61 protein-coding genes and 2 pseudogenes (2 of these 63 only partly in view) are annotated in these 53,536 nt (G+C 73.5%); 36 read left to right on the top strand and 27 right to left on the bottom strand.

The features are described 5' to 3' along the window. From FB558_RS28635 to FB558_RS28625, 3 genes are all read left to right on the top strand, one after another. A protein-coding gene (locus FB558_RS28635) for a cation diffusion facilitator family transporter (RefSeq protein WP_246106802.1) crosses the window boundary here: on the top strand, nucleotides 1–276 show its 3' portion. Its footprint begins 696 nt before the window's first position; only the last 276 of its 972 coding nucleotides appear in the window; its start codon lies beyond the left edge, outside the window; the stop codon is at nucleotides 274–276. Between the two features lie 40 nt (nucleotides 277–316). Next, the gene (locus FB558_RS28630; protein ID WP_142058575.1) at nucleotides 317–1,243 is read left to right on the top strand and encodes an AEC family transporter; all 927 of its coding nucleotides are present in this window, start codon (nucleotides 317–319) and stop codon (nucleotides 1,241–1,243) included. Nucleotides 1,244–1,356: 113 nt separating this feature from the next. Further along, nucleotides 1,357–1,881: an STAS domain-containing protein gene (locus tag FB558_RS28625; RefSeq protein WP_142058573.1), complete on the top strand. Its 525-nt coding sequence runs from the start codon at nucleotides 1,357–1,359 to the stop codon at nucleotides 1,879–1,881. A gap of 6 nt (nucleotides 1,882–1,887) precedes the next feature. On the opposite strand, the gene FB558_RS28620 is transcribed toward FB558_RS28625, so the two are convergent. Continuing rightward, a complete protein-coding gene (locus FB558_RS28620) occupies nucleotides 1,888–2,691 on the bottom strand; it encodes an alpha/beta fold hydrolase (protein WP_211366892.1) in 804 nt (267 codons plus the stop codon). Nucleotides 2,692–2,852: 161 nt separating this feature from the next. Between FB558_RS28620 and FB558_RS45560 the strand changes: the two genes are divergently transcribed. From FB558_RS45560 to FB558_RS28605, 3 genes are read left to right on the top strand one after another with little or no spacing between them, the layout of a single operon-like run. Continuing rightward, entirely contained in the window at nucleotides 2,853–3,110 is a 258-nt protein-coding gene (locus tag FB558_RS45560; protein WP_142058571.1) for an SH3-like domain-containing protein, read from the top strand. After that, nucleotides 3,103–3,384, top strand: a complete 282-nt coding sequence (locus FB558_RS45555; protein ID WP_142058569.1) for an SH3-like domain-containing protein — start codon at nucleotides 3,103–3,105, stop codon at nucleotides 3,382–3,384. The genes FB558_RS45560 and FB558_RS45555 overlap by 8 nt, the downstream gene beginning before the upstream one ends. Further along, nucleotides 3,381–3,968, top strand: coding sequence for a nitrile hydratase subunit alpha (locus FB558_RS28605; protein ID WP_142058567.1), 588 nt, complete (start codon nucleotides 3,381–3,383; stop codon nucleotides 3,966–3,968). Before FB558_RS45555 ends, FB558_RS28605 begins: the two co-directional genes overlap by 4 nt. A gap of 11 nt (nucleotides 3,969–3,979) precedes the next feature. Here the strand turns inward: FB558_RS28605 and FB558_RS28600 are convergent, their stop codons facing one another. Continuing rightward, nucleotides 3,980–4,564, bottom strand: a complete 585-nt coding sequence (locus FB558_RS28600) for a TetR/AcrR family transcriptional regulator (RefSeq protein ID WP_246106801.1) — start codon at nucleotides 4,562–4,564, stop codon at nucleotides 3,980–3,982. Nucleotides 4,565–4,686: 122 nt separating this feature from the next. Between FB558_RS28600 and FB558_RS28595 the strand changes: the two genes are divergently transcribed. Beyond that, nucleotides 4,687–5,571 carry an alpha/beta fold hydrolase gene (locus tag FB558_RS28595; protein WP_142058565.1) on the top strand — a complete coding sequence of 295 codons (885 nt, stop codon included), beginning with the start codon at nucleotides 4,687–4,689 and terminating at the stop codon, nucleotides 5,569–5,571. Nucleotides 5,572–5,580: 9 nt separating this feature from the next. Here the strand turns inward: FB558_RS28595 and FB558_RS28590 are convergent, their stop codons facing one another. Continuing rightward, the gene (locus tag FB558_RS28590; RefSeq protein WP_142058563.1) at nucleotides 5,581–6,669 is read right to left on the bottom strand and encodes a helix-turn-helix domain-containing protein; all 1,089 of its coding nucleotides are present in this window, start codon (nucleotides 6,667–6,669) and stop codon (nucleotides 5,581–5,583) included. A 144-nt stretch (nucleotides 6,670–6,813) separates the two neighbouring features. Between FB558_RS28590 and FB558_RS28585 the strand changes: the two genes are divergently transcribed. After that, the gene (locus FB558_RS28585) at nucleotides 6,814–8,262 is read left to right on the top strand and encodes an FAD/NAD(P)-binding protein (RefSeq protein WP_142058561.1); all 1,449 of its coding nucleotides are present in this window, start codon (nucleotides 6,814–6,816) and stop codon (nucleotides 8,260–8,262) included. On the opposite strand, the gene FB558_RS28580 is transcribed toward FB558_RS28585, so the two are convergent. Continuing rightward, nucleotides 8,232–9,656 (bottom strand): aminotransferase-like domain-containing protein, encoded by a 1,425-nt coding sequence (locus FB558_RS28580; protein ID WP_142058559.1) that lies wholly within the window; start codon nucleotides 9,654–9,656, stop codon nucleotides 8,232–8,234. The two genes, FB558_RS28585 and FB558_RS28580, sit on opposite strands and share 31 nt — an antisense overlap. Here FB558_RS28580 and FB558_RS28575 point away from each other — a divergent pair. Then, a complete protein-coding gene (locus tag FB558_RS28575) occupies nucleotides 9,655–10,590 on the top strand; it encodes a DMT family transporter (RefSeq protein WP_142058557.1) in 936 nt (311 codons plus the stop codon). The genes FB558_RS28580 and FB558_RS28575 overlap by 2 nt on opposite strands. Nucleotides 10,591–10,603: 13 nt before the next feature. Here FB558_RS28575 and FB558_RS28570 read toward each other — a convergent pair whose 3' ends face one another. Next, nucleotides 10,604–10,813, bottom strand: a complete 210-nt coding sequence (locus FB558_RS28570; RefSeq protein ID WP_142058555.1) for a hypothetical protein — start codon at nucleotides 10,811–10,813, stop codon at nucleotides 10,604–10,606. A 787-nt stretch (nucleotides 10,814–11,600) separates the two neighbouring features. Here FB558_RS28570 and FB558_RS43480 point away from each other — a divergent pair. The 4 genes from FB558_RS43480 (at nucleotide 11,601) to FB558_RS28555 (ending at nucleotide 14,082) form a co-directional block, all read left to right on the top strand. Beyond that, nucleotides 11,601–11,741, top strand: coding sequence for a hypothetical protein (locus FB558_RS43480; protein WP_170231569.1), 141 nt, complete (start codon nucleotides 11,601–11,603; stop codon nucleotides 11,739–11,741). Then, nucleotides 11,738–12,217, top strand: a complete 480-nt coding sequence (locus tag FB558_RS28565; RefSeq protein WP_170231568.1) for a thioesterase family protein — start codon at nucleotides 11,738–11,740, stop codon at nucleotides 12,215–12,217. The genes FB558_RS43480 and FB558_RS28565 overlap by 4 nt, the downstream gene beginning before the upstream one ends. A gap of 250 nt (nucleotides 12,218–12,467) precedes the next feature. Next, a complete protein-coding gene (locus FB558_RS28560; RefSeq protein WP_142058551.1) occupies nucleotides 12,468–12,941 on the top strand; it encodes a carboxymuconolactone decarboxylase family protein in 474 nt (157 codons plus the stop codon). Between the two features lie 205 nt (nucleotides 12,942–13,146). Further along, nucleotides 13,147–14,082, top strand: coding sequence for a CPBP family intramembrane glutamic endopeptidase (locus FB558_RS28555; protein ID WP_142058549.1), 936 nt, complete (start codon nucleotides 13,147–13,149; stop codon nucleotides 14,080–14,082). Here the strand turns inward: FB558_RS28555 and FB558_RS28550 are convergent. Continuing rightward, nucleotides 14,040–14,717 (bottom strand): response regulator, encoded by a 678-nt coding sequence (locus tag FB558_RS28550; protein WP_142059223.1) that lies wholly within the window; start codon nucleotides 14,715–14,717, stop codon nucleotides 14,040–14,042. The two genes, FB558_RS28555 and FB558_RS28550, sit on opposite strands and share 43 nt — an antisense overlap. Further along, nucleotides 14,714–15,976, bottom strand: coding sequence for a sensor histidine kinase (locus tag FB558_RS28545; RefSeq protein ID WP_142058547.1), 1,263 nt, complete (start codon nucleotides 15,974–15,976; stop codon nucleotides 14,714–14,716). The genes FB558_RS28550 and FB558_RS28545 overlap by 4 nt, the downstream gene beginning before the upstream one ends. 242 nt (nucleotides 15,977–16,218) lie before the next feature. Between FB558_RS28545 and FB558_RS28540 the strand changes: the two genes are divergently transcribed. The 4 genes from FB558_RS28540 (at nucleotide 16,219) to FB558_RS28525 (ending at nucleotide 19,594) form a co-directional block, all read left to right on the top strand. Beyond that, entirely contained in the window at nucleotides 16,219–16,458 is a 240-nt protein-coding gene (locus tag FB558_RS28540; RefSeq protein ID WP_142058545.1) for a hypothetical protein, read from the top strand. A gap of 109 nt (nucleotides 16,459–16,567) precedes the next feature. Continuing rightward, nucleotides 16,568–17,782, top strand: a complete 1,215-nt coding sequence (locus tag FB558_RS28535; RefSeq protein ID WP_142058543.1) for a cytochrome P450 family protein — start codon at nucleotides 16,568–16,570, stop codon at nucleotides 17,780–17,782. Nucleotides 17,783–18,000: 218 nt separating this feature from the next. Beyond that, a complete protein-coding gene (locus FB558_RS43475; RefSeq protein WP_170231567.1) occupies nucleotides 18,001–18,450 on the top strand; it encodes a hypothetical protein in 450 nt (149 codons plus the stop codon). Nucleotides 18,451–18,637: 187 nt separating this feature from the next. Next, nucleotides 18,638–19,594 carry a ParA family protein gene (locus tag FB558_RS28525; protein WP_142058541.1) on the top strand — a complete coding sequence of 319 codons (957 nt, stop codon included), beginning with the start codon at nucleotides 18,638–18,640 and terminating at the stop codon, nucleotides 19,592–19,594. Nucleotides 19,595–19,619: 25 nt separating this feature from the next. Here the strand turns inward: FB558_RS28525 and FB558_RS28520 are convergent, their stop codons facing one another. Together FB558_RS28520 and FB558_RS28515 are read right to left on the bottom strand one after the other, a co-directional pair. After that, nucleotides 19,620–20,831: a PQQ-dependent sugar dehydrogenase gene (locus tag FB558_RS28520; RefSeq protein ID WP_142058539.1), complete on the bottom strand. Its 1,212-nt coding sequence runs from the start codon at nucleotides 20,829–20,831 to the stop codon at nucleotides 19,620–19,622. Between the two features lie 5 nt (nucleotides 20,832–20,836). Further along, nucleotides 20,837–21,838, bottom strand: a complete 1,002-nt coding sequence (locus FB558_RS28515) for an aldo/keto reductase (RefSeq protein ID WP_142058537.1) — start codon at nucleotides 21,836–21,838, stop codon at nucleotides 20,837–20,839. A 101-nt stretch (nucleotides 21,839–21,939) separates the two neighbouring features. Here FB558_RS28515 and FB558_RS28510 point away from each other — a divergent pair, with 101 nt between their 5' ends. Continuing rightward, nucleotides 21,940–22,656, top strand: coding sequence for a TetR/AcrR family transcriptional regulator (locus FB558_RS28510; RefSeq protein ID WP_142058535.1), 717 nt, complete (start codon nucleotides 21,940–21,942; stop codon nucleotides 22,654–22,656). Nucleotides 22,657–22,674: 18 nt separating this feature from the next. On the opposite strand, the gene FB558_RS28505 is transcribed toward FB558_RS28510, so the two are convergent. Then, a complete protein-coding gene (locus FB558_RS28505; RefSeq protein WP_211366891.1) occupies nucleotides 22,675–23,424 on the bottom strand; it encodes a YqjF family protein in 750 nt (249 codons plus the stop codon). Nucleotides 23,425–23,594: 170 nt separating this feature from the next. Between FB558_RS28505 and FB558_RS43470 the strand changes: the two genes are divergently transcribed. Further along, the gene (locus FB558_RS43470; RefSeq protein WP_170231566.1) at nucleotides 23,595–24,191 is read left to right on the top strand and encodes a hypothetical protein; all 597 of its coding nucleotides are present in this window, start codon (nucleotides 23,595–23,597) and stop codon (nucleotides 24,189–24,191) included. Here the strand turns inward: FB558_RS43470 and FB558_RS28495 are convergent. Both FB558_RS28495 and FB558_RS28490 read right to left on the bottom strand, forming a co-directional pair. Beyond that, entirely contained in the window at nucleotides 24,181–25,203 is a 1,023-nt protein-coding gene (locus FB558_RS28495) for a zinc-dependent alcohol dehydrogenase family protein (protein WP_142058531.1), read from the bottom strand. The two genes, FB558_RS43470 and FB558_RS28495, sit on opposite strands and share 11 nt — an antisense overlap. 74 nt (nucleotides 25,204–25,277) lie before the next feature. Continuing rightward, nucleotides 25,278–26,480, bottom strand: coding sequence for a multidrug effflux MFS transporter (locus FB558_RS28490; protein WP_142058530.1), 1,203 nt, complete (start codon nucleotides 26,478–26,480; stop codon nucleotides 25,278–25,280). Nucleotides 26,481–26,652: 172 nt separating this feature from the next. Between FB558_RS28490 and FB558_RS28485 the strand changes: the two are divergent. From FB558_RS28485 to FB558_RS28475, 3 genes and pseudogenes are all read left to right on the top strand, one after another. Then, a pseudogene (locus tag FB558_RS28485) lies at nucleotides 26,653–27,489 on the top strand (MmyB family transcriptional regulator). Nucleotides 27,490–27,535: 46 nt separating this feature from the next. Further along, nucleotides 27,536–28,051, top strand: a complete 516-nt coding sequence (locus tag FB558_RS28480; protein WP_170231565.1) for a MarR family winged helix-turn-helix transcriptional regulator — start codon at nucleotides 27,536–27,538, stop codon at nucleotides 28,049–28,051. Beyond that, nucleotides 28,048–29,280: an MFS transporter gene (locus tag FB558_RS28475; RefSeq protein ID WP_142058526.1), complete on the top strand. Its 1,233-nt coding sequence runs from the start codon at nucleotides 28,048–28,050 to the stop codon at nucleotides 29,278–29,280. The genes FB558_RS28480 and FB558_RS28475 overlap by 4 nt, the downstream gene beginning before the upstream one ends. Here FB558_RS28475 and FB558_RS28470 read toward each other — a convergent pair. Beyond that, the gene (locus FB558_RS28470) at nucleotides 29,238–30,554 is read right to left on the bottom strand and encodes an MFS transporter (protein WP_142058523.1); all 1,317 of its coding nucleotides are present in this window, start codon (nucleotides 30,552–30,554) and stop codon (nucleotides 29,238–29,240) included. The genes FB558_RS28475 and FB558_RS28470 overlap by 43 nt on opposite strands. Before the next feature lie 145 nt (nucleotides 30,555–30,699). On the opposite strand from FB558_RS28470, the gene FB558_RS28465 reads away from it, so the two are divergent. Further along, nucleotides 30,700–31,410 (top strand): HAD family hydrolase, encoded by a 711-nt coding sequence (locus FB558_RS28465; RefSeq protein ID WP_142058521.1) that lies wholly within the window; start codon nucleotides 30,700–30,702, stop codon nucleotides 31,408–31,410. Here FB558_RS28465 and FB558_RS28460 read toward each other — a convergent pair. Next, nucleotides 31,402–31,752, bottom strand: a complete 351-nt coding sequence (locus FB558_RS28460; RefSeq protein ID WP_142058520.1) for a winged helix-turn-helix transcriptional regulator — start codon at nucleotides 31,750–31,752, stop codon at nucleotides 31,402–31,404. The genes FB558_RS28465 and FB558_RS28460 overlap by 9 nt on opposite strands. A gap of 152 nt (nucleotides 31,753–31,904) precedes the next feature. Here FB558_RS28460 and FB558_RS28455 point away from each other — a divergent pair, with 152 nt between their 5' ends. Beyond that, nucleotides 31,905–32,801, top strand: coding sequence for an NAD(P)-dependent oxidoreductase (locus tag FB558_RS28455; RefSeq protein ID WP_142058518.1), 897 nt, complete (start codon nucleotides 31,905–31,907; stop codon nucleotides 32,799–32,801). A 7-nt stretch (nucleotides 32,802–32,808) separates the two neighbouring features. Here FB558_RS28455 and FB558_RS28450 read toward each other — a convergent pair whose 3' ends face one another. Further along, the gene (locus FB558_RS28450) at nucleotides 32,809–33,705 is read right to left on the bottom strand and encodes an NAD(P)-dependent oxidoreductase (protein WP_142058516.1); all 897 of its coding nucleotides are present in this window, start codon (nucleotides 33,703–33,705) and stop codon (nucleotides 32,809–32,811) included. 60 nt (nucleotides 33,706–33,765) lie between these two features. Between FB558_RS28450 and FB558_RS28445 the strand changes: the two genes are divergently transcribed. From FB558_RS28445 to FB558_RS28420, 5 genes are all read left to right on the top strand, one after another. Next, a complete protein-coding gene (locus tag FB558_RS28445; protein WP_142058514.1) occupies nucleotides 33,766–34,191 on the top strand; it encodes a MerR family transcriptional regulator in 426 nt (141 codons plus the stop codon). Between the two features lie 121 nt (nucleotides 34,192–34,312). Then, the gene (locus FB558_RS28440) at nucleotides 34,313–34,759 is read left to right on the top strand and encodes a nitroreductase family deazaflavin-dependent oxidoreductase (protein WP_142058512.1); all 447 of its coding nucleotides are present in this window, start codon (nucleotides 34,313–34,315) and stop codon (nucleotides 34,757–34,759) included. A gap of 76 nt (nucleotides 34,760–34,835) precedes the next feature. Continuing rightward, nucleotides 34,836–35,672, top strand: a complete 837-nt coding sequence (locus tag FB558_RS28435; RefSeq protein WP_211366890.1) for a class I SAM-dependent methyltransferase — start codon at nucleotides 34,836–34,838, stop codon at nucleotides 35,670–35,672. Nucleotides 35,673–36,149: 477 nt separating this feature from the next. Next, on the top strand, nucleotides 36,150–36,335 hold the full coding sequence (locus FB558_RS28425) for a hypothetical protein (protein ID WP_142058508.1): 186 nt from the start codon (nucleotides 36,150–36,152) through the stop codon (nucleotides 36,333–36,335). Between the two features lie 113 nt (nucleotides 36,336–36,448). Next, the gene (locus tag FB558_RS28420) at nucleotides 36,449–36,832 is read left to right on the top strand and encodes a VOC family protein (RefSeq protein ID WP_142058506.1); all 384 of its coding nucleotides are present in this window, start codon (nucleotides 36,449–36,451) and stop codon (nucleotides 36,830–36,832) included. 1,539 nt (nucleotides 36,833–38,371) lie between these two features. On the opposite strand, the gene FB558_RS28415 is transcribed toward FB558_RS28420, so the two are convergent. Beyond that, complete coding sequence (locus FB558_RS28415) at nucleotides 38,372–39,265, bottom strand: LysR family transcriptional regulator (protein ID WP_142058504.1); 894 nt, start codon at nucleotides 39,263–39,265, stop codon at nucleotides 38,372–38,374. A gap of 90 nt (nucleotides 39,266–39,355) precedes the next feature. Between FB558_RS28415 and FB558_RS28410 the strand changes: the two genes are divergently transcribed. Beyond that, on the top strand, nucleotides 39,356–39,709 hold the full coding sequence (locus FB558_RS28410; protein WP_246106799.1) for a DoxX family protein: 354 nt from the start codon (nucleotides 39,356–39,358) through the stop codon (nucleotides 39,707–39,709). A 173-nt stretch (nucleotides 39,710–39,882) separates the two neighbouring features. Continuing rightward, nucleotides 39,883–40,497, top strand: a pseudogene (locus FB558_RS28405) (alcohol dehydrogenase catalytic domain-containing protein); the annotation flags it as partial. Nucleotides 40,498–40,576: 79 nt separating this feature from the next. Here the strand turns inward: FB558_RS28405 and FB558_RS28400 are convergent. The 4 genes from FB558_RS28400 to FB558_RS28385 all read right to left on the bottom strand — a co-directional run bounded on the left by FB558_RS28400 (nucleotide 40,577) and on the right by FB558_RS28385 (nucleotide 43,937). Next, nucleotides 40,577–41,467 carry an SDR family NAD(P)-dependent oxidoreductase gene (locus tag FB558_RS28400; protein WP_211366889.1) on the bottom strand — a complete coding sequence of 297 codons (891 nt, stop codon included), beginning with the start codon at nucleotides 41,465–41,467 and terminating at the stop codon, nucleotides 40,577–40,579. A 159-nt stretch (nucleotides 41,468–41,626) separates the two neighbouring features. Beyond that, nucleotides 41,627–42,370 (bottom strand): ABC transporter permease, encoded by a 744-nt coding sequence (locus FB558_RS28395; protein WP_170231564.1) that lies wholly within the window; start codon nucleotides 42,368–42,370, stop codon nucleotides 41,627–41,629. Beyond that, on the bottom strand, nucleotides 42,370–43,080 hold the full coding sequence (locus FB558_RS28390) for a fluoroquinolone export ABC transporter permease subunit (RefSeq protein ID WP_142058498.1): 711 nt from the start codon (nucleotides 43,078–43,080) through the stop codon (nucleotides 42,370–42,372). The genes FB558_RS28395 and FB558_RS28390 overlap by 1 nt, the downstream gene beginning before the upstream one ends. After that, nucleotides 43,077–43,937 carry an ABC transporter ATP-binding protein gene (locus FB558_RS28385; protein WP_142058496.1) on the bottom strand — a complete coding sequence of 287 codons (861 nt, stop codon included), beginning with the start codon at nucleotides 43,935–43,937 and terminating at the stop codon, nucleotides 43,077–43,079. Before FB558_RS28385 ends, FB558_RS28390 begins: the two co-directional genes overlap by 4 nt. A gap of 137 nt (nucleotides 43,938–44,074) precedes the next feature. Here FB558_RS28385 and FB558_RS28380 point away from each other — a divergent pair, with 137 nt between their 5' ends. Further along, nucleotides 44,075–44,527, top strand: coding sequence for a GbsR/MarR family transcriptional regulator (locus FB558_RS28380; RefSeq protein WP_142058495.1), 453 nt, complete (start codon nucleotides 44,075–44,077; stop codon nucleotides 44,525–44,527). Between the two features lie 52 nt (nucleotides 44,528–44,579). Here FB558_RS28380 and FB558_RS28375 read toward each other — a convergent pair whose 3' ends face one another. Next, nucleotides 44,580–45,263: a superoxide dismutase family protein gene (locus FB558_RS28375; RefSeq protein ID WP_142058493.1), complete on the bottom strand. Its 684-nt coding sequence runs from the start codon at nucleotides 45,261–45,263 to the stop codon at nucleotides 44,580–44,582. Between the two features lie 271 nt (nucleotides 45,264–45,534). Between FB558_RS28375 and FB558_RS28370 the strand changes: the two genes are divergently transcribed. After that, a complete protein-coding gene (locus FB558_RS28370; protein ID WP_142058491.1) occupies nucleotides 45,535–45,720 on the top strand; it encodes a DUF1707 SHOCT-like domain-containing protein in 186 nt (61 codons plus the stop codon). A gap of 8 nt (nucleotides 45,721–45,728) precedes the next feature. On the opposite strand, the gene FB558_RS28365 is transcribed toward FB558_RS28370, so the two are convergent. After that, nucleotides 45,729–46,622 (bottom strand): slipin family protein, encoded by an 894-nt coding sequence (locus tag FB558_RS28365; RefSeq protein WP_246106798.1) that lies wholly within the window; start codon nucleotides 46,620–46,622, stop codon nucleotides 45,729–45,731. A gap of 289 nt (nucleotides 46,623–46,911) precedes the next feature. Between FB558_RS28365 and FB558_RS28360 the strand changes: the two genes are divergently transcribed. Next, nucleotides 46,912–48,126: a cation:proton antiporter gene (locus FB558_RS28360; protein ID WP_142058489.1), complete on the top strand. Its 1,215-nt coding sequence runs from the start codon at nucleotides 46,912–46,914 to the stop codon at nucleotides 48,124–48,126. 9 nt (nucleotides 48,127–48,135) lie between these two features. Here the strand turns inward: FB558_RS28360 and FB558_RS28355 are convergent, their stop codons facing one another. Continuing rightward, nucleotides 48,136–48,798 carry a TetR/AcrR family transcriptional regulator gene (locus tag FB558_RS28355; protein ID WP_170231563.1) on the bottom strand — a complete coding sequence of 221 codons (663 nt, stop codon included), beginning with the start codon at nucleotides 48,796–48,798 and terminating at the stop codon, nucleotides 48,136–48,138. Between the two features lie 104 nt (nucleotides 48,799–48,902). Here FB558_RS28355 and FB558_RS28350 point away from each other — a divergent pair, with 104 nt between their 5' ends. Then, nucleotides 48,903–50,111, top strand: coding sequence for a cytochrome P450 (locus FB558_RS28350; RefSeq protein WP_142058485.1), 1,209 nt, complete (start codon nucleotides 48,903–48,905; stop codon nucleotides 50,109–50,111). Between the two features lie 7 nt (nucleotides 50,112–50,118). Then, on the top strand, nucleotides 50,119–50,310 hold the full coding sequence (locus FB558_RS28345; RefSeq protein ID WP_142058483.1) for a ferredoxin: 192 nt from the start codon (nucleotides 50,119–50,121) through the stop codon (nucleotides 50,308–50,310). 103 nt (nucleotides 50,311–50,413) lie between these two features. Here the strand turns inward: FB558_RS28345 and FB558_RS28340 are convergent, their stop codons facing one another. The 4 genes from FB558_RS28340 to FB558_RS28325 form a co-directional block, all read right to left on the bottom strand. Next, complete coding sequence (locus tag FB558_RS28340) at nucleotides 50,414–51,121, bottom strand: NADPH-dependent F420 reductase (protein WP_142058481.1); 708 nt, start codon at nucleotides 51,119–51,121, stop codon at nucleotides 50,414–50,416. Beyond that, nucleotides 51,118–52,155 (bottom strand): LLM class flavin-dependent oxidoreductase, encoded by a 1,038-nt coding sequence (locus tag FB558_RS28335; protein ID WP_142058479.1) that lies wholly within the window; start codon nucleotides 52,153–52,155, stop codon nucleotides 51,118–51,120. Before FB558_RS28335 ends, FB558_RS28340 begins: the two co-directional genes overlap by 4 nt. 82 nt (nucleotides 52,156–52,237) lie before the next feature. Then, the gene (locus tag FB558_RS28330; RefSeq protein WP_142058477.1) at nucleotides 52,238–53,236 is read right to left on the bottom strand and encodes a pirin family protein; all 999 of its coding nucleotides are present in this window, start codon (nucleotides 53,234–53,236) and stop codon (nucleotides 52,238–52,240) included. Further along, nucleotides 53,233–53,536, bottom strand: partial view of a carboxymuconolactone decarboxylase family protein gene (locus FB558_RS28325; protein ID WP_142058475.1) — the 3' portion only. 170 nt of this gene lie beyond the right edge of the window; the window shows 304 of its 474 coding nt (coding positions 171–474); its start codon lies beyond the right edge, outside the window; the stop codon is at nucleotides 53,233–53,235. The genes FB558_RS28330 and FB558_RS28325 overlap by 4 nt, the downstream gene beginning before the upstream one ends.

Here is a 53,536-nt window from a genome sequence, read left to right as displayed (position 1 = left end):
CTGCGCGGCGTCCCCGGCGTGGCGGACGTGCACGACCTGCACGTGTGGGCCATCAACGACCGGAAGCCCTCGGTGTCGGCCCACGTCGTCCTGGACGGCGTCGACGGGCACGGGGGGTGCGGGGACGGGTCGGTGCTGGACCGCGCCGCGCGCACCCTGCGCGAGCGGTTCGGCCTCGCGCACAGCACGCTGCAGGTCGAGCACCACGCCCACGCGGGCCACGAGGAGAGCTGCGAGGAGCCGCCCGCGCCGAGGCGCGGTACCGGCGCCGGTTGACCCAGGTCACAGGCTTACCCTGGTCAGACGTGACCAGGTCGTGAGCGGTGTCATCGACGGGTTCGTCGTCATCGGTGTCGTCGTCGCGGTCGGCTTCGTCGTCGGGCGCGCCGGCGTGCTCGGTCCCACCGCAACGCACGTGCTCTCCCGCGCGGCGTTCTTCGTCGCGTCCCCCGCCCTGCTGTTCGTCACCCTCGCGCGCGCCGACGTCGGCGCGGTCTTCTCCCACGCACTGGTCGTCACGGCGGTGACGAGCGTGCTGGCGTGCCTGCTCTACGTCCCGGTCGGGCTCCTGCTGCGGCGGCCCGCGGCGGAGACGGCGGTGGGGGCGATGGCGAGCGGCTACGTCAACGCGGGCAACCTCGGCCTGCCGATCGCCACCTACGTGCTGGGGGCCGCGGCCGAGGTCGCACCGGTGCTGCTGTTCCAGCTCGCGGTCCTCACCCCGCTGTTCACGACGGTGCTCGACGTGCTCGCGGAGCGGGCGAACGGCCGCCGCCCGAACCTGCTGCGGGCCCTGACCGCGCCGCTGCGCAACCCGATCGCCATCGCCACGGGCGCCGGGATCGCGGTGTCGGCGACGGGGTGGCTCCCGCCGGACCCGCTGCTCGCCCCGATCGAGCTCATCGCGGACCTGGCGGTGCCCGGCATGCTGCTCGCGTTCGGGATCTCGCTGTGCGGGGCGCAGCGGCCGGGCGCCGGGGCCACCGCGCCGCTGCTGACGACCATCCTGCTGCTCAAGAACGTCGTGCACCCGGTGCTGGCCCTGCTCGCGGGCCTGGTCCTCGGGCTGCAGGGGCACGCGCTGCTCGCCGTGGTGGTCTGCGCGGCGCTGCCGACCGCGCAGAACGTGTTCGGCTACGCGGTCCGGTTCGACCAGGGCGTCGCCCTCAGCCGGGACGCGGCGTGGAGCACGACGCTCGTGAGCGTCCCCGTCCTGTTCGGGGTGGTCGCCCTGCTCGCGTGATCCGCGACTCCGTTCTGTGACCGAATCGATCCGGAGCGTTGCTCATCGCGCGCGTTTGTGCCACCGTCCTCGGGGGGACGGGGCCGCCGCCGACGGACGATGGATGGGGCGCGATGACGCACGTGACCGAGTGGCTGCCGCGCGACTGCGGCCAGGCTCCGGAGCCGGTGGACGTGCGACTGCACGCTCCGGTGCCCGACGTCGTGGTCGTGCGCGTCGGCGGCGCGATCGACGCGGCGGCCGCGGCGGTGCTGGCCGAGCGGGTCGGGCAGCAGTACCGCCGCGCCTGCCACGTCGTCCTCGACCTCACCGACGTGACCCACCTGGGGGCAGGCGGCCTGCGCGTGCTGCGGGAGCTGCTCCGCCGGGCGGCCCTGGTGGGCGTGCGCCTGCACCTGGCGGCCGACCACCGCGCCGTCTGCCGGCCGCTGCACCTGGCCGGGATGGGCACGGCCGCGGTGCTCAGCCCCAGCGCGGACCTGGTCGTGGCCCGCCTGGTCTGCCGTCGCTCGGCCGCGCCCCGCCTCCGCGCGCAGGCGCCCGAGGCGTACGCGTCGCGCCGGTTCGCCACCCAGCTCGAGATGCTCCTCGCGGCGGCCGTGGAGGAACCCGCGGCCCGCCTCGTGCCCGCCCGCTGAGCGCGGTCAGGCTCCGGGGGCAGGCGCGTCGAGGAACTGCACCACCACGTCCTGGACCAGCGCGGTGCGGGCGAGCCCGAAGAAGTGCGTGGTACCCGGGAACACCGCCAGCTGCGAGGCCGGGACTCCGTCGAAGTCGCCGTTGACGTCGCCGCCGCGCAGCCGCAGGAACCGGACCGCGTGCTCGAGCCGCACGGCGTCGCAGTCGCCGACCGTGATCAGGGTGGGGGCGGCGATCCCCTCGATGTCGGCGTCGGACCAGCCCGCGACGCCGTCGTCGTAGGCGCCCAGCTTGTCGAGCAGGTCCTGCAGCTTGTCCGGGTTCGGCGACTTGGCGCGGTACTCCTGCTCCATCGGGGTGCCCGCGATCATGTCGACCGTCATCTCGCCGACCGCGTCGCTGTTCTGCCCGCGGTCCCCGTCGGGGTGGAACGACACGGACGACACGATCAGCTTGCGGACCAGCTCGGGGTGCTTGACGGCCAGGTACAGCGCCACCGCGCCACCCACGCTGAACCCGAAGACGTCGGCCTGCCCGACGCCCAGGTGCCGGAGCAGGCCGACGACGTCCGAGGCGAGGTCCGCCGTGCGCAGCGGCCGGTCGATGTCACCCGTGCGGCCGTGGCCCTGGAAGTCGGCGGCGATCACCCGGCGGCCCTCCGCCAGCCCCGGGAGCAGCGCGCCGAACTGCTGGTCGATGTCGAACAGCCCGCCGTGCAGCAGGAGCAGCGGCGTGCCGCCCGACCCGTGGATCTCGTAGTACATCTGCAGGCCGTTCACCGGGACGTAGCCGGTCTCCGTCGCGGGCACGGCGGAAGTCTCCCGATCAGGCGCGAGACGGTCAAATGCGTCCGCGGCCGAGGGCCGGCCCGCATCCGGCAGTGCGGCGGGAGCTCCGGTCGATCGGGGGCGAACATCTGCTGGAACGCCGGATCGGCGAGCCGGCCCCCCGGACCACTAAGCTCCCGGCCATGTCGCGGGTCAACGACGTCGGCGGGCAGACCGGCTTCGGAGCGGTGGTCGTCGAGCCGGACGAGCCGGCGTTCCACGCCGACTGGGAGGCGCGGGTGTACGCGCTCAACGTCGCGATGCTGCGCCGCGGCGTCTACACCCTCGACCAGTTCCGCGACGCGATCGAGCGGATGCCGCCCGCCGAGTACCTCGCGGCGTCCTACTACGAGCGCTGGCTCCACGCGGTGGAGACGCTCACGGCGCCGGGCGATGGCTGAGCCGCGGTTCGCGGTGGGCGACCGCGTGCGCGCTCACGCCGTGGACCCGCCCCACCACACGCGCGTGCCCCGCTACGCCCGCGGGCACGTGGGCGAGGTGGTGGAGGTGCAGGGGAGCTGGCCGCTGGCCGACGACCGCGCGCGGGCGGTCGGGCAGCCGCGGGTCGAGCCGGTGTACCTGGTCCGGTTCCCGGCCGCGGACCTGTGGGGGCCGCCGGGCGGGCACTGGGTGCAGGTGGAGTTGTGGGAGTCCTACCTGGAGGTCGTGACGTGAGCGGCAGGCATGCGAGCTCCGAGGTCGCGGTGCGGGTGCGCCGGCTGGAGGAGCGGCTGATCGCCGCGGGGCTCACCAGCGACGAGGAGCTCGACGCGGTCATCGGGCAGGTCCTGTCGGGGTCGCCGGCGAACGGTGCGCGGGTCGTCGCCCGTGCCTGGGTCGACCCGGCGTTCCGCGAGCGCCTGCAGGCCGACGCGAACGCGGCGCTCGCCGAGCTCGGCCTGTCGATGAGCACCGGCCCCCAGCCGCAGCGGTTCACCGTCCTGCCCAACACGCCGCAGCGGCACCACGTCCTGGTCTGCACCCTGTGCTCGTGCTACCCGATCAGCCTGCTCGGGCCGTCGCCGTCCTGGTACAAGAGCGAGGCGTACCGGGCGCGCATCGTCCGGGAGCCGCGCGCGGTACTGGCCGAGTTCGGTCTGGTGCTGCCCGGCGACACCGAGATCGTCGTGCACGACACCAGCGCGGAGAGCAGGCACATGGTGCTCCCCGTGCGCCCGGAGGGCACAGGGCACCTGGGCGAGGCCGAGCTGGCGACGCTGGTCACGCGGGAGGGACTGATCGGAACGGCGGCGGTGTGAGGGCCGGTCGGCTAACGGGGGAGCAGGCCGTTCGCGATCACTTCGGTCGCCGTCGCGAGTAGCGTGCGGAGCTCGCCCTCCTCGCGGCGCAGCGCGTCGGGACGCCAGTGCAGGCTGATGACGCCGTTCCAGCTCGCCCACAGGACGGTGGCGACCGCTTCGGGGTCGACGGGCCGCAGCTCGCCCGCGTCGACGCCACGGCGCAGCGCGTCGGTCAGGCGTTCGTTCTGCTCGTGGACGGAGCGGGCGAGCCGGTCGGCCAGCTCGTGGCCTGCGGCGTACTGCCCGGGGGCGCCGGGGAACGCCAGCATCCGGAAGTAGTCGGGGTGGGCGAGGTAGAAGTCGAGGTAGGCATCCGCCGCCGCGTAGAGCTGCTGCAGGGGCGTGCCGCTGCGGAGGTAGGCGCGGTCCATGTAGGTCCGGTCGGCCTGCAGCGCGTTCTCGACGACGGCTGCCTGCAGCCCTGCCTTCGACCCGAAGTGGTTGTAGAGGGAGCCCACGGCGACGCCGGCGCGGGCGGCGATGTCGTCCACGGTCACGTCGTCGGCCGGGTGCGCGCGGAAGAGCTCCTCGGCTGCGCTCAGCAGAGCCGTCACGGTCCGCTGCTTGCGGGGGTCCATCACTGCCTTTCGGTCGGCGTAGTTGCAATCGTTGCACGAGCTGCACGCGGCCTGTTACCGTGGAAAGATCTTGTAAGCTTTACACGAACTGGGGCGCGATGACGGAGGTGTGGCGGGACCCGCGGCTCGGCCGAGTCCGCACCGTGGAGCTGTCCGCCGGAACGCTCGCCTACCACGACGTCGGCAACGGTCCTGTGCTGGTGTTCGTCCACGGCTACCTCGTCAACGCCAACCTCTGGCGCGCGCTCGTACCGCTGCTCGGCGACCGGTTCCGCTGCATCGCACCCGACTGGCCCCTCGGCGCGCACCGCATCCCCCTGCGGCCGGACGCCGACCTCTCGCCGCGCGGTGTCGCCCGCATGGTCACGGAGCTGCTCGAGGCCCTCGACCTCACCGACGTCACGCTCGTCGGCAACGACTCCGGTGGCGCCTACTCCCAGATCGCCGCGGCGCAACGGCCGGAGCGGCTCGGCAGGCTCGTCCTCAACTCCTGCGAGACCCCCTGGTGCTCGTGGCCCCCGGGGCCCGGCGGGTTCGGCCTGCTCAAGGCCGCGGCGCAGTACCCGGCCACGCATCTCGCGCTGTACCAGGCGCTGCGGGCGCCGGCCACGTGGCGGTGGCGCAACACCTACGGCTGGCTGGCGAAGCACCCGATCGACGCGACGGTGATGCGCAGCTACGTGCGTCCCGTGCTGACCGACCGCGCGATCCGGCGCGACGGCCGCAAGGCGATCGCGAGCGTGTCCCCCCGCGAGCTCCGGCCCGCGGCCGAGCGGCTCGAGCGGTCGCCGTTGCCGGTGCTGTGCGCGTGGGCGGCCGAGGAGCGCGTCTTCCCGCTCGGGCACGCGCAGCGCTACGCCCGTGCGCTCGGGGCCGACCTGCGCACGATCGGCGACTCCTACACCTACACCGCCGAGGACCAGCCGCGGCGCACCGCCGAGGTGCTGCGCGACTGGATCTGCGCGACCCCGTCGGCCCGCTGACGCCGGGCATCAGTTCCGGGAGCGCGGCCAGTAGTGCTCGGCGAACAGCCGCGCCACCAGCTCGCCACGGCTGGAGACCGCCGTCTTCTCGAAGATCGCTTTCAGGTGGTCCCGCACCGTGTGCGGGGAGATGACCAGCCGGGCCGCGATCTCCCCGGTGGGGAGGCCGCGCGCGACCTCATGGGCGACCTGCAGCTCGCGCGGCGTCAGCTCGTACGCCTCGGCGACGAGCACGCCCATGTCGGCGGCGGACGCGGGCTCGATCACCAACGCGACCGGGCCGGGCCGCCCGCCCGGGCCGGTGAGCGCGGACGCGTGGCAGACCAGCCACCGGCCCTGCCCGGTGCGGATGCGGGTGCGGGCCCCGCCCCGGTCGCGGCCGCCCGCGACCGCGCGCGCCTGCAGGACCGTGCCGACGACCCAGATCGGCAGCCGCACGCCGAGCGCGGACGGGACGGACGGACCGTCGGGAAGGCTCGCCAGGTGCGCGCGGGCCTCGTCGTTGATCGACGTCGCCGCGCCGCCCTTGTCGAAGACGATCAGTCCGGGGCCGGGCGCGCCGGGCGGCGACGCGTCCGGGGAGGGGCGGGCGAGGCGCCGGAGCCGGGCGGCCAGCGGCGTCGACAGCGAGGCGACGAGGTCGACGTCGTCCTGCCCGAAGGGCGCCCCGCTCGTCCGGAACAGGCTCACCACGGCCCAGGGCCGGCCTCCCGCCCGCACCACACCGCGCAGCTCGTCGTGGACGCCCTGGTGCTGGAGCAGCCGGCGGTACCGCGCGCAGCGGGCGGGCAGGTCGTCGGTGGCCGCACGGAGCCCGGCCGCGGGAACCCGCGCGCGGGCCAGCTCCCGGAACGGGAGGACGTCCTCCTCCAGGAGCTCGCTCTCCCAGTACTCGGCGCAGCGCTCGCGGTCCCCGAGGCCCTCCACCACCATGGGCGCCGTGATCAGCCCGGTCTCGGGGTCGGTCGCCGCCCACACCGCGGCGTCGTGGGGCAGCGTGCGCCGCAGCCGCGCCGACACCCCGGCGAACACGCCTGCCGCGTCCGTGGCCCGGTCGGCCGCGGCGAGGACAGCCGCGCCGCGTGCTCGCCCATCCATGGCTTCCTCCGGTGTTCGGACCGCACGTCCCACGGTGCGTGCTCGCCCCCTCCGCGCCAACCCCTCGTCCGAGGGGGTCATTCCCCCGGAAGCACCCGCAACGTCGGGATGGGGACGTGGCCCGGCGACGCCGAGGCTGGCGGCATGGACATCGGGATCATCGGAGGCGGCTCGGCCGCCGTGGGACTGCTGGACGTGCTCGCGAGGGAAGCCGGAACCCCGGGAGCGGTGACGGTGTTCGAGCCGTCGCCGCACCTGTGGCGGGGCCGCCCGTACGCGCCGGACCTGGATCCGGTGCTGGTGAACTCCCCGCCCGCCATCATGTCCATCCGCCACGACGACGCCGACCACTACGCCTCGTGGCTGGGCGCGCGGGGCGAGGCCCACCTCGACCCCGACCTCGGCAGGCCGCTGGTGCCCCGCTCCCTCTACGGGGAGTACCTGGAGCACGCGGCCGAAAAGGCGATCGCGGACCTGCGTGAGCACGGCTGCCACGTGCAGGTCGTCGCCGCGGCCGTCGTCGGGGCGGCACCGGGCGCGGGCCGTCTCGCACTGCGCACGAGCGAGGGCCGTGAGCACGTCGTCGACCGGATCGCGCTCTGCGTCGGTGGCGGCACACCCCAAGACCTCTACGGGCTCGGGGGCGCGCCGGGGTTCGCCCGCGACCCGTACCCGCTCGCGCGGACCCTCGACGAGGTGCCCCCGCACGCGGACGTCGCCGTGATCGGCAGTGGCCTCACCGCCGTGGACGTCGTCGTCTCGCTCGCCGCGCGGGGCCACACCGGGCGGATCAGCCTGGTGTCGCGGACCGGCATGCTCCCGCACGTGTGGCAGCGACCGATCGCGTACCAGCCGCGGCACCTCACCGTGGCGCGGGTCGGCGAGCTGCCGGCGCGCGACGGCGAGCTCACGCTCGAGCACCTCACCGGGCTGCTGCGCGCGGAGATGGCGGACGCGGGTGAGGACCTCGACGCGCTGCTCGCCGACCTGCGCGCCGCCCGCACCGACGACCCGGTGGTCCGCCTGCGACGCCAGATCGATGCGATCACCGCACCGGAGATCGGCAGGCGGGTGCTCCAGGTGGCCGCCCACACCGTCGGCCCGTACGCGTGGCGGCTGCTGGCGGAGCGCGATCGGCACCGGCTGCGCGCGCAGTCCCGCATCGCGATCAGCGTCGCGTCGCCCATGGTCCCGGTGAACGCCGTGCGGCTGCTGCAGCTGTTCGACTCCGGCCGGCTGGAGGTGCTCGCCGGGGCTCGTGGCATCACGCGCGAGAACGGCCGGTTCAGTATCGAGACCGGCACCGGCGCGCGGCGCGCCGACGTCGTCGTCAACGCCGTGAACCCGGCACCGCACGCCGTGCCCCCGGCCGCGGCCGGGCTCGTGGACGACCTCGTCGCCACGGGCGTGGCCGCCCGGCACCCGTCCGGTGGCCTCGTCGCGGCCGACCCGCGCGTGCACGTCGTGGGCGACCTGGCCGGCGGCGGCTCGTTCCTCACCTCGAGCATCCCGGGCATCGCCGCCCGTGCGGCCGCCGCCGCACGCGCGATCCTCGCCGGCCCTCAGCCGTCCGCGGCCGGGCCCGTGCCGTGACCGAGGCCCGCCAGGGCGCGTGCCAGCCTGCGGACGCCCTCGTCGAGCAGGGCGGGCGGTGCGGCGGCGTAGGTCAGCCGCAGGAACGCGGCCGGCGGCTCGGCGGCGAACCACGGGTGACCGGGGAACACGACGACCTGCTCGGCGGCCGCGGCGGTGACCAGGTCGGACTCGTCGACGGCTGCGGGCAGGCGCACCCACAGGTGCAGGCCGCCGCGAGGCACCGCGGCGGGCAGCAGGTCCGGTGCGTGCCGTCGCAGGGCCGACAGCAGGGCGTCGCGACGCGCGCGCAGCGCCGTCCGGACCGTGCGCCGGTGCCGCTGCCAGGCCGGTGAGGTGACCAGGTCCAGCGCGGCGTGCTGCAGCGGCCCGGCCACGAAGAAGTCGTCGAGGACGCGCGCCGCCCGCAGCCGCATGCCGGCCTGCCCGCGGGCGCCGAGCGCGGCGACGCGCAGCCCCGGTGCGGCCGGCTTGGTGAGCGATCTCAGGTGGACGACGTGGCCGTCGGCGTCGTCGGCGGCGAGCGGGGGCGGGGGATCGGCCTCGATGCCCAGGTCGCGGGCGTAGTCGTCCTCCAGCAGGAACGCTCCGGCGTCGTGGATCGCGCTCATCACGGCGGCGCGGCGGTGCGGCGCCAGTACGGCGCCGTGCGGGTTGGCGTACAGCGGCTGGCAGTAGAACAGCCGTGCCCCGGTCCGGTCGAGCGCCGCGGCCAGCAGGTCGGGCCGGACGCCGTCGGCGTCGGCCGGGACGGGAACCACCTGGCGGCCGGCCGCCCGTGCCGCGGCCAGCGCGCCCACGTAGGTCGGCGACTCCACCAGTACGGCCTCGCCGGGCGCGGTCAGGGCGCGGATCGCCGTGGACAGGGCGGCTTGGCCGCCGGGACAGATGATCATGTCGTCGGCGTCCAGGAGCCCTCCGCACTCGCGGGCGAACCAGGCGCGAAGCTCCGCGTCGCCCTGCGCGGGGCCGCGGTCCCACGCGCCGGGACGGCGCGCGGCTCGCGCCAGCGCCGCCCCCAGCGGCGCCGTGGGCTGCAGGGTCGGGTCGAGGTACCCGGACGACAGCGCGATCGCCCCGGCCGGGGGCACGGCGAGCAGGGCCTGCACCGCTTCCTCGCCTCCGGGCCGGGCACCGAGCGCGACGGCCTGCCAGGACAGGTCCGACCGTGCCGGCGGGCTCGGCGGCGGCGCGACCGCGAACACGCCACGACCGGGAACAGCCTCGACGAGGCCCTCGGCGACCAGACGACGCGTCGCGCGGGCCACCGTCCCCGGTGAGGCGCGGTGCCGCGCCGTGAGCTCCCGCACCGACGGCATCCGGGTGCCGGCCCCGGCCGCAGCCGCTCGTCGCAGATCTTGGATAACGCGCTGCGCCGCGTTATCGTCGTCCATGACGAGTGAGAGTAGCGCTTCCCGGCGTGCCGCGGTCACGGGTAGCGCCCTCGGAGCCGTGGGCGTCCTGGGGTTCAGCATGTCGATGCCCGCCACCAGGGCCGCCGTCGCCGACCTGGACCCGTGGCTGGTGGCGTTCGGGCGCTCGGTCGGCGCCGGCCTGCTGGCCGTGCTCTACCTGCGCCTGCGACGCGCGCCGCGCCCCTCGGCCGCCCAGTGCCGGCGGCTCGCGGTGGTCGCCGCGGGCGTCGTGGTGGGCTTCCCGCTGTTCACCTCCCTGGCGCTGACGGCCACGACCGCCGCCCACGGCGGCGTCGTGGTCGCCGTCCTGCCCGCCCTCACCGCCGTCTTCGCCGTGCTGCGCGCCCGCGAGCGGCCCCCGGCGCTGTTCTGGCTCGCCGGCGGCGCGGGCCTGGCCGTGGTGGTGGCCTTCACCGTGGTCAGCGGCAGCGCGACCGGGGCGCTGGAGGCGGCCGACGTGTTCCTCCTGGCCGCTGTGGTCCTGTGCGCCCTCGGCTACGCCGAGGGCGGTGCGGTGGCGCGGGAGATCGGCGGTGCCAACACCATCTGCTCGGCCCTGGTCCTCTCCCTGCCGGTCACGGTCACCATCACCGCCCTCGTCGCGGTCCAGGCGCCTCCGCACGCGGGACCCGTCGCCTGGACGGGCTTCGCCTACCTCACCCTCGTCTCGATGTTCCTGGCCTTCTTCGCCTGGTACGCGGGCCTCGCCAGGGGCGGCATCGCGCGGGTGGGGCAGATCCAGCTCGTCCAGCCCCTGCTCACACTGGGCTGGGCCGCGCTGCTCCTCGGTGAGACGGTCACGGTCTCCGCGATCGGCGTCGCGCTGGCCGTCCTGCTCTGCGTCGTCCTCACCCAGCGCACCCGCTCCATCGGGATCCGCTCGGCACCGGGGCGCGCCGTCCGGGTGGGCTGAGACGGCGCTGCCGTCACCCGGTGGCGACGCTCCCGACGACCTCGTCGAGCGCGCCGCTGCGGGCCTCCGCGACCAGGTCGGCGAGCTGCGCCACGCTCATCTGGACGCGCTGGCCGAAGTCGTCGGTGAGGACCACCCGGCGCTCGGGCGGCGCCGCGTCGTCGATGTACAGCTCGGGGCAGCCGCAGTTGCACTGGCCGCAGAACGTGGCGATGTGTCGCATGGTCTCCTCACCGCGGGAGCGGGGCGACGCCGGGGGATCCGGGTCGATGCACCGGTCGTCGCCGGGAGCGCGCCGGTTCCGGCTCCCGCCCGGGTACGCCCGACCGGGCGAAATCGGCGCACCTCCCGGCCGCCGGCTGTCGGGCACCCGCGTGGCGGGCCACCTGATCGAGCGGGTGCGCGGCGGCTGCGCGACCGGGTCGACGGAGCCCCGCACCAGGACGAACATGATCATCGCGTGGGGGCGTGCGGCTCCGTCGTGTCCAACGGACGGGGGAGGTGGGCCCGCCGTGCGGCTTCTGAATCGTTCATGCAAGCCTGTCGCCACGACTCGAGATGATCTTCCCTGCCGACCCGGGGGGCTCGTCGAGCGTCGTGGCCGCGGTCGACGAGGGCGAACGGTGCTCCCGCCGGCCGCGGTGGGGATCTGCACGGACAGCACGTAGGGAGTACGTCACGGCACGAGGGCTCGCCCGTCTCCGGCGAGTCCGGCACGAACCGGCTGCACGCCGCCTCTCCGGCGCCCGCCCCGACGCGGGCCCCGGCAGCACGACACATCCTCTGGGCCCGCGGGCGCACCTCACGCGCCCCGACCGGCGACGCCCGGAGCGCGACCGCCGCACGGTGGCCGCATCCGGCGACCGGTGAACGGCCGCCAGTACCTCGGACGACCCGCTCGGTGATCGGCGCGGGCCGGATCGGGCACGCCGCGACGCACCGCGGGCGCCCCGGTCCGTCCTGCGCGGTTCCGGCGTGCGCGGCGTCCGCGAACCACGCTCGGGAGAGAGATGCACCAGGAAACGAACGACCTCGACCGCACGGCCACGTGCGGCGACGCCCTGCGTCCCATCCACGACCTGGAATGGACCTGCGTGGCGCCGGCCGCGCACGAGGACGACCACGTCGCCGTCGACGGGACGCGCTGGTGAGCGGCGGCGTCACGATCGGGACGACGCAGACCGTCACCTACCGGGTCGGCCGCGAGAACATGGTCCAGCGGCTGCTGCCGGGCGTGGCCGAGTTCATCCGCAAACCGGAGGTGATGGCCAGCGGCTGGCTCCTCGGGGTGTGCGAATGGCCCGCCATGCTCGCCCTGCGCGGCCACATGCGGGACGACGAGTGCTCCCTCGGCACCCGCTTCGAGATCGCCCACCTCGCGCCCGTTCCCGCCGGCGCGACGCTGACCGTGCACGCCCGCTGCGAGCGGGTCGAGGGCAGGTACAGCGAGTGGCGGGTGGACGCCCGCGACGACCTCGAGCTGGTCGCCTCCGGGGTACTGGGGTTCTGCGTGGTCAGCCTCGAACGGTTCACCACCCGACGGCTCGACCCCAAGGCCGCGTTCCTGCGGCGGCAGGGCGCGGCGGGCCGCGCCGGCGTGCTCGCCGGTGCGGCCGCGCCGGCCTGAGGTGACGTCGAGGAGGGCCGACGTCGACGGTGCCGGGACGGCGGTGCGAGTCGCCGTCCCGGGCACCGGGACCCCGCCCTACACCCAGCGTGCCGCGCTCATCGTCGCTCGACTCGTCCGTGTGGAGGCGGAGGCGTCGGCGGTCCGCGACCATCCCGGTCCTGGTGCGACGCGCATCACATCCGCTGTCGTCACAGTTCGGCGGCCCACGGCGTCAGAGGTGTAGTCCCACAACCCGGAGGAGCTCACCATGGACGCCCGCCTGAACCTGTTCACCAACCCGACCGCCGGCAAGTTCCTCAAGCACATCGTCGCCGCGGGGAAGGTGGTCGAGGGCTCGACGCTGCCTTCCGCAACGGCGCAGCTGGTGGCGCTGCGCGCGAGCCAGATCAACGGCTGCGGCTTCTGCACCGACATGCACACGAAGGACGCCCTCACCGCCGGGGAGTCCACGGTGCGGCTCAACCTGGTCGCGGCGTGGCGGGAGGCCACGGTGTTCACCGAGGCCGAGCGCGCGGCGCTGGAGCTGGCGGAGCAGGGCACCCGGATCGCGGACGCGGCCGGCGGCGTCACGGACGAGGCCTGGGCGTCCGCCGCCAAGCACTACGACGAGGAGCAGCTCGGCGCGCTGGTCTCGCTCATCGCGCTCATGAACGCCTTCAACCGCGTGAACGTCCTCGTCCAGCAGCCCGCGGGCGACTACGTGCCGGGCCAGTTCGCCTGACGGGCCCGGCGGCGCGGTGCGGGAGGGGTGCGCCGCGCCGCCGGGCCGGCCGAGATCCGCGGTATCGGTTGCCCATCGTCGTGATCGCAGCAATGGGCGACCGATACCCGGGATCACGAGCGGCGTCTGCACCTTTCGATGGCACCCCCGGCCTTCGATCCTTCACCTCTCGTGGCAGGCCGCGCCGGATCCCAGACTCGGCCCCATGACGATCTCGGACCGGAACACGGGGCTCGGTGCCCCGCCACGACCGCGGGCGCGGGGCGGGGGAGCGCTCGGGCCGGTGCGACGCCACCCGCTGCTCAGCTTCTTCGTGCTCGCCAACCTCATGAGCTGGCTGGCCTGGGTGCCCTACATCCTGTCGCAGAACGGGCTCGGGATCTGGAGCTACCGCTTCCCCGACGTCCTGGGCACGAGCCAGCTCCTCGGGGTGCTGCCCGGGGCCTACCTCGGCCCGATCGCGTCGGCGCTGTTCGTCACCGCCGTGGCCGACGGGCGGCCCGGGTTGCGGCGCTGGCTCGGGCGGATGTGGCGCTGGCGGGTCCGGTGGCACTGGTACGCGATCGCGCTGCTCGGTGTGCCCGCGGCCATGCTGGCCACCGGGTACGTCTTCTCCGGCGGGCAGGTGCACGCGCCGTCGACGATGGCGGTGGCCGCCTACGTGCCGGGGCTGCTCCTCCAGATGGTGACGACCGGCCTCGCGGAGGAACCCGGCTGGCGCGACTTCGCGCTGCCCCGCCTGCAGCGCCGCTTCGGGCCGCTGACCGGGACGATGGTGCTGGGCCCGGTCTGGGCGGTCTGGCACCTGCCGCTGTTCCTCACCGAGTGGGGCGGCTGGCCGGACGCGGACTGGACCCGCGCCGTGTCGTTCGCCGTGTTCTGCATCGCCTTCAACGTCGTGATGACCTGGGTGTTCAACCGCACCGGGGAGAGCCTCCCGCTGGCCGTGCTGGCGCACGTCAGCGTGAACAACTTCGCCTCGGTCCTGTGGTCGGAGATGTTCCCGTCGATCGACGCGGACCGGGCGTCGCACGCGATGGCCGCGGGCGCGGTCGTCGCCTGCGTGCTGGTCCTGCTGGGGACCCGCGGGCGGCTCGGCTACCCGCCGCCCGGTCCGGGGACCGCGACCACGCCGTTCTGATACGCCCAGACCACCGCCTGCAGCCGGGACCGCACGCCCAGCTTGGGCAGCATCCGCGCCAGGTGCGACTTCACCGTCGACAGCTCGACGACGAGGGTGCGGGCGATGTCGTCGTTCGACATCCCCTGGGCGAGCAGCAGCAGGATCTCGTGCTCCCGGGGGGTGAGCAGGTCCTCGGCGCGCCGGCCCGTCACGGGCTGCAGCCGCCGGCGCTGGACGAACTCGGCCAGGATGCGGCGGGTCAGCGTCTGGTCGATGGTGCCCTGGCCGGCCGCGACCTGCCGGACGGCGTGCACGATCGTCTCCGGCGGCGCGTCCTTGAGCAGGAACCCCGACGCCCCGGCCTCCAGGGCGCCGAACACGTAGTCGTCGAGGTCGAACGTCGTCAGCACGAGGACCGGCACCTGCGGGACGGCGTCGGGGGCGCACAGCTCGCGGGCCACCTCGATGCCGCTCCGGCCCGGCATCCGGATGTCGAGGCAGGCGACGTCGGGCACCAGGTCGCGGGCCATCGCCAGCGCCTCGTCGCCGTCCGAGGCCACGCCGGCCACCTCGATGTCGGGCTCGGCGCCCAGCAGCACCGCCAGGCCGGTGCGGACCAGGTGCTGGTCGTCGGCGATGAGCACGCGGATCATGCAGGGGCCTCCGGGAGCGGCGCGGGCGGGCGGATCGTACTGAGCGGGTCCTCGACCGGGAGCGTCAGACGCACCTCCCAGCCGCCGTCCCGCGTGCGGCCGTAGGTGAGGTCGGCGCCGACCAGCTGCGCCCGCTCGGCCATGCCGACCAGCCCGAACCCGCCGCCGGGGCCCGGGTCGGGTTCTGCGGGCGCACCGTTGCGGACGGTGATCGTGAGCCGTCCGTCGCGCGGTTCGCCGACCTCGACCGCGCACCGCGCGCCCGGTGCGTGCGCCGCGGCGTTGGCCAGCGACTCCTGCACCATCCGGTAGGCGACGAGCTGGGCGAGCGGGCCCACGGCCGGGTTCCCCGCGGGGACGACGAGGTCGATCGCGGCCCCCGCGGCCCTGCGGGCCTCGACCAGCGCGGTCACGGCGTCGAGGGTCTCCACGGGCCGGGTGGCGTCGGCGCCCTCGCGCAGCAGCCCGACCAGCCTGCGCAGGTCGTCGAGGACGGCGCTGCTCTGCTCGCGGATCTGGCCCGCCGAGCGTCGCGCCGCTGCCGGGTCGGCGTCGATCTGCCGGTCGATCGCCGCGGCCATCAGCGCGATGCCGGAGATGTGGTGTGCGGCGATGTCGTGCAGCTCCCGCGACATCGCCACGCGCTGCTGCGAGACCGCGGCCTGCAGGAGGGCGTCCTGCTCCCGGCGCAGCGCCTGCACCTCGTGGCGACGGGCGTCGTGGGCGTCCCGCTGCGCGACGACCACCAGCCCGAGCAGCAGCGGCAACCCGACGACGACGAGCGCCTGCAGCAGCCCGCTGACGACCGCCGGGGCCGGGTCGGACGCACCGCTGCGGACCTCGTTGAGGAAGTGCGCGGTCGCCAGCAGGAGCGCGGTCGCCGCCGGCGCGACCCACCGCCGCCGGGGCGGGCGGGCGACGACGGCGAGGAACACCCCGGCCAGCTCGGCGACGGCGGTCAGGCTGAACGCCGCGCTCGGAACGGCCCAGGCCATGACGAGCGGGAGGGCGGCCAGCCCCGGCAGGACCGTCGTGGGGAACCGGCCGACCCAGGCCACCGCCACGGCCTGCGCCACCAGCACCGCGGCGATCACCCACCACCCGGCGCTGCCGGTGCGGGGCATCGGGCCGAACGACGGGTCCGTGGCCGCGGCGGCCGGCAGGACGAGCAGCAGACCGATCGCGACGAGCCCGCACACCGCCGCGGTCACCGGGTGCAGCGGGCCGGGCCGTCGTGGGACGTGCGCGGGTCGGGACACGGTCGGCCTCCGCGGTGGTGCTCGTCGGTCGTCGCCGGGCGGGAGGTCCGCACCGCGCGGCGCCCGTCGCCATCATCCGGCACGCGCGCCGCCCCGCCGATCACCACCCGCCGCGCCTGCATCCGAAAGGTGGGGACGGGCGACTGCGCACCTCGGAACGATGTGCCGTCGCGGCGCTGCCACCAGGCTGGACGGCATCGGACGACGACGGGGCCCGCCCCCACGACGAGAGGTGCCCTTCCATGACCCGCGATCCCCTCGACCCCCGCGAGACGCAGGCGCCCCCGGCGCGCGGACTCCCGCGCCCGCTCCTGTGGGTGCTCCTCGCGGTCGCCCTCGCGGCCAACGCCCTCACATCGGTCTCGGCGCTGCCCGCCGCCGTCGGGGTGGTGTGCGGCGTCGTCGCCCTCGCGCTCATCGCGCTGCTGGTCCGCGACCACCACCGCCGCCGCCGCGCCCAGCCGGAGAACCCGGACGCCTGACCCGCCACCGCGCGGCGGCCCGACGAGCCCGCGCTCTGAGATCGTCTCAGGGCACCCGGCCTAGCGTCGGCCCCGGGCCGGGACGAACCCGGCAGGGGGAGGGCACGCGATGACCCAGGCCGACACCGTCGAGCTCGCCGAGGGGTTCTTCACCGACCCGCACGAGCTGTACCGGATGCTGCGCCGGGAGGCGCCGGTGACGCCGGTGAGCACCCGGGAGGGCATGCGGGCGTGGGTGGTCACCCGCTACGAGGACGCCCGGCCCGCGCTCAACGACCCGCGGTTGTCCAAGGACGTCTCGCGGTTCCACGAGGACGGCCCCATCGGCTTCCTGGACCGGCACATGCTGAGCAGCGACCGGCCGGACCACACCCGGCTGCGCAAGCTGGTGAGCCGGGCCTTCACCGTGCGGGCGATCGCGCGGATGCGGCCGCGGATCGAGGAGATCGCGCAGGGGCTGGCCGACCGGATGGCCGCGAAGGCCCGGCGCGACGGCACGGTCGACCTGCTCGACGAGTTCGCCTTCCCACTGCCGATGACCGTGATCTGTGAGCTGCTCGGCGTGCCCGACGGTGAGCGCGACGACTTCCGCGGCTGGTCGAACACCCTCCTGTCGGAGGCGCCTCCGGACGAGCACGAGGCGGCCGTCGCGGCGATGTCGGACTTCCTCTCCCGGCTCGTCGCCGAGAAGGGTGCGCACCCCGGCGACGACATGCTCTCGGCCATCGTCAAGGCGTCGGAGGACGGCGACACCCTGTCGGAGGGGGAGGCGGCGTCGATGGCGTTCCTGTTGCTCGTCGCCGGGCACGAGACCACGGTCAACCTGATCGGGAACGGTGCGCTCGCCCTGCTGCGCCACCCCGACCAGCTCGCCGTGCTGCGGGGGGACCCGGCGCTCGTGCCGAACGCGGTCGAGGAGTTCCTGCGCTACGACGGCCCGGTCAACATGGCGACCTTCCGCTACACCACCGAGCCGGTGGAGATCGGCGGCACGAGGATCCCGGAGGACCAGATCGTGCTGGTCTCGCTGGTCTCGGCCAACCGCGATCCCGACCGCTTCGGCGATCCGGCCCGGCTGGACGTGACGCGCGACGTGGCCGGGCACGTCGCGTTCGGCCACGGGATCCACCACTGCCTCGGCGCCCCGCTGGCCCGGCTGGAGGGCGAGATCGCCTTCCGCACCCTGCTCGACCGCTTCCCGGGCCTCACGCTGGCCGGCGAGCCCGCCACCCTGTCCTGGCGGCACTCGACCCTGATCCACGGCCTGACCCGCCTACCCGTCCGCGTCGGGATTCCCATGTCGAACGGCACTTTCGTCGGCTAGGTACCGACGATAGTGCCGCTCGTCCGGGTGGGCGCCCGCTCCTGCGGATGCTCCATCCCGGTTTCGGCGGATCGGACCAGCGCGCGCCGAATTCGCCGCCGTCCGGGTTCGTCGTCCACGCGCCGGGGTAGCCACGCAGAACCCGACAGGTCGATGTGATCGCCGGTGCTCGACGCAGAGCCTCGACCGATACCAGCCGCGCAAGGGAGCAACACATCGTGAGCGATCCAGCACCGATCAATGCTGCCGACATCAGTGGTTACATCCTCCTGGGCACGAAGAAGCTGAACATCCACATCACCCTCGAAGACATCGATGCCGACTCCGACGGCGACCTCGTCGACCCCGATCAGGACGACGCCGAGCTCGAGGACGACGACGCCGAGTTCGAGGACGAGGGGTTCGACGAGGACGACGCGTTCGACGAGGACGACGCGTTCGACGAGGACGCCGACGGCGGGGGAGAGGTCGACGACGCCGAGTTCGAGGACGAGGACGAGGACGCCGACGAGGACGAAGCCGAGGACGCAGCCGAGGACACCGGCGAGGACGCCGACCGGGGCGCCGGCCCGTCCGCGCAACCGAATCTCCGTCACCTGCTCCGCCCCCGACCCCGCCGGCGCCCGGACGAGCGCTCGCGCCGGTCGGCCGCGCCGTCGCGCCGCTAACGGGGCGGCGGGCGACCCGATCCTCATTCCTCCACGCCGATGAGCGCCGCTCGGACCAACGCCTGCGGACAACTGCGCGCCGCGCGTTGGGCGGACCGGTCGAGCCGGTCGGAACCGGGAATCGGGATACGTTGGGGGTGCGGAACGGGGCGGCGGTGTTCTGCCGTCGGACGCTGCGGAGGAGTCGATGGCCGAGCGCTCTGAGGACCAGGAGCGCGATTTCGCGCTGGAGCGCGTCATCGCGATCGTCAACGACAAGGGTGGCGTCGGGAAGACGTCGATCGCCGCGAACCTGGCGGGCCAGTTCGCCGGCGCCGGTTACCGCTGCCTGCTCATCGACCTCAACCGGCAGGCGAACCTCGCCGACGACCTCGGCTACCGCGGCACGGACGCCGACGACCAGGGCGCAGGCCTGCTGGGCAGCGTCCTCGCCGGCACGCCGCTCGTCCCGGCGCCGGACGTGCGTCCGAAGCTGGACGTGGTGTGCGGGGGAGCGCGGCTCGAGGACCTGACGCCCATCATGGTCTCGCGGCTGCAGAACCGCGGGCGCCGGGCGTTCCGGGTGCTCGGCGACGTGCTCGCCCCGATCGCGACCGACTACGAGGTCGTGTTCATCGACTGCCCGCCGGAGTCGACGATCCTGTCCGACCTGGCGCTGGCCGCGGCTCGCTGGGTGCTGATGCCGACGAAGTCCGACGTCGGGGGCCTGGTGGGCATGTCCCTCGTCGCGGAGCGGTTCACCCTCGCGCAGGAGATCAACCCGGGTTTGGGCCTGCTCGGGGTGGTCCTCTTCGGAACCGGTACGCGCTCCCGCGCGATCCACGGCGAGGCCCGGGCGGCGATCGACAGGGCGTTCGGCGGCCACTCCCCGCGGTTCGAGACGACGATCCGCCACGCCGAGCGCACGGCCCAGGACGCCCGGCGTCTCGGCAAGCTCGCCCACGAGCTCGAGATCGAGGCCGCGGCGCAGCCGGCGTGGTGGGAGGCTCTGCGGTCGGGCGTCCGGGCACCGCGGGTCTCCGCGACCGCCGCGAGCGTCGCGGGTGACTACCGCGCGCTGGGCGTGGAGGTGCTCACCGCGCTGCAGGCCGCCGAGGAGGCCGAGCGGGCCGAGGGGCCCGACGGCGCCGCGGCCCGGGGCTGACCTCGGGTTCGGGACGCCGGTCCGCTCACGGGGCGGTGAGCTCGACGCGGAGGATGCGGTCGTCGCCGGGGCGGGGGTCGGTGCCTCCCCAGGTGGCCTCGTCGGTGTTGGAGGTGACGATCCACAGCGCCCCGTCCGGCGCGACCTCGACCGCGCGGATCCGCCCGTACTCGCCGACGAAGTGCGGGATCGGCTCGCCCGCGGCCTGGCCTGCGCTGACCGGGAGCTGCCAGAGCCGCTGCCCGGACAGCGCCCCCATCCACAGCGAGCTGCCGGCGAAGGCGATGCCGGACGGTGACGCCTCGTCCGGGTGCAGGGCGAAGACCGGTGGTTCGCCGGTGTCGCCGTCGACCCCCTCGACGTCGGGCCACCCGTAGTCCAGGCCCGGCCGCAGGACGTTGACCTCGTCCCACGTGCGGTGGCCGAGCTCCGAGGCGTACACCGTGGCGTCCGGGCCGAACGCGATCCCCTGCACGTTGCGGTGCCCCAGCGAGAACACCGCGGTGCCGAACGGGTTGCCCGCCGTGGGCGAGCCGTCCGGTCGGATTCGCAGCACCTTCCCGTTGAGCGAGTCCGGGTCCGGGGAGCGGCTGCCCTCGAACGCGTCGCCGGTGCCGATCCAGAGGTTGCCGTCCCGGTCGAAGGTCAGCTTGCCCCCGTGGTGGCGGTCCGCCGTGCCGATCCCGTCGAGGACGACCCGCTCGACGGTCATCGAGCGCAGGTCCTCGGCGACCCGCACCGCGACGACCCGGTTCGTCGGCTCGGCGGACACGTAGGCGTAGACCGTCCGGTCGGCGGCGAAGTCCGGGGACGCGGCGAGGCCCAGCAGGCCACCCTCGGCGCTCCCGGCGACGCCGGGGACCGTGCCGACCCGCGACGCCGTCCCGCCGCTCGCGGGGACGTGGCTGATGTCGCCGGAGTCGCGGCTGGAGACCAGCGCCGACCCGTCGGGCAGGAACGTCAGGCCCCACGGCATGCGGAGCCCGGAGGCCACCTCGGTGACCGCTCCCGGCGTCGCGACCGCGACCGGGGCCACCGGCTCCCGCGGTGTCGCCGTGACCGGCGGGACCACCGGGCTGACGGCGGGGGCGCTGTCGTCGTCGGGGTAGTTGCGGCTCGACGAGCCGGCCCCGCCGGAGGGGGCGGGGCCGGGAGCGCCGTCGGGCGCGGCCGCGCATCCCGCCGCGAGCGCGAGCGCGAGCGCCGGCGGGAGCGCGACGGTCGTCCATCGGGGCATCGGCGTCATCCCTCGCTGTCCAGCGCCGCCATGTGCGGCGCGGGGTAGCGCTCGCCCGCGGCGGCGCCGGCGGGCACGGCGGCCTCGATCGCGTCGAGGGTCTCGTCGCTCAGGACGAGGTCGGCGGCGAGGAGCGACTCCTGCAGGCGGTCGCGCCGCCGGGCGCCGACGAGCGGCACGATGTCGGTGCCGCGGGAGGCCACCCACGCGACGGCGACCTGCGCGACGGTGGCTCCGATCGGCTCCGCGACCGCGCGGAGGGCATCGACGAGGGCGAGGTTGGCCGCCAGGTTCTCGCCCCGGAAGCGGGGAACGTGCCCGCGGAAGTCGGATCCGCCCAGCGTGCGATCGGGTGACCAGTGCCCGGACAGCAGGCCGCGGGAGAGCACCCCGTAGGCGGTGACCCCGATGCCGAGCGCGCGCGCCGCCGGCAGGATCTCGGCCTCGATGCCGCGGGAGAGCAGGGAGTACTCGATCTGGAGGTCGCTGATCGGGTGTACGGCGGCGGCCCTGCGCAGGGTCGCGGCGCCGACCTCGGAGAGCCCGATGTGACGCACGTGTCCTGCCTGGACCATCTCGGCGATCGCGCCCACCGTGTCCTCGATCGGGACGGCCGGGTTGAGCCGGGTCGGTCGGTAGATGTCGACGTGGTCGGTGCCGAGCCTGCGCAGCGTGTAGGCGAGGCGGTCCTTGACGGCAACGGGGTCGGTCTCTGCCGGAGCGGGCTGGAAGGCGCCGTCAGGGCTGCGCCTGCCGCCGAACTTGACGCTGATCACGACGTCGTCGCGGTTGCGGTCGCGGAGGGCGTCGCGGATCAGCATCTCGTTGTGGCCGGAGCCGTAGAAGTCCCCGGTGTCGATCAGGGTGATGCCGGCGTCGATGGCCGCGTGGATCGTGGCGACGCTCTCGGTCTCGTCGGCCGGGCCGTAGAGGTCGGACATGCCCATTGCGCCGAGCCCCAGCGCAGACACCTCCGGGCCGTCGGTGCCCAGCTTGCGCGTGTCCATCTTCTCTCCTCGGGACGAACTGGCTGCTTCCAGTGCTAACAGAAGCACGTTTCCGGCGATAGCGCAACCGACGCTAACGAGTGGGTGTTATCGTTGGAAGCATGGAGGCGAGGACGACCCGTGACCGCATCGTCGCGGCGGCCGCCGAGCTGCTGGCCACGGGTGGGCGGGAGGCCGTGTCCACGCGCGCGGTGAGCGCCGCGGCGGGAGTGCAGGCGCCGACGATCTACCGCCTCTTCGGCGACAAGCAGGGCCTGCTCGACGCCGTCGGCGCCCACGGGATCAGCGAGTACCTGCACGAGAAGACCGTTCGCGAGCGCGACCCGGACCCGGTGGAGGACCTGCGGCGGGGCTGGGACCTGCACGTCGGTTTCGGGCTCGCCCATCCCGCGCTCTACGCGCTCGTGTTCGGCGAGCCGCGGCCGGGCGCCGGGTCCCCCGCGGAGCACCGGGCCGCTGCCGTGCTGCGCGGCATGATCCGGCGCGTCGCCGAGGCGGGACGGCTGCGGGTGAGCGAGGAACGGGCGGCGAACCTGGTGCACGCCACGGGGCGCGGCATCACGCTCACGCTGATCGGCATGGATCCCGAGCGGCGCGACCCGACCCTGTCCGAGTTCGCCCGGGAGTCCGTGATCGCCGCCGTCACCACCGACGGGACCGCAGGCCCGGCCGCCGGCGCCGGTCCCGTGCCGACGGCCGTGACCCTGCGGGCCCACCTGCCGGAGCTGGCGGTGCTCACCGAGGCCGAGCGCGGCCTCCTGCGCGAGTGGCTCGACCGGGTCGCGGCGCAGGGGCGGGCCGTGCCCGCGGTCACCTGACCGCCGTCGTACCGGCGCTCAGCGTCGGGTTCCGCCGCGCGGGGTGTCGGCGAGCCCGGGGCGGCCGAACTCCGCGCTGACGCCGTCGCTGAACGCGACGTGGTCCGGCGGGCGAGGGTCCCCCGCGCCGTCGGCGATGGCGCTGCCGAGGCCGACGGAGGAGACCAGGCCGTCATCGATCTCGAGCAGGTCCGCGCGGCGCAGCGGCCAGGACTCGTGGGTGTTCGGCAGGTGCCAGGTGCGGCCGAGGCGGGTGGTGTGCAGCCCCCACCGGGAGGTCAGGAAGGACTCCAGCGGGCCGTCGAGGATCTCCTCGCGGGGCCGGACGACCACCCGGCTGCACGCCTGCACCCCGGGCCGGCGCAGCCGGGCGGTGTAGGTGCGGGGCGCGGTGGCGGAGCCGTCCCCGGCGTCGAAGCGCATCCGGGCCCACCGGTAGGGGAGGGCGAAGCCGATGCGCGCGGCGGCGACCACCGCTGCGCGGTCGGTGTCGAGGCTCAGGAAGACCACGCCCCGCCGGCCGGTGGCATCCACGCTGTAGAGCCGGACGTTGGTCTCGAGGAAGGCGCCCAGCCACGGCAGCACGGGTCCGCGGGTGAATCCGCTGCCGACCATCCGGAACAGCACGAGCCCCACGTAGGTGCACCCGTCGAGGACGTCCGGCCGGATGCCGCGCGGCAGGAGCGGCGCGACCTGCTCCGGCCGCACCGCCCAGTGCACGAAGGTGACGTCACGCCACTGCTGGCGCAGCAGCCGGGGCGACGCCATGGCCGGGGCGGTACCGGAAACGGGCTCGGTAGCAGGCTCGGGCTGCGCCGGGTCACGGACCATGACGGGCATTCTCGCCGCAGCGGGGCGCCGGAGGGGGAGATCCGGACGCGGGCAGGTGGTAGGCAGGTACCACCGGCCCGGAGCCCGATCTGTGACAGGAGCAGCGCGTGCAGCACGCATTCGTCTTCACCGAGGTCGCCGTCCTCGTGCGGCACTGGTTCGAGATCGACCTCGCCGACAGCCACCTGGAGCACGGCGCGCGCGTCGAGCTCCGCCTGCCCGCTCCCCGGCCGCGCCGCGGCTCCGAGTCGGCCGCCCAGGAGATCGTGATCGACCGGCCGGTGTGGCGGGCGGACCTGTTCGACCGGCTCGACGGCACCCCGGGTGCGTTCGAGGCCGCCCACTTCCACCCGCACTTCGTGGGGGTCGAGCCGTCCGACCGGCACTGGGCCGACGAGGTCACGGCCGCGCCCTTCGACTGGTTGGCGTCCTGCCTGACCGACGTCGCGGGTGTCGTCGCCGCGGCGGGTGTGCAGCTGCGGGACCCGGCCGCGGTGAACGAGCAGGTCGGGGCCGAGGCCGCGGCGATCGTCGACGCCGCCCGCAGCCGTGCGCCGATGCTGTGCGGCACCGCCGGGCAGTGCTACGCCTGGACCCGCGACGCCGAGGACGCCGTGCACGTCATGCTGGGCTCCCTGCAACGGCCCGACCTCCTGGACCGGGAACGGGTGTCGCCATGGCTCCCGGCCGGCGTCAGGGGGTGAGCAGCACCTTGGTGGCCCGGCGCTGGTCCATGGCCCGGTAGCCCTCGGCCGCCTCGTCGAGGGGGAGGGTGAGGTCGAAGACCGCGCCGGGGTCGATCCCGCCCTTCATCACCAGGTCGATCAGCTCGGGGAGGAAGCGCCGCACCGGGGCGGGTCCGCCGTGCAGGTGCACGCCGGAGAAGAACAGCTCCTCGCCGGGCAGGGAGACGTCGTGGGCGACGCCGACGTAGCCGACGTGCCCGCCAGGGCGCGTGGCGCGGATCGCCTGCATCATCGACTCCTGCGTGCCCACCGCCTCGATCACGCTGTGCGCGCCGAGCCCCCCGGTGAGCTCCTTGATCCTGGCGACGCCGTCGTCGCCGCGCTCCTCGACGACGGCGGTGGCGCCGTAGCGGCGGGCGAGGGCCTGCCGGTCGGCGTGGCGGCTCATCGTGATGATGCTCGTCGCGCCCAGCTCGCGGGCGGCGAGGACGCCGAGCAGGCCGACCGCGCCGTCGCCGACGACGGCGACGGTCTTGCCGGGTCCGGCCTCGGCGGCGACCGCGGCGAACCACCCGGTGCCCAGGACGTCCGAGGCGGCCAGCAGGCCGGGGACCTGCTCGGCCGTCGGGTGCGTGGCCGTGGCGACGAGGGTTCCGTCGGCCAACGGGATGCGGGCGAACTCGGCCTGCGTGCCGATCTGGCCCATGAGGACGGCGTGCACGCACCGGGACTGGTACCCGGCCCGGCAGATCTCGCAGGTGTTGTCGGAGGCGAAGAAGGAGCCGACGACGAAGTCACCGACCTGGATCGTCCGCACCTCCGCACCGATCTCCTCGACGACGCCCACGTACTCGTGGCCCATCGGCATGGGCCCGTCGACAGGCTCGGCCCCGCGGTAGGGCCACAGGTCGGAACCGCAGATGCAGGCGGCGGTGACGCGGATGACCGCGTCGGTGGGCTCGACGACGGCAGGGCGTTCGCGTTCCTCGACGCGGACGTCGCCGGGGGCGTGCATGATGACTCCACGCATGGGTGCGTTCTCCTCGATCACGCCGACCGGGATGCCGGCCGGCTGGTGGACGGATGCCCGCGCGCCGGTCGGCGTCACGGGACGGGCTGGGGTTCGGGCGCCTCGGGCGCCGCTGCCGACGGGCGAGCGGCGCGACGGGGCTCGAGCGCCGCGCACGCCGCGGCGGCGAGCGCGACCGAGACGACGGTGACGATGCCGAGCGGCAGCATCGTGGCGGCGCCGGCGATCCCCACGAGCGGTGCGGCGAACCCGCCGAAGGCGAACCGCGCCGCGCCCAGCAGCGCGGACGCGGTGCCGGCGGTCCGCGGGTGGTCGGCGAGGGCGAGCGCCGTCGTCGGCGGGGTGGTGACGGCGACACCGCTGACCACCAGCAGCAGCGACACGACCACCGCGACGAGCGGCAGCGCGACGATCCCGCCGGCGAGCAGCCCGAGCGCGCCCGCGGCGCACATGACCAGCCCGACGGCCAGCGTGGCGGTGACGCCGTACCGCTCGCTCGAGAGGCCGGCGACGTAGCCGGACAGCATGAACCCCGCCGAGTTCAGGCCGAACGCGAGCGCGTACTGCTGCGGGGAGAGGCCGTAGGTGCCCTGCAGCACGTACGTCGCGCCGCTGAGGTAGGCGAACAGCGCGGCGTTCACGAAACCCTGGACGAGCACGGCGCCGGTGTAGCGCCGGTCCGACAGCAGGGTGCGCACGTCGCGGCAGGTCCGGGCGAACCCGCCCGTCGTGCGGAGCTTCGGCGGGAGGGTCTCGCGGTGCCCGACCGCGATCGCCAGCAGGATCACCGCGCCGAGGGCGGCGAGGAACACGAACAACCCGCGCCAGTCCGTGAACGCGGCCAGCCGGCCTCCGAGGAACGGTCCGACGACGGCGGCGAGCCCGCCGACCACCGTGACGCGGCCGTAGTAGCGGATCAGCGCGCCGCCGGAGTAGAGGTCGCGACCCGCCGCCTGCGCGATGACGATGCCCGCTCCACCCGCGACGCCCTGGACGAGCCGCGCGGCGACGAGCGCCTCGACGGTCGGGCTGGCCGCGCACACCAGTGACGTGGCGATGTAGGCGACGACCCCGGCGTACAGCGGGGCGGAGCGCCCGAACCGGTCGGACAGCGGACCGGCGACCAGCTGACCGAGCGCGAGCCCGAAGAGGCAGGCGGTGACGGTCAGCTGCGCCGTCGACGTCGCGGCGCCGAGCTCGGCCGTCAGCGCGGGGAGCAGCGGCAGGTAGAGGTCCATCGAAATCGGACCGAAGACCGTCAGCAGGAGCAGGAGCATCGGGAGGAGGCGCCCGGGTGGGCGGGACGAACGGGGCACGGCACCATTCGATGCCGCTCGCGCGGGCCGGGGGAGTCACTGTCGTGGGGTGTACCGCCAAGGCACCCCGGGTCTTCCGGAGCCGACCTACCCTGGGCTCGTGGACAACCGGGGCGAGGTGCGCGAGTTCCTCATGTCGCGACGCTCCAAGGTGGCGCCCGCCGACGTCGGCATCCCGGCCGGTGCGAACCGGCGCGTGCGCGGTCTGCGGCGCGCGGAGGTCGCGGTGCTCGCGGGGGTGAGCGTCGAGTACTACGCGAAGCTCGAACGAGGGGCGATCGGCGGGGCGTCGTCGTCCGTCCTCGACGCCCTCGCGCGGGCCCTGCTCCTGGACGACACCGAGCGGGCGCACCTGTTCGACCTGGCCCGCGCCGCCGACGGGATCCCCACCTCGGGCCGCCCCCGCCGGCGCGCGGCGACGCAGAGCGCCTCCCGCCCCGGCCTGCACTGGACCCTGGACGCGATCACCGACGGCGTCGCGTTCGTCCGCAACCCCCAGCAGGATCTCCTGGCCACCAACGCGCTCGGCCGCGCCTTCTACTCGCCGGTGATCGGCGAGGGCGGTCGCCGGCCGAACCTGGCGCGCTTCTAGTTCCTCGACCCGGCCTCGCGGGAGTTCTACCCCGACTGGGACGTCTTCGCGGAGATGTGCGTCGCGATCATGCGCGCCGAGGCCGGCCGCGACCCGCACGACCGGGGCCTGCAGAACCTCGTCGGCGAGCTCTCCACCCGCAGCGCGACCTTTCGCACGCTCTGGGGTGCCCACGACGTCCGCACGCACGGGTCGGGCACCAAACGCTTCCGCCACCCCGAGGTGGGCGAGCTCGTCCTCGCCTACGAGGAGCTCGCGATCACCGCGGAACCCGGGCTGATCCTCATGGTCTACACGGCCGAACCGGCCTCGGTCTCCGCCGAGCGGCTCCGGCTCCTCGCCTCGCTGGCGGCGGAGCAGGAGGCGTTCAGCCCGTAAGGACATATGCGTTGTGCATCAGATGCGCGGCGCATACTATCACCCCATGGCGGACCGGCTGGGCCAGATCCTCGGCGTGACCGCCCTGGCCGTCATGGATCGGCTCCGCGCCGGCGTGGCCGCAGGGGCCGCGATCGGCGAGGTCGAGGCCGGCGCAGTGGTGCACGTCCAGGCCTGGCCCGGCGGGTCGGTGGGGGACCTCGCCGGCGTCGTGGGCCTCTCGCAGCCGGCGACCGTGCGGTTGGTGGACCGGCTCGTGGACCAGGGCCTCCTGCGCCGGGAGGCCGGCCGTGACCGGCGCACCGTCGCGCTGGTCGTCACCGAGGCCGGCTCACGGGCGGCGGACGCCGTCCTGGCGGCGCGGGCGGAGGTCCTCGCACCGCTGCTGGCCGAGCTGTCCGGGTCCGAGCGGGCGACGTTGGAGCGCCTGCTCGGGCAGGTCGCGGCGGGCCTGGCCGCGGATCGTCCGGGCGCGGTGCGCGTCTGCCGGCTCTGCGACCGCGATGCCTGCACCTCCGGCCCGGGCTGCCCGCTCGAGCACACCACGCGAGCGCGCCGATGACGGAGCCTGCGGCCGGCCGTGCGGACGCGGCGCAGGCGAGCGCGCCGTCGCCGCTCCTGCTCGCGGTCGCGGGCTCGGCCTCGGTCGCGACCACGTTCGGGATGGCCCGGTACGGCTACGGCCTGCTGCTGCCCGACATCCAGGAGGATCTCGCCCTCGGTGTGGGGGTGCTGGGCGTGATCGGGTCCCTCGCCTACGCCGGCTACCTGCTCGGCACGGCCCTCGTGGCCCGGTGCGTCGAGCGGGCGGGCCAACGGGCCACCGTCGTGGGCGGCGGCGTGCTGGCGGTCGCGGGGACCGTCGTGGTGGCGCTGGCCGGCGGACCGGTGCTGCTCGGGGCCGGGGTGGCCGTCGCAGGCGCCAGTGCCGGGCTCGTGTTCGCGCCCTTCGGCGAGGCCGTGCGCGGGCTCCCGTCGGTCGCGCGCGCCCGGACGCTGGCGACGATCAGTTGCGGCACGGGGTGGGGCGTCGCGGTCGCCGCCCCGATCGCGATCCTCACCGGCGACACGTGGCGCACGGCCTACGTCGGTTTCGCGGTCTGCGCAGCGCTGAGCACCCTGCTCGCGGCGCGCACGCTGCCGGGGCGCGCCGCGACCGCTGCCGCTGCGCCCCCTGCGGAGCGGGCCGCACCCGGCCGGCCCCGTTCCGCGGTTCCGATGCTGGTCGCCGCGCTCCTCATCGGGCTGGGCAGCGCGACGTTCTGGACCTTCGCCGTCGACCAGGTCCGCGACGCCGGGCTCGACCAGGCCGCGGGCCGGATCCTGCTGGGCGTCGCGGGGGCCACCAGCCTCACCGGCGTGGCCGCGGCCGACGTCATCACCCGCCTCGGCGCCCGGCTCACGTTCGTGCTCACCGCGCTGCTGGAGGCCGTCGCGCTCGCCGTGATCGCCGTGGCGCCGGACCACCTCGTCGCCGTGCTGGTCGCCGCCGCCGCCTTCGGCGTCGCGTACAACACGATCGTCGCCGTCAGCGTCCTGTGGGCCACCCGCGTCTACGCCGAGCGGCCCGCGGCCGGCGTCGCCGCCGCCACCGGCGCGCAGGGCGTCGGCCTCCTCTTCGGTCCCCTCACCGGTGGTGTCCTCGCCGCGTCCACCAGCCTCACCACCGCACTGCTCGGCGGTGCGGCGATCGTGGCGGCCGCCGCGTTCCTCGCTCCTCGCCGCGACGTGGTCCGCGACCGGGTGGGTCAGGTGGGCGCAGGCGCGCCCCGGCGCAGCGACGCACCGTAGGGATCCGGCGAGAGCAGCGCGGTGACGATCGTGATCATCACCATGGCCGACATGTAGAGGGCGATCATGTCGTACCCGCCGGTCGCGTTCAGCAGCGCAGTGGCGATCACCGGTGACAGGCCGCCCGCGAAGACGCTCGCCGCCTGCGCCCCGATCGACGCCCCGCTGTAGCGCACCTCCGGCTCGAACAGCTCGGAGAAGTACGCCGGCTGCGGTGCGTAGACCGCGCTGTTGCCGATGTTCACCGCCACCACCGTGGCCAGCACGATGATCGGCAGCGACCGGGTGTCGAGCGCCCAGAAGTACGGCCAGCTCATGGCGAGCAGGACCAGCGAGCCCCACAGCACGACCGGCCGGCGTCCGAACCGGTCGCACGCCCAGCCGTAGAACGGCAGGCTGACCAACCCGACCGCGGACGAGATGATCACCGCGAGCAGCAGGTCGTCGCGTTCCATGCCGAGCAGGGTGGTGCCGTAGGTCAGCACGAACGTGGTGTGGATGTAGAAGGTGCTGTTCTCGGCGAACCGCAGGCCTGCCGCGCGCAGCACGTTCACCGGCTGCTTGCGCAGCACCGCGAGCACCGGCAGCCGCTCGATCCTCCCGGCCGCCTTGGCCGCCTCGAACACCGGCGACTCGTGCACCTTGAGCCGGATCACGATGCCGACGACGACCAGCGCGATCGAGGCCAGGAACGGGACCCGCCAGCCCCAGGACAGGAACGCCTCCTCGGACATGCTGCCGGACATGACCAGCAGCGCGAGGTTCGCGGTGAGCATGCCGGCCGGGACGCCGACCTGCGGCCAGCTGCCGAAGAACCCGCGGCGGTGCGGGGGCGCGTGCTCGACGGCCATCACCGCGGCGGCGCCCCATTCGCCGCCGAGCCCGATGCCCTGGACGATGCGCAGCAGGACCAGCAGGATCGGTGCGGCCACGCCGATCGTCTCGGCGGTGGGCAGCAGCCCGACGACGAAGGTGCCGCCCCCCATCAGCAGCACCGACAGCACCAGCATCGACTTGCGGCCGATCCGGTCGCCGAAGTGCGCGAACACCACTCCGCCGACCGGGCGGGCGACGAAACCCACGCCGAACGTGGACAGCGCGAGCAGGGTGCCGGTGAGCGGGCTCGCGTCGGGGAAGAAGAGCTTGCCGAAGACCAGCGCGGCCGCCGCACCGTAGATGAAGAAGTCGTACCACTCGATGGACGTGCCGATCAGGGTGGCGAGGGCGACCCGACGTGTGCTGGTCGGATCGGGTGCTGGCGGCGAAGGATGCATCGGCGAACCCCTCAGTCGGGCCTGTGCCACGGAGCCCGCTGGACCCGCGGCCCGGTCGTCGGTCGCGTCGAGGTTAATCAACGGGACGTCGCCCGGAAGGCCGGTTGTCACCAGGTGGAAGCAGTCGGCGTTTATCGTGGGGCCGATGCCGGTGGCGCGCGCACCTTCCGCGGTCCTGTGGGACCTCGACGGCACGATCGTCGACACCGAGCCCCACTTCCTCCGGAGCGTGGCGTCGATCGTCGCCCGCGCGGGCGGTGCGCTCGACGAGGGCGACCGCAGGGAGCTCGTGGGTGCGAACCTCTGGGACATGGCGGCGACGGCCATCCGGGCAGGCGCCCGGGGCAGCGCGGCGGAGATCGTCGAGGAGATCGTCGAGTCGGTCACCCGCCGCGTCCGCGACGGCGTGGAGTGGCGGCCGGGGGCGCTCGAGCTGCTCGGGGGAGTCCGTGCGGCGGGAATCCCGACCGCGCTCGTCACCGGGTCCTTCCGGCGCATCGCCGAGGTGGTGGTGGGCGGCATCCCGTTCGTGGCCTTCGACGCGGTCGTCACGGGGGAGGACGTCGTGCGTGGCAAGCCGGACCCGCAGCCGTACCTGCGGGCGGCGGCGCTGCTCGGGGTCGACATCCGGGGCTGCCTCGTCATCGAGGACTCGGTGGCGGGGGTGCGCTCCGGTGTCGCCGCGGGCGCCGCGGTCGTCGCGGTGCCCGGCGCCGTGGACGTCCCGGCGGTGCAGGGGTGCACGACGTGGCACTCGCTCGCCGGCAAGGACCTGTCCTCGCTCGTCGCCGCGTGGCGCGCGCCCGACCGCCTCCCGGGCCGCACCTCCGATCGAACGCGGCCGACGTCAGCCTGAGCGGTTGAGGTCCCACGGGATGTTCTCGATCTGCGCCAGGTGCTGATCGCCCCACTCGCCGAGAGGGGCGAGCGCGGCGTTGAGCGAACGCCCGAACTCGGTGAGCGAATATTCCACCCTGGGCGGGATCTGAGGGTGTACCTCCCGGTGGACGAGGCCGGTGGTCTCCATCTCGCGCAGTTGCAGGGCCAGCACCCGCTCGCTGATCCCCGGCAGCGCCCGGCGCAGCTCACCGAAGCGCAGGGGCCCGTCCTGGAGCATGAACAGGACCAACCCCTTCCACTTGCCGCCCATGACGGCGATGGCGGCGTCGAGTCCGCAGGTGAAGGTGCGTCGCGTCATCGGCTCCCACTTACATCTTTGTGAGTATCTGAGGAAATTGTGCGTACTTGCGGGAGTGCGTGCGAGGAAGCAGCATGGATGCACATCCGCAGGTGGCCGCGATCGGCGTTGGTCGTCATTCGGAGAACATTCTCAGGGATTGGGGAACATCGATGCTGTCGCACTCTCGCACGCCGGTCACCGTTGTCGGGCTGGGGGCGATGGGCAGGGCCTTGGCAGCGGCGTTCCTCGACGCCGGTCACCCGACGACGGTCTGGAACAGGACCGCCGCCAGGGCGGCGCCGTTGGTCGCGCGGGGTGCGCGTCACGCCGGTGCCGTGGAGGACGCGGTGCGTGCGAGCCCGCTGATCGTCACCTGCCTGACGAGCTACGAGGCCACCACCGAGGTCCTGCGGCTCGGCGCCGGGGCGCTGCGCGGACGCACGCTGATCACGCTGAACAGCGGCAGCCCGTCCGGCGCCCGTGCGATGGCGGCATGGGCCGGCGAGCACGGGGCCCGGTTCCTCGACGGGGCGGTCAAGAACGTGCCCTCGGCGGTCGGTGCGCACGACACCCAGCTGTACTACAGCGGCGACCGCAGCGTGTTCGCCGAGTACGAGGACACGCTGAAGGTCCTCGGCGGTGACACCTCCCACCTCGGTGACGAGCCCGATCTCGCGGCGCTCTACGAGTCCGCGGTGGGTGCGACGCTGCTGCCGGCGCTGGTCGGGTTCTTCCAGGGTGCTGCCGCCGTCCAGTCGCGCGGGCTGCCCGCGGCGACGCTGGTCCCCTACGCGGTCAAGTGGCTGGAGATGATCGCCTCGGTCCTGCCCGTGTTCGCGCGCGAGATCGACAGCGGCGACTACTCGGAGCCCCTGTCGTCGGTGCGCCTGTTCCTCGAGACGGCCCGATGGGACGAGGAGTTCGGCAGGGAGACCGGCGTCGACGTGTCCTGGAACGCGCCCCTGCACGATCTGGTGCGGCGCGCGGCAGAGGCCGGTCACGTCGATGACAGCATCTCCGCGCTGGTCGAGGTGCTCCGGAAGCCCGCGGTCCCGTCGAGGAGCTGAGCGGCCGTCACCTGCGTCCGCGGTTCGCGAAGACCTCGAACATCGCGAAGTAGTTCTCGTCGCCGTGCCCCTGGGCGACCGCGCGTTCGGCGAGGTCGGCCATCAGCCGCGGCAGCTCGGAGTGGACGCCCTGCTCGACGCTGGTGCGAGTGATGTGCTCCAGCGCGTCGCGGTTCATCCGCATGGTTCCCAGATCGCCCGGGTAGGTGCCCGCCTCCATGTCGGGCGCCTGCTCGGCGATGCCGGCGGGGTCCAGCACCGCGGGCATGAACCAGCCCAGCGCGAGCTCGGCGAACTCGGGAACGGGCACGCCCGCCGAGCGGGCGAGGGCGGCGGCGTGCAGGAAGCCGTTCAGCGTCGCGTACATCATTCCGAGCAGTGCCGTGTTGAACAGCACCGCCAGGCCGGGGTCGGCGCCGAGGTGGCGGGGGTCGCCCAGGGTCGCCAGGGTCGCCCGGTGCCGGTCGAAGACGTCCTGCGGACCGCTGTACAGGAAGACCGACTCGGGATGCCTGACGAGCGGTGGCGGCACCATGATCGCGCCGTCCAGGTGGTCGAGACCCCGCCCGGCCGCCCGGTCCGCCGCTGCCCGGGCTTCTGCCGGCGTGCCCGAGCCGAGGTTCACGAGCGTGCGGCCCCGCAGCGGGCCGTCGACGGAGTCGAGGACCTGGTGCAAGGTGGTGTAGTCGTTGAGGCATGTGATCGTGACGGGGCTCCTGGTCACCGCTTCGGCGACGGTGCCTGCGCGGTGGGCCCCGCCGGCCACCAGGTCGTCGGCCCTGCCGGGGGTACGGTTCCAGACCGTCAGGGTCCGGTCCGCGGCGAGGAACGCCTGCGCCAGCGCTGATCCCATCGGTCCCAGGCCGATGACGGTGACGTCGGTGTGGGTCTGCTGATCTGTCATGCCGGAGACGTTCGAGCCTGACGTCGATGTGAGAGTCAACCGGGAGTGGCGGCCGTCAAAGTGCGAATCGGAGAGCTGTCCGGGCTCACGGGTGTCAGCGTGCGCTCGTTGCGCTACTACGAGGAGCAGGGACTGCTCCGGCCGCTGCGGCTCCCCAGCGGCTATCGCGAGTACCGGGCGGAGGACGCCGCCACGGTGCGCGGCATCCGCATCCTGCTCGCCGCCGGGCTCGGGACCGCGACGATCGCCGAGCTGCTGCCCTGCATGGACGGCGACGGTCACGCGTTGGCGCCGGCCTGCGGAGGGATGCTCCCCGAGCTGCAGCGGGAACGGGAGCGGCTCAGCGCGGCCGCCGCCGACATCCGGGCTGCGCGCGACCGGCTGGACGCCCTCATCGAGGCCACGGCGCGGCTCGATCCGGTCGCGCCGTCGGACTGCGACGCGGCGACCGCGCCCGGGCGGGCGCCCTCGTTCGCCGACACCTGATCGTGTGCCGGTCCGGGCTCGCCCGACGCGCCGCCGATGTCGAGACGCGCGTGGCGGCTCCGTCCCAGGGGCAGGTGCGGCCGGTGGGGCCGCATCCCCGACCAGCGGAAGGACAGCCGTCATGGCCATCGCCGAGGACCTCGACCGCGCCACCGACTCGCAGTGGGACTGGGTCGCCGAGCACACCCGCACCTACCTGGCCTCGGGTGGCACCGAAGGGCATGAGAACGACGGCGTGCGCACCCTCGTGCTCGCCACGACCGGACGCCGGACCGGTACGCCCCGGCGCACCTGCCTGATCTACGGCACCTCGGGCGACGAGTACGTCGTCGTCGCCTCCAAGGGCGGTGCCGACGAGGACCCGGCGTGGTTCGTGAACCTCCGGGCGGACCCCGGCGTCGGGGTGCAGGTCGGCACCCGCCGGTTCAGCGGACACGCCCGCGTCGCGTCCCCGGCCGAGCGCGCTGCCCTCTGGCCCCGGATGGTGGAGATCTTCCCGCTCTACGCCGACTACGCGCAGAAGACCGACCGCGAGATCCCGATCGTCCTGCTCACCCCGCTGGACTGACCCGCCGGAGGCCCGTCTCTTGCCATTGGGGCAAGAAATCATGCTTTCCGTGCAAGGTCGTCCTACCGTCGCGTCCATGACTTCCACGGAGCACGGACACCGTCACGACGGTCCCGACGGGCAGGAGGAGATCCTCGACCTGGACGCCGAAGTGCTCGCCGAGCAGCTCGCGTCCATCGTCGCCTGGCTCCCCCTGCGCTCGGCCCCCCGGCGGATCGTGGACCTGGGCGCCGGCACCGGCGCGGGCACCTTCGCGTTGCTGGACCACTTTCCCGACGCCCGCGTCACCGCCGTCGACTCCTCCGCCGACCACCTGCGCCGGGTGCGGCAGAAGGCGTCCCGGGCCGGGGTGGACGACCGGGTGGAGACCGTGCAGGCCGACCTCGACGCCGCCTGGCCCGACCTCGGCACCGCCGACCTGGTGTGGGCCTCCGCGTCGCTGCACCACATGGCCGACCCCGGGCGCACCCTGCGCGAGATCCGGCAGCTCGTGGCCCCCGGCGGGCTGCTGGCCGTCGTCGAGCTCGCCGGCCTCCCCCGCTTCCTCCCCGAGGACGCACCGGCGAACCGGCCCGGGCTCGAGGCCCGCTGCCACGCCGCCGCCGATCGCCGCGCCGCCGAACACATGCCCCACCGCGGCGCCGACTGGGGCGTCCCGCTCGCCGACGCCGGATACACCGTCGAGGCCCGGCGCACCGTCGCGGTCGACGACGGGCGACCGCACTCCGAAGCCGTGGGCCGCTACGCCCTGCTGGTCCTGCGGCGCATGCGCGACGCGCTCGCGGGCGAGCTGGACGCCGACGACCTCGCCGCCCTCGACGAGCTGCTCGACACCGACGGGCCCGGCAGCATCCTGCGACGGGACGACCTCGTGGTCCGCACCGACCGCACCGTCTGGGCCGCCCGCCCCTGAGCGGCACGGCAGCTGTGGTGGGCGAACGCAGCATCGAGGGGGCGGCGGTCGTCACCGCGGTGTGCCGGACAGGACCGGAGCCGGCGGTGCGGTGGCCTCCGCTGCCAGCCGTCGGTGGACGATCCTGCGGGCCACACCCAGCCCGAGATGCCGGGGTTCATGCCGGCGGCGACCGCGAGCGGATCGGCCCCGGCGGGCAGTTCCACCTCGAACGGGGTGACCAGCCGTTCGGCCATCGTGCCCCACGGCGACCGAGCGAGGCTCGTGTAGGCCAGGCGCCCGTCGCCGGTCCGGGCCACGGCGTCGCCCCCGGCACCAGCGGATACGCCTGGTCGCTGCCGTAGTGGCGGCCGGCCGCCAGCCCGCGGACGACGTGGTGCAGGCCGGCGCCCACCAGGTGCAGCGGCTCCCGGCCCGGCTGCTGCTCGGGGTCGGGGAAGTCCGCGCAGACGGGTCGGCGCGGAGAGGAGCAGCTCGGTGACCTGCACCGTGCTCGTCGCGGACGACGACCGCGCGATCCGCGAGTCGCTCGCTCGCGTGGGTGGTCCCGCCACCGTGGTGCGGTCGGGCGTCCTGGTCGGCATCGCGTACCTCGCCGGCGACCGGTTCTCCGAGCACCTGACCGCGCGCCCGTGGCTGCTCGCCGGTCTCCGGTCCGAATAGTGCAACTCGATAGTTGCGCTATCGCCTCATATCTGCAACTCTGTCATTGCAGATGAGGTACGCGGTGGCGACCACCCCGGCCGGACATCGACAACCAGATCAGGAGCAGCCCCATGAACAACCCCGAGCACCCGGCCTTCGAGGGTGGCCGGAACATCGCGATGAAGGTTCCGCCGCACCAGTGGCGGCAGACCGTGGCCTTCTACCGGGACACCCTCGGCCTCCGCGAGCTGGGCAACCCTTTCGGCTCCGGCCCGCAGTCGGTGGGGTTCGCCTTCGGGGGCAACCGGCTGTGGATCGATCGCGTGCCCGGGATGAGCCAGGCCGAGCTGTGGCTACAGGTCACCACCGCCGACACCGCGGCCGCCGCCGACCACCTGGCCGCTGCAGGAGCGCACCGCTGCGATGAGATCGAACCGCTGGACGGCGACTCGGCGTTCTGGATCACCAACCCGGCTGCGATTGTCCATCTGGTCTCCGAGCCCGACGCGGTCTGAGCAGCGCGGCACCCGGTCGGAGCCGGCCTCTGGAGATCGCGAGTTCACGCGTGACAGCGGGGAGGGCACGGTGCTCGTACGTCCCGACGAGGCCGCGCCGTTCGCGCTCCGGCTGTCGGCCGCGGCCGTCCGATGACCACCGCGCAGATCGGCAGCTCGCCGCCTGACACGACGTCGCGCTCAGCGAGCTCCGCGGCGCCCCTCGCTGGAGGGCGCCGTCATCTAGTACTCCAGGGGTAGGTCGTGATCATTTCGCTCGGGCCTTCGCACCTCATGATCCGCCGGATCGAGACGTGTGCGGCAAGGGTGCAGCCCGGGTCCCGTTTTCGCTGATCACACCCGGGGCAAGGGTCGGACCGGCACCACAGCCAGACGCGTGGCACCCGGCAGGGGCGTTCTCGTGCAGAACCGGCCCGGGCCCGCGTCGGGGAGTGCTCGCACAGAAGGCCGGGACGAGGGTGGGTCAACTCGCCTCGAGCCGGGAACGGCGCGCCCACCGCAGCCACTCCCACGAGAACCAGCGCCGAGCCGACCCCTTTCGCAGGTGAACGGAACACCAGAGCTGTCCATGCAAGATCGAACAACCCCGGTGTTCCGCTCACCCGCAAAACCGGGCCCCACCCGGCAACCATGATCCGAACTTTCGGTCGTCCATGGTCGTGATCGCAACCATGTGCACCCGATACTGCCGATCATGGGCGGTCCGCGGTGGCCCGAGGGCCGGCAGAGGGGGCGACGATCGGCGGAATCGGGATCGTCAGGCTCCTATCCGGACGAACGGCACTCTCGTCGGTACCTAGCCGACGAAAGTGCCGTTCGTCATGCGGATCCTGCTCCGGAGCCCCTGAGTCAGTCGCGCGCGACCGGGCCGATCGGCGACGGAACGCGCCTGTGCAGACCCGGTCGACGTCATGGGTCTTCGGCCCGCGATCGCAGACTCTTGGTGTCGACATGGTCGCGGGATCTCCTGTGGGCGCGCCGTTCCCGGCTCGAGGCCACTGCCGTCCGCTCCGGACCGGTCCTCGGCGCGGTCGACCCGTTCCCCTGCCCGCCCGTCGGCGAGGTGGCCGGGTTGGGTCGACTACCGGATGTTGTGGCCGGCCGGGTGGCCGTTCCCGACGTGGCCCAGGCCTGCTCTGGACGAGATCGTTGCTGCTGGGTGGGTGCGCACCTTGCGCTCTTGATCGGTGGAAACGGGACATGTGCTGCAGGGGGAGCCCGTTGCCGACCCGCCAGACCTCCGGAGGCCGGATTAGGCAACACCTCCCGGTGCGTCCCTACGAGCGCACAGGCTGACCAGTTCTGCGGCGCGGCCTATCCTTCCCGAAGCCCCCGGCCACCCCACTCACCCGGGCGGCCGGATGGCCCAGGGGTGACCGACTCGATGTCGCCACAGCCCCCTGCGTCACGCGATGACCTGGTGGCGTCGGCAGCCGTCCCCGACCGAGGGGCGCGCCGAACCGGCGATCATGACCGGCGTCATCACGATCTGCCGCTGTAGGACGAGGCAAGGGTGTGCGTGTCGGGGTCGGACGCGGGTCAGGACTGCGTGAAGCGGGCACAGCCGCGGACGAAATCCTGGATGACGGGGTTGCCGTCGTCGGCGGGGTTCCACACCACGCCCACCCGGCTGGGGCCGACGCCGGTCACGGGCACGAACACGACGCCGGGGCGCCGGTAGTAGCGGGTGCTGGACTCGGGGGCCAGTGCGATGCCGTAGCCGTTGGCGATCGCGCTGAGCCAGTCGTCGGGGTACTCGGTGACGGCGCCGATCCGTGGTCGACTGCCGTGTCGTTCCTCGACGGCCAGCCAGTAGTCCCGCCATGGGCCGGTCGCCTCTGGGGCGGCGACGAACGGTTCCTCGCGCAGCTCGCGGAAGGCGATCTCGGTGCGGTCGGCCAGGTGGTGCGTGCTCGGGAGGACGACGCACCGCGGTTCGGTCAGCAGCACCTCCACCCGCCACGACTCCTCATCCGGGAGCGGCAACCGCAGCAGCGCGACGTCCACGGTGCCCGTGCCGAGTCCTGCCGTGGGGTCCGACCAGGAGCCCTGGCGCATGTCGACCCGCCAGCCCGGCCGGCGCTCGACGAAATCCGCGATGATCTGCTGGGTCTGCTCGTTGGCGGCGCTGCCGAGGAACCCGACGCGCAGTACACGGCACTCCCGCGCGGCCGCGGCCTTGGTCTCGGCGGCCATGCGCTGCCAGTCGGCAAGGAGTGCGGGTGCTGAACGGGCGAGGGATCGCCCGGCTTCCGTGAGCGACATCCCGGAACGGGAACGGGTGAACAGGCGCACGCCGAGCAGGGTCTCGAGTCGTCTGACCTGCTTGGTCAGCGCGGGCTGGGACACGTACAGCCGCGCTGCTGCCCGGGTCAGGTTCTCCTCCTCGGCGACCGCGGCGAAGTAGCGCAGCAGTCGCGTGTCGACGTCCATTCCAGCAGGTTATAGACGCAGGTATTGGCCGCGCAACGCGGCGAGACCCGACACTGGAAATGCATGACCGTTCGCGCAGGAAGGTGTCACGTGTTCGTTCTCTACGTCAGCATCACCCTGATCACCGCGCTGGCCGCCGGTGCCGGGACATGGATGAACTACACCCGTCATCCGACCCCGGTCGCCGCGGCGAAGCAGGTCCAGGTGCCGGAGTCCTGGATGGTTCCGCTGGGCACCCTGCAGGGCCTCGGCGCGCTCGGGCTGATTGCCGGATTCGTGTTCCCGCCGATCGGGTTGGCGGCCGCCACCGGGCTGGTGTTGTACTTCATAGGGGCGGTCATCGCGCACCTGCGGGTCGGCGATCGCCACTACGGCGCCGTACTGCCCGCTCTCGCGCTGGTCGTCACAACGCTCGTCGTCACGGTGGCCTACCGGCTCGGTTGACCGCCGGAGGTCGGCGCGGTGCTCCCGACGCTGAACGACCTCGTGCTGGTGGCAGCGGTGGGTCCGAGCCTGTGACCTGTACTCCACTTGGTTGCCTCTCACATTGGTGTGAGGGGTGAGGGTGGTGGCGCGGTCCGGAACGACCGGCGTCGATCGCACGGGAGGCGGCGAGGATGGGCAAGGCGTGGGGTTTCGGCAGGTACGGCGGGCCCGAGGTGCAGGAGTTCTTCGATCGTCCCGATCCCGTCCCCGGTCGCGGCGAGGTGCTGATCCGCGTCGACGTCGCCGGCGTGAACCCCCTCGACCACGTCCTGCGCTCGGGTCCGGTCTCCGGGCTCGACGGCGGGCGTCCGTTCCCCCGCGTACTGGGCATGGAGGCAGCGGGGACCGTTCTTGCGCGGGGCGAGGACGTCGACGGGCTCGAGGTGGGTGACGCGGTCTTCGGATTCGCACTCACCGGTGGCGGCACCTACGCCGAGACGACGGTGCTGTCCGCAGCGAACACCGCGCGCATCCCGGCGGGTCTGTCCGCGACCGTGGCGGCAACACTGCCGGTGGCCGGGACGACCGCGGTGGATGCGCTCGACCAGCTCGGCCTCCCGGCCGGTGCCACGGTCCTGGTCAACGGGGTCGGGGGAGGGGTCGGGCTCGCCGTCGCCCGGCTGGCCGCCGGGCGCGAACTGCGTGTGATCGGCACCGGGAGTGCCGCCAAGCGCGAGCGCGCCGAGGCCGTCGGGGTGCGGTTCGTCGACTACGCCCCGGCCGCCCTCGCCGCCGTCGAGAACGGTCACGCCTCGGGCAAGGTCGTCATCGAGGTGGCGTGAGGAGTGCCCGGCCGGCCGGCGCCGGGAGCGGGCTCGCGGAGGATCAGGCGGTGCTGCGGGCGTTGGCACCTGCGGAGGCGTCGATCACCGCGCCGGTGATGAGCCGGGCCCGGTCCGACAGCAGGAACGTCACCACCTCTGCGATGTCACGGGGCTCGAGGTAGGGCACCGGGATGGCGTGCAGGGACCCGGCGACGAGCTCGTTGACCGCCCGCTTGCGCTCCTCGAACGGCACGTCCCTCGCATAGAGGTCGGGCACCATGTCGCGGAACTGCGCATCGTCGTTGAACAGGCGCGTGTCGACGACTCCCGGCGCCACGCAGTTGACGGTGATGCCGTCCCGGGCGTGCTCCAGCGCGGCGGTCTTGGTGAGGCTGATCACGCCCCATTTCGCGGCCGAGTAGGATGCCACGCCCGGGACTCCCTGACGGCCACCGATGCTCGAGATGGTCACGATTCGGCCGTACCCCTGGCCGACCAGGTGCGGCAACGCGGCCCGGATCGACCGGACGACTCCCATCAGGTTCGTCTGCAGCACGAGTTCCCACTGCTCGTCGGTCATCTCCCGCAGCGGGGCGTGCACGGCGACTCCGGCGTTGGCGACCACGCCGTGGAGGCCGCCGAGCTCGGTGACCACTGTTGCGGCGGCCGCGTCGACCGCGGTGCTGTCGCGCACGTCGGCCTGGACGGCCAGTCCGCGGCGCCCGGCCTTCTCGACGAGGCGGACGGTTTCCTCCAGCTCCTCACGGCTGCCGAGCGGCTGGGGGTAGCCGGCGATGGGTGCGGCGATGTCGAGCGCCGCGACGTCGGCGCCCCGCTCGGCGGCGGCCTGGGCGATGGCGCGGCCGATGCCACGCGCCGCGCCGGTGACGAGGACGACGCGATCGGTCAGGTCGTCGGTCGGTGGGGGAAGCGCGAACGAGGAAGTGCTCACCGGGCTCTCCTGCCTTGTTCTGCTTGGTGATCGATGAGCCGGACTCTCCTCGGGCACGAATGGCGGAACAACGGCGATCTGCTTAAGGCACCGGTCACCGAAACTGATCGGTCCGGCGACGGGCAGGCCGGTGCCGATTGGGTGCCGGCCCGAGCGTTCCTACCGGAGCCTCCTGGCCGCCACCCGGAGCAGTAGGAGCGCGGTCGCGGCGTTGTAGAGCAGGCCGACCGCGAGGTAGGGCCAGTAGCTGCCGCCGTCGTAGGCCGACCAGAACGCCCGCACGGGCCAGTACGGAGGCAGGATGCCGAAGGCGAGCTGCCAGGGGGAGTCGAGGATGAAGAACGGGATCATCGGCACGGTGAAGACGGCGAGGCCGATCACGCGCATCACGGCGAGGGCCTCGATCTTGTTGCGGCCCAGCGAGCTCACCGTGAAGCCGAGTACCGGTGCGAGCAGGCCGGCCATGAGCGCGACCGGCACGCCGAGGACGAGCGTCCGCACGTCGACCTGCCGGGAGATGGCGAGCGAGGCCAGCACCGAGAAGGTGGTCAGCGCGATCGTCATCCCGGCCCGGTAGGCCGGGTAGGTGCTCGGCGGCACCGGTGTCACGCGCAGCGCCGCCAGGGTGTTCTGGTCCCGTTCGTCGACCAGCTGCAAGGCGAGGACCGCCCCCAGCAGCAGAGGTGGACCGAGCACGCAGAACGCGCTGACGATCGCCGAGCGGTAGGGGACGAGGTCGAACGAGTAGGTGTGCGCGAGGTAGTCGGTGAGTGCGGGGAGGAACCACAGCGCCGCCGCGTACAGGAACGGGCCGAGCATGACCGTCACGAGCATGCTGTCGCGGCGGACGGTGCGCAGGTCGTTGCGTCCGAACGTGGCGATGAACCCGGTGGCAGCGCTCATCATCGGCCTCCTTCCGACGTGACGACGTAGCGGTGGAACACCCGCTTCGCGAGCAGGCACAGGCCCGCGATCCACAGCGCCGGGTAGCCGACGGCGTAGAGCCACTGCCACCCGGTGAGGGTGACCTGGTCGAAGGCGGCGCCGAGCAGCCGCAGCGGCCCGTCGGTGGGGACGAGGGTGAACGCGGGGTGCGGGTAGAGCCCCGAGTAGCCGATCAACGGCACGCTCGCGACCGTGAGCACGAGGGTCGAGGGCAGGATCCACTCGCTGATCGACGGGAACAGCGGTGCCGTGACGAACCCGGCGAGCAGCAGCAGCAGCGCCATCAACAGCACGCCGGCCAGGAACGGGAGCGGATCAACGCCCGGCCCGTAGTCGACGAGCACGACCACCACGCACGTCACCAGGGCGAGTGCGGACATCGTCAGCAGCTTCGCGGTGAGGTAGTGCCGGAACCGCAACGGCGTGGTGAGCAGCGCGAACACGGTGCGCTCGCCCTTCTCGAAGAACACCGCGCCCGCGATGAAGAACAGCATGAACTCCAGGTCGGCCATCAGCAGGTACGGCATGGCCGGCCCGATCAGGTGGTCGGGCACGAGTTGCAGCACGCCGATCCAGAGCAGCACGACGAACGCGGTGGCGTACCAGAAGCCGTAGCGGCGCTGGAGGCGGAAGTCCATCCGCACCGCGGTGGCGAGAACCCCGCTCATGCGAGGGACCGTCCCGTCACGTCGATGAACACGTCCTCGAGGCTGGCCTCCTGGCTGTGCAGGGCCTCGACGTGGTGCTCGCGGGCGAGGGTGCGGAACACCTCGTCGTCGGCGAGACCGTCCAACGGGAAGTCCTGGTGGTGGAGCCGGCTCCCGTTGCGGTAGGTCACGCGCACGGTGCGCCTGCTGCGGGTGACCTTGTGCTCGGTCGGCGTGTCGAGCGCGGCGATCCGGCCGTCGACCACGAACGCGACCCGGTCGCACAGATCCTCGGCGGTGGCCATGTCGTGCGTCGTCAGGAACACGGTGCGGCCCTGCGCGCGCAGGTCCCGGATGATGTCCTTGACCCGGCGGGCGTTCACCGGGTCCATCCCGGATGTCGGCTCGTCCAGGAACAGCAGCTCGGGTCGGTGCAGCAGCGCGCGGGCGAAGACCAGCCGCATCTGCATGCCCTTGGAGAACTGCCCGACGCGGGTGTGGGCGTCGGCGGCGAGGTCGACCGCGTCCAGCAGGGCCATCGGGTCCTCGGTCGGCCCGGAGTACAGCGCGGCGAAGAACTGCAGGTTCTCCAGCGCCGTGAGCTTCTGGTAGTGGTTGGGCAGTTCGAACGAGACGCCGATCCGCTGGTAGTACTCGCTTCCCCAGTCGGCCGGGTCGCGGTCCCACACAGCCACCCGGCCGCCGTGGCCGGTGAGCAGCCCGATGAGGATCTTCTGGGTGGTCGACTTCCCGGCGCCGCTGGGGCCCAGGAAGCCGAACACCTCGCCCTTGCCGACGGTGAAGCTCATCCCCTTCACCGCAGGCGCGGTGGCCCTGGGGTAGCGGAAGGTGAGGTCGTCGACCTCGATGACGGCCATGCGGGCTCCTGGTGGACACGGCGATGATTGGCGCCGACCAGGCTTCCCGGCTCTCCACGGCTCCCCCCGTCCCGGCGGAACCGACCGGCGAACGGTAGCATGATTTCAGAGATTTCTGAAGGGTGGTGCAGGGACGCGTGGCCGACAGCAGCGAGGTGGCCGAGCGTCTCGCGCTCGCGTTGAACCAGAACGGGATGCAGCGCATGGTCGCCCGCGTCCTGGCGGCGTTCCTGTTCTCCGACCGCGAATCGGTGACCGCGGCCGAACTGGGCGAGCAGCTGGGCGCGAGCGCGGGGTCGATCTCGGCGGCGATCACGATGCTGCGCACCGTGGGGCTGATCGAGCCGGCCCCGGTGCCGGGGAGCCGCCGCGCCCACTTCCGCATGCGTGACGATGCGTGGGCCACGTTGATGAGTGGCCAGAACGCGATGGTCCAGGTGATGCAGGAGATCGCGGAGGCGGGAGTCGCGAGCACCCCGCCCGGCAGCCCGGCGGCCCGGCGGCTGGAGGGGATGCGGGACTTCTACGCGTACCTGTTCGCCGAGCTCCCCGCGCTCATCGAACGCTGGCGCGAGCAGCGGCACACCTGACGTCGAGGGGGCCGGACGCCGCTTCGAGCCGCGAGGACCTCCACCAGCGCGGTCACCCGCTCGCGACCTGGTCGAACGGCACGTTGAGGCAGGCCAACCTGCCGCCTGCGGATCCCGCTTCGCCTGCAGCGGTGGCGGTGGTCTCGGCTTCGTGGATGACGACCGACGCGGGTGCGCGGTCGCTGAACACGAACGGCACCTCGGTGCTCGCCTCGCCGTCGCCCTCGGCGTCGGTGCGCAGGTCGAGCCAGATCTCGTTCTGCGGGTTGGCGTACGCGGGGTCGGTGGACGGCTGCTCCGGGGTGGCGGCGGGGTCGACCTCGTTCTGAAAGTGCGGTCCGGCGGCGTCGCCGGTGGGGCCGCACGGCCGGGCGTGTGCGTGGGCGGCGTAGCCGCGGTCGGGCAGCAGGCCTTCCACCTCGAGCCGTACCCGCGTGGCCCCGTCCGACGCCCCGGCCTCGACCGCGAGCTCCGCGCCCACCGGCGCCTGGGCCGGGTCGTAGGTGAACGCGTCCTGCGCCTGGTCGGGCGGGGCGAGGGTGCCCTCGGCCTCGACGTCCGCGAGCGGGGTCTGCGGGGTGGGAGGCGCGATCGGCGCGGGTGGGGCGAGGGGCGCCTCCGGCACGGCCGGCGGGGCCGGTTCGGGTCCACCGCAGGCCACCGCGGCCAGTACGGTGCCGGCGAGCAGGATCGGGAGCCGCGCGGAGCGCCCGCGCGGTCGTGTCGTGCGGATCATGTCTGTTGCGTTCCCGGCGGTCGGCGGGATCATCCGGCACAGGAGGTCACGAAACGGTGACACGCCGTGGATCTCGGACGGACCATGCCCGCGCAGGGCGACCTGTCCGCGGCGGTGCGCACGACGTCGGCGCTGCAGCACGCCTCGGTGTCCGGCCCGTCGAGCACGATCGGGAACGACCCGCGCGGCGCCGCCCGCTCCGCTCGCCTGCGCGGCGATCCACGGGTGAGCGGCCTATCGTCGGGCCCGCAGCAGCAGGAGGAGGTGGGTCGTGCAGCGGGACGTCCGGGTGTCGGATACCGAGCGGCAGGCCGTCGTCCGCCGCCTGGAACGGGCGGTGCGGGACGGACGGCTGACGGTGACCGAGTTCGACGAGCGGGTCCAGCTGGTCTTCGCTGCTCGGACACGCTCCGACCTGGACGTGGTCACCGAGGATCTGCCCCCGGACCTGTGGTGACGCCGCGCCTACCGCGGGGCGCCGTCGCCGTCGGCGGGTGACGTCTCCGGGGGGAGGGGCGCCGGCTCGGACAGCGGCTCGGACAGCGGCGTGGGCTGCGGCTCGCCTTCGACGCGGGCGGGTGCGGGAGCGCGTTCCTGACCCGTCCCGGTGCCGGCGGCCTGCTCGAAGAAGCGGAGCAGCTCCACCGGGATCGGCATCACCAAGGTGCTGTTCTGGTCGGAGGCCACGTCGGCGACGGTCTGGAGCAACCGCAGCTGCAGGGCGCCCGGCGTGTCGGACATGACCCGCGCCGCGTCGGCGAGCCGGGCGGAGGCCTGGTACTCGCCGTCGGCGTTGATGACCCGCGCCCGGCGGTCCCGCTCGGCCTCGGCCTGGCGCGCCATCGCCCGGCGCATGCCCTCCGGGAGGGCGATGTCCTTGATCTCGACCCGGTCGATGCTGATGCCCCAGTCGTCGGTGGGCGTGTCGATCACGGCGCGGAGCTCCGAGTTCACCTGCTCCCGGTCCGACAGCATCGTGTCGAGGTCGGCGCGGCCGATAACCGACCGCAGCGAGGTCCGGGCGACCTGCGACACCGCGCCGAGGTAGTTCTCGACGTTCACCACCGCCTTGACCGGCTCGGTGACCCGGAAGTAGACGACGGCGTCGACGCTGACCGTGACGTTGTCCCGGGTGATCGCCCCCTGCGGCGGGACGTCCAGCACGACGGTCTGGATGGGGATCTTCACCATGCGGTCCGCGAGCGGGATCATCAGCCGCAGGCCGGGCTCGCGGACCTCGGGCAGCAGCCGGCCGAACCGCAGCACGACCCCCCGCTGGTACTGCTGCACCATCCGGACACCGCTGCCGACGAGCAGCACCACCAACGCGATGAGGACGATCAGGACTGTCGTGAGCACGGTGTTGCCTCCCCGAACTGGTCGGACTCGCGCCGCGCGGTCCCCACGAGGGCCGGCCTGCCGTGGGGGTGGGGGATGGATGATCGGATCATCGTCAGGGCCTTCCGCGCAGGTTCCGGTCGGTGCCGACCAGACTTCCCGGCGCGCCCTGCCTGCGATCGTAGGCGCCGGCCGGTCGGGCGGCCACTCCGGCGGAACGGCGATAGCCTGACGCGCCCGAGCCGGGTGCACGCTCTGGGGCGCGCTCGTCCGCGGTGCCGAGGTCGGCCGGTCGGGCGAGAGGAGCGACGTGGTCCTGGTCCTGACGTTCGGTGTGGTGCTGCTCGTGACGGTCGCGCTGTCCGGGCTGGCCGCGCGGTCGGTGCTGTCCACGGCGCTGGTGTTCCTCGTGGCCGGCGCGCTGGTCGGGCCGGGGGCACTGGGGTTGATCGACGTGTCGGCGGACGATCCGGCCGTCAGCGCGCTCGCCGACCTCGCCCTGTTCACCGTGCTGTTCGTCGACGGTGGCCGGCTGCCGCTGCGGCAGCTGCGCGTCGGGTGGCGGCTCTCGGGACGGGCCCTGGGGTTGGGGATGCCGCTCACCCTGGTGCTGATCGCGGTTGCCACGCACTACCTCGTGGGCCTGGACTGGACGACGTCGCTGCTGGTGGGGGCGATCCTCTCGCCCACCGACCCGGTGTTCGCGTCCACGATCGTGAGCCGCTCGGAGGTACCGCGGCGGCTGCGCAAGCTGCTGAACATCGAGTCGGGGGTCAACGACGGGCTCGCGCTGCCGTTCGTCCTGGTGTTCCTGGCGCTGGCGACCGGCGGCGAGGTCCATCCGGCCGACGTCGTGCTCGAGCTCGTGCTCGGGCTGGCGCTCGGTGTGGCCCTGCCGCTGGTGGTGACACTGTTGCTGCGGTTGCCGGTGCTGGGCGCGGAACCGCGGCTGCAGCCGCTGGCCCCGTTGGCGATCGCCATCGTGCTCTACGGCCTGTGCGAGATGACGCACGCCAACGCCTACCTCGCGGCCTTCTCGGCGGGCATCACGCTGGCCACCGTGGCGCCGCGGGCGAGCCACGCGTTCGAGGGTTTCGGGGAGCTCGTGTCCGAGCTGACGAAGTTCGCGGCCGTGCTGGTGTTCGGCGCGCTGCTCACGCCGACGTTCTTCCTCGAGCTCTCGATCGGGGAGTGGGCGGTCGCACTGCTCGCGTTGCTCGTGGTGCGGCCCGCGTCGGTGCTCGTGTCGCTGTGGCGAGCGGGGTTGCCGAAGCGCGAGCGGTACGCCGCGGCGTGGTTCGGCCCGAAGGGGTTCGCGTCGGTGGTGTACGGACTGCTCGCCGTCCAGTCCGGGATCGCGGCGGCCCAGACGGTGTTCGAGCTCGTCGCGCTGACGATCGCGGTGTCGATCGTGGTCCACAGCATGTCCGACGTGCCGGTGGCGCGGGCGTTCGACGTGGAGCCGATCGCCGGGCTTCCCGACGACGACGATCCGCCGCGCGACGCGGCGAGATCGAGCCGGTAGCGAGGCCGGCTACTCCGCCGTCTCGAGGTAGCGGTCCAGCTCGTCGAGGGTCAGCCGCTGCCGACGGAGCGGCTCGGAGGCGTCGAGCGCCACGGCGTGGAGGCTGCCGAGGAACAGCTCCAGCTGCTGCTCGATCAGCCGCGCGTTCAGCTCGGCACCGATGACGGGCAGGGGGCGGGACAGCTTGATGATCCCGAGCATGATGTCGATCGGGGTGATGGCCTGGCGGAGCTGCCCCTCCTGCTGCGCGGTGCGGACGAGCTGCTCCATCCGCGCCAACAGCTGGTCTCGCCGCGTCTTGAGCACTCCCCCCTCGCTGCGCATGTCCTCCTCGAGGTCGAGGGCCAGCACCGGCATGAAGGCGCCGACGCGGAGGTCCACCAAGCGGCGTATGACCTGCGCCAGCGCGTTCCAGGCGTCCTGGTGCTCGGCGGTGGCGCGGTCCAGCTCCGCACCGACCAGGGCCATGTTCTCCAAGGCGACCTGCTGGACGAGCGTGTGGCGTTCGGGAAACCGCCGGTAGAGGGTGGCGATACCGACGCCGGCGCGTCGGGCGATCTCCTCCAGCGACGCGTTGGTGCCCTGCTCGAGAAACATCTCGCGGGCCGCGGCGATGATCTGCTCGCGGTTGCGGCGTGCGTCCGCGCGCAGTCGGGACGTGCTCTCGGTCAACCCGGTACCCATCTCCCTGGAGATGTGGAGGAAAGCCCTTCGCTTGTGCTAGCGTACCGCACCCACGTAAGTGGAGGGTTCTCCTACGATTACGAAGGTGGCCGATGTCCCGGATCACGACCCCTGACCACCGGAACTTCCCCATCCCGCGCCAGTGCCCGTTCGCCCCACCGCTGGAGTACGACCGGCTGCGGGCCGCGGAACCCGTGTCCAGGGTGCAGCTGCCCACCGGCGGCACCGCCTGGCTGGTGACCCGGTACGACGACGTCCGGACCGTCCTGAGCAGCCCGGTGTTCAGCGCCGACGGCACCCGCCCCGGCTTCCCCGCGCTCGTCCCGGGCGCGGCGCAGATCCTGCAACGCCCGCCGTTCATCCGGATGGACCCGCCGCAGCACAGCTTCTACCGGCGCATGCTCATCCAGGACTTCACCGCCAAGCGCATCAAGACGATGCGCCCCGGCATCCAGGCCACCGTGGACAGGCTGCTGGACGATCTGCTCACCCGGACACCACCGGTGGACCTGGTCGATGCGTTCGCGCTCCCCCTGTCCTCGCTGGTGATCTGCCAGCTGCTCGGCGTGCCCTACGACGACCACGAGTTCTTCCAGGGGAGGAGCAAGATCACCGTATCGGGGGCGAGCACCGCGGAGCAGTTCGCCGCCGCGTTGGGGGAGCTGCGCGCCTACATGGACGGGCTGATCACCCGCAAGCAGCAGGGGCCCGGCGACGACCTGATGAGCAAGCTCGTCGCCGAGCAGTTGGAGCCCGCCGGTGAGCTGCGGCGGGACGAGCTGCTGATGATGTGCCTGATGCTGCTCAACGCGGGCCACGAGACCACCGCCAACATGATCTCGCTCGGCACCGTGGCGCTGCTGGAGCATCCCGACCAACTCGCCGCGCTCAGGTCGGACCCCGAACTGCTTCCTGGTGCCGTCGAGGAGTTGCTGCGCTACCTCAGCATCGCCGACCTCGTCACCACCCGGATCGCGGCCGAGGACACCGAGCTCAGCGGCACCCCGATCCGCGTCGGCGAGGGGGTGATCGCCTTGCTGGCCGCGGCCGACTGGGACCCCGCGGTGTTCCCCGAGCCCGAGCGGTTCGACGTCCGCCGCGGCAGCCGGCACCACGTCGGGTTCGGCTACGGTGTCCACCAGTGCCTCGGGCAGAACCTCGCCCGACTGGAACTGGAGATCGCGTTCTCCAGCCTGTTCGCGCGCATCCCCACCTTGCAGGTCGCCGCGCCCGTGGACGAGCTGCCCTACAAGCACGGCGGCATCGTGTACGGCGTCCACGAGCTGCCGGTGACCTGGTAGGCGGAGCATGCGGATCTTCGCCGATACCACCGTCTGCATCGGCGCCGGCATGTGCGCGCTCACCGCGCCGCAGGTCTTCGACCAGGGGGAGGACGACGGACTGGTCACGGTGCTCCTGTCGGACCCCCCGGAGGAGCTGCGCGAGGCCGTGGCCGAGGCGGTCCGGCTGTGCCCCAGCGGGGCGCTCGACCTCGGCTAGTGCCCCCCGCCGGAAGCTCGCTGGGTGAGCGGATCTCGGCCCCGCCGGTGCCCGTGTGCGCCGCCAGGTCAGGTGAGCTCGACCGGGACCGTGGCGGTGTTGCTCATGCGATGGCTTCCCAGGTCGCGTCGTCGGGTCCGGTCGAGCGGGCTCGAGCCACGGCACGGCCGCGCGGGGATTCGGGGAATCGCTCGAGCATGGCGCGGACCTCCGCGGCGTCGACGTTCGCGCCGAACAGCTCGGCGCCGGGCTCGAAGCGGACTCCCTCGGCGAGCGGGCCCGCGACGACGGGGTCGAATCCGAGCGCGTCGACGAGCCGGGCGACCGCGGCGACGTCGGTGGTGTCGTCTCCGGCGACGGCGAGCGCCTTTCGTCCGGGCGCCGCGGCGGGGCGGGCCTCGTCCTCGAGGTCGTGGTAGCCCATGTGGTTGAGCGCCTTGACCACACGGGCTCCGGGCAGGAAGGCCTGCACGATCTCGCTGGAGGAGGTGCGCGGGTCGGTGAGGTCGCCGCGGATGCCGTCGGTCTCCCACCAGTAGTTCATGGCGTCGACGACGAGCGTGCCGCGCAGCGCGTCGGCGGGGAGCGTGCGGTGCTTGCCGAGGGGGAGGGCGAGGACGACGACGTCGGCCTGCTCGGCCGCCGCGGTGGCGGTGGTGGCGGTCGCGCCGGGCGTGACGACCTCGACGATGAGCGCGATCTTCGCCGGGTCGCCCGAGCCGGCGACGAGCACGCGGTAGCCCGCGGCGACGGCGAGCCGCGCGAGCACGGTGCCGACCTTGCCGGCCCCCAGGATCGCGATGGTGGTCATGCCGTCTCGGAGAGGATGTCGCGGACCATGGGGACGACCTTGCTGCCGTAGAGCTCGACGCTGCGCAGGCGGGCGCTCATCGGCTGCGAGCCGCCGGTGTAGATCATGTCGAACCGGCCGACGCCGAGCGTGCGGACGGACCGGGCGATCTTGCGGGCGACGGTCTCCGGGGAGCCGACGTACATCGAGCCGTGCTCGACCTCGGCGGCGTAGTCCGCCCAACGCAGCGGCGGCCAGCCGCGCAGGGCGCCGATGCGGTCGTGGAGGACCTTGTAGCGGGGGTAGTGCACCTGCCTGGCCTCGTCGTCGGTGTCGGCGACGAAACCGGGTGAGTGCATGCCGACGGGCCACGCGGTGGTGCCGAGCCGCTCGGTGGCGCGGCGGTAGAGGTCGATGAGCGGGGTGAACCGCCCGGGCGGGCCGCCGATGATGGCGAGCATGAGCGGCAGGCCGTGGCGGGCGGTGCGGAGGACCGACTGCGGCGAACCGCCGACGCCGACCCAGGTGCTCAGGCGCCCGGAGTCGGTCTTGGGGTACACGTCGGCGCTGTCGAGCGCGGCGCGCACCGTGCCGGTCCACGTCACCGGATTCTCGTCCAGGAGCTGGACGAACAGTTCGAGCTTCTCCTCGAAGAGCACCTCGTAGTCGGCGAGGTCGTAGCCGAACAGGGGGAACGACTCGGTGAACGAGCCGCGCCCGAGGATCACCTCGGCGCGGCCCGAGGAGATCGCGTCGAGGGTGGCGAAGCGCTGGAAGACGCGCACGGGGTCGTCGGAGCTCAGCACGGTGACGCCGGAGCCCAGCCGGATCCGGGAGGTGCGGGTGGCGATGCCGGCGAGCACGGTCTCGGGAGTGGAGATCGCGTAGTCGGGTCGGTGGTGCTCGCCGAGCGTGAGGGCGTCGACGCCGAGCTCGTCGGCGAGGATCGCCTCGGTGACGACCTGGCGGATCGCCTCGGCGTGGGAGACGAGGGCGCCGGAGTCGTCCTCGGGCACGTCGCCGAAGGTGTCGAGGCCGAACACGAGATCACTCACGGGGTTCAGTGTCGGGCGCTGCGGCGAGCAGCGGATCGGCCGGTCAATCGGTCACGGCCCGCACCGCTGATCAACCCCCGCCCTACTGCTCGCGCGGGAGCAACCGGGTGTTCGGCAGCGGTGGAGCGGGCAGCGGCGGCAGCTGGCCCGGTGGGAAGGTGCCGAACAGAGCGGGCCTTCCCTCGTCCCGCGGATCGGCCGGCTCGAACCCGAGCTCGGCCTGGTAGCGGCGCCGGAACTCGACGATCTCGTCGTGGTCGCGGCCGACGAAGTTCCACCACATCACGATCTGCTCGTCCAGCGGGACGCCGCCGAGCAGGATCACGCGGGCCTCCTCGTCACCGGCGGTGACGACCAGCGTGTCGGCGCCGGGCGGGACGTACGCGAGCGATCGGTGTCCGACGGCGGCGGAGTTCACCGTGACCTCCGCGTTCTCGGCGAGGACGGCGTGCTCGAAGTCGGCTCGCACGGGCAGCCGGGCCGTGGTGCCCGGGGCGAGGACCAGCTCGGCACCGAGCAGGTCGGGCGTCCGCGTCTCGACCGGGGACACGGACCCGAGGAGCGCCCCGAGGAACACCCTCGCCGTGACACCGGGGAGCGTCACCGGCTCGGGCGCGTAGTGGGCGAAGGCGTTCTCGCCGAACCGCGTCTCGTCCGGCAGCGCGTACCAGAGCTGCACGCCGTGCAGGGTCCGCGTCCCGGCGGCGCTGAGCTCCTGGTGGGTGATGCCCCGCCCCGCGATCATCAGGTTGAGCTCCCCCGGCACGACGGGGGCCGCGGTGCCACCGGAGTCGAGGTGCTCGATGTGGCCGCTGAACAGCCACGACACCGTCGCGAGCCCGGTGTGCGGATGCCGCGGCATCTGCATGCCCCCGGTGACCGCGACGTCGTCGGGGCCGTAGTGGTCCAGGAAGCACCACGCCCCCACCAGCGACCTGCGCCGCTGCGGGAGGGTCCGGTGCACCGTCGTCGCCCGCACGCCCCCGAGGGGCACCTGGCGCGGCTCGAGGACCTCGACCGCCGTGCACGGCTGCCCGCCGTCCAGCACCTCCAGGTCGGGCCGGGGGTCGAGGTTCGTCATCGGACGACCTTCCCGCCGCTGTCGCGGGGACGGACCGGATGCCGGCTGAGGATCGAGATCCGGTTGAACGCGTTGATCGTGGCCGCCACCCACTCGGCCGCGACGAAGGCCTCCTCGCCGAGGACCGACCGGGCGCCGAGCAGGTCGGCCTCCGCCTCCTCGGTCACGGGGAGCACGGTCGCGGCCTCCGCCACCGCGAGCACCGCACGCTCCCGCTCGTCGAACAGCCCGGCCTCCCGCCACGCGGGCAACAGGTCCAGCTTCTGCTGCCCGATCCCCGCCTGGCGCGCCTGGCGGGAG

This window comes from Pseudonocardia kunmingensis, assembly GCF_006716445.1.
In the GTDB taxonomy this organism is placed as follows: domain Bacteria; phylum Actinomycetota; class Actinomycetes; order Mycobacteriales; family Pseudonocardiaceae; genus Pseudonocardia; species Pseudonocardia kunmingensis.
This window is presented reverse-complemented; position numbering and strand designations above follow the sequence as displayed.

Coding starts and splice junctions, on each gene's coding strand:
- FB558_RS28625 (WP_142058573.1), top strand. CDS start 1,357: ATGACGCACGTGACCGAGTGGCTGCCGCGCGACTGCGGCCAGGCTCCG.
- FB558_RS45560 (WP_142058571.1), top strand. CDS start 2,853: ATGTCGCGGGTCAACGACGTCGGCGGGCAGACCGGCTTCGGAGCGGTG.
- FB558_RS45555 (WP_142058569.1), top strand. CDS start 3,103: ATGGCTGAGCCGCGGTTCGCGGTGGGCGACCGCGTGCGCGCTCACGCC.
- FB558_RS28595 (WP_142058565.1), top strand. CDS start 4,687: ATGACGGAGGTGTGGCGGGACCCGCGGCTCGGCCGAGTCCGCACCGTG.
- FB558_RS28590 (WP_142058563.1), bottom strand. CDS start 6,669: ATGGATGGGCGAGCACGCGGCGCGGCTGTCCTCGCCGCGGCCGACCGG.
- FB558_RS28585 (WP_142058561.1), top strand. CDS start 6,814: ATGGACATCGGGATCATCGGAGGCGGCTCGGCCGCCGTGGGACTGCTG.
- FB558_RS28575 (WP_142058557.1), top strand. CDS start 9,655: ATGACGAGTGAGAGTAGCGCTTCCCGGCGTGCCGCGGTCACGGGTAGC.
- FB558_RS28580 (WP_142058559.1), bottom strand. CDS start 9,656: ATGGACGACGATAACGCGGCGCAGCGCGTTATCCAAGATCTGCGACGA.
- FB558_RS28570 (WP_142058555.1), bottom strand. CDS start 10,813: ATGCGACACATCGCCACGTTCTGCGGCCAGTGCAACTGCGGCTGCCCC.
- FB558_RS43480 (WP_170231569.1), top strand. CDS start 11,601: ATGCACCAGGAAACGAACGACCTCGACCGCACGGCCACGTGCGGCGAC.
- FB558_RS28560 (WP_142058551.1), top strand. CDS start 12,468: ATGGACGCCCGCCTGAACCTGTTCACCAACCCGACCGCCGGCAAGTTC.
- FB558_RS28555 (WP_142058549.1), top strand. CDS start 13,147: ATGACGATCTCGGACCGGAACACGGGGCTCGGTGCCCCGCCACGACCG.
- FB558_RS28550 (WP_142059223.1), bottom strand. CDS start 14,717: ATGATCCGCGTGCTCATCGCCGACGACCAGCACCTGGTCCGCACCGGC.
- FB558_RS28540 (WP_142058545.1), top strand. CDS start 16,219: ATGACCCGCGATCCCCTCGACCCCCGCGAGACGCAGGCGCCCCCGGCG.
- FB558_RS28535 (WP_142058543.1), top strand. CDS start 16,568: ATGACCCAGGCCGACACCGTCGAGCTCGCCGAGGGGTTCTTCACCGAC.
- FB558_RS28525 (WP_142058541.1), top strand. CDS start 18,638: ATGGCCGAGCGCTCTGAGGACCAGGAGCGCGATTTCGCGCTGGAGCGC.
- FB558_RS28520 (WP_142058539.1), bottom strand. CDS start 20,831: ATGCCCCGATGGACGACCGTCGCGCTCCCGCCGGCGCTCGCGCTCGCG.
- FB558_RS28515 (WP_142058537.1), bottom strand. CDS start 21,838: ATGGACACGCGCAAGCTGGGCACCGACGGCCCGGAGGTGTCTGCGCTG.
- FB558_RS28510 (WP_142058535.1), top strand. CDS start 21,940: ATGGAGGCGAGGACGACCCGTGACCGCATCGTCGCGGCGGCCGCCGAG.
- FB558_RS28505 (WP_211366891.1), bottom strand. CDS start 23,424: ATGGCGTCGCCCCGGCTGCTGCGCCAGCAGTGGCGTGACGTCACCTTC.
- FB558_RS28495 (WP_142058531.1), bottom strand. CDS start 25,203: ATGCGTGGAGTCATCATGCACGCCCCCGGCGACGTCCGCGTCGAGGAA.
- FB558_RS28490 (WP_142058530.1), bottom strand. CDS start 26,480: ATGCTCCTGCTCCTGCTGACGGTCTTCGGTCCGATTTCGATGGACCTC.
- FB558_RS28480 (WP_170231565.1), top strand. CDS start 27,536: ATGGCGGACCGGCTGGGCCAGATCCTCGGCGTGACCGCCCTGGCCGTC.
- FB558_RS28475 (WP_142058526.1), top strand. CDS start 28,048: ATGACGGAGCCTGCGGCCGGCCGTGCGGACGCGGCGCAGGCGAGCGCG.
- FB558_RS28470 (WP_142058523.1), bottom strand. CDS start 30,554: ATGCATCCTTCGCCGCCAGCACCCGATCCGACCAGCACACGTCGGGTC.
- FB558_RS28465 (WP_142058521.1), top strand. CDS start 30,700: ATGCCGGTGGCGCGCGCACCTTCCGCGGTCCTGTGGGACCTCGACGGC.
- FB558_RS28460 (WP_142058520.1), bottom strand. CDS start 31,752: ATGACGCGACGCACCTTCACCTGCGGACTCGACGCCGCCATCGCCGTC.
- FB558_RS28455 (WP_142058518.1), top strand. CDS start 31,905: ATGCTGTCGCACTCTCGCACGCCGGTCACCGTTGTCGGGCTGGGGGCG.
- FB558_RS28450 (WP_142058516.1), bottom strand. CDS start 33,705: ATGACAGATCAGCAGACCCACACCGACGTCACCGTCATCGGCCTGGGA.
- FB558_RS28440 (WP_142058512.1), top strand. CDS start 34,313: ATGGCCATCGCCGAGGACCTCGACCGCGCCACCGACTCGCAGTGGGAC.
- FB558_RS28435 (WP_211366890.1), top strand. CDS start 34,836: ATGACTTCCACGGAGCACGGACACCGTCACGACGGTCCCGACGGGCAG.
- FB558_RS28420 (WP_142058506.1), top strand. CDS start 36,449: ATGAACAACCCCGAGCACCCGGCCTTCGAGGGTGGCCGGAACATCGCG.
- FB558_RS28415 (WP_142058504.1), bottom strand. CDS start 39,265: ATGGACGTCGACACGCGACTGCTGCGCTACTTCGCCGCGGTCGCCGAG.
- FB558_RS28395 (WP_170231564.1), bottom strand. CDS start 42,370: ATGAGCGCTGCCACCGGGTTCATCGCCACGTTCGGACGCAACGACCTG.
- FB558_RS28390 (WP_142058498.1), bottom strand. CDS start 43,080: ATGAGCGGGGTTCTCGCCACCGCGGTGCGGATGGACTTCCGCCTCCAG.
- FB558_RS28385 (WP_142058496.1), bottom strand. CDS start 43,937: ATGGCCGTCATCGAGGTCGACGACCTCACCTTCCGCTACCCCAGGGCC.
- FB558_RS28375 (WP_142058493.1), bottom strand. CDS start 45,263: ATGATCCGCACGACACGACCGCGCGGGCGCTCCGCGCGGCTCCCGATC.
- FB558_RS28350 (WP_142058485.1), top strand. CDS start 48,903: ATGTCCCGGATCACGACCCCTGACCACCGGAACTTCCCCATCCCGCGC.
- FB558_RS28345 (WP_142058483.1), top strand. CDS start 50,119: ATGCGGATCTTCGCCGATACCACCGTCTGCATCGGCGCCGGCATGTGC.
- FB558_RS28340 (WP_142058481.1), bottom strand. CDS start 51,121: ATGACCACCATCGCGATCCTGGGGGCCGGCAAGGTCGGCACCGTGCTC.
- FB558_RS28330 (WP_142058477.1), bottom strand. CDS start 53,236: ATGACGAACCTCGACCCCCGGCCCGACCTGGAGGTGCTGGACGGCGGG.